Here is a 57,671-nt window from a genome sequence, read left to right as displayed (position 1 = left end):
CGATTGATGCTTTAGTGCGTAGTGGTATTGGTGAAATTTCTATTGTTGACCACGATTGTGTAACATTAAGCAATATCAATCGTCAGTACGTTGCTACAATCAATACAAAAGATTGTCTTAAAGTAGACATCATGAAACAACATTTATTGGCTATCAATCCAGATATAAAAGTACATACTTACCCCTTGTTTTATTTACCTGAAAACGCAGACGAATTTCCTTTACATGATTTTGATTACATCATTGATGCAATTGATACGGTGTCTGCCAAAGTAGAATTGATTTCACGGGCTAAAGAAAATAGCATTCCTATTGTCTCTGCCATGGGCTGTGGTAATCGCTTAGATCCAACAAAAGTTCAAATTGACGATTTATTTCAAGTCACTCACGATTCTTTAGCGAAAGTGATGCGCCATGAATTGCGTAAAAAGGGTATTTTTTCTCTGGATGTTGTTCATAGTATAGAGGCACCCATCAAACCGAATTATTTTGGTGAAACATTGAATTTAAAAAAGAAGCCACCTGGTTCTTCTGCCTTTGTGCCTTCGGTAGCCGGTATTACTTTGGCGTATTTTGTTATCACAAAATTATAAAAGCCCCATTTTGAACTGTCCATTTTCAATGGGGCAGTTCATCTAAAGCTTTATTAATCAGTTTTAGTACATGGAAAGGATCGACACATACCTTGGAATTATGAAAACACATATAAGCCAATGAGTTCTTCTCCCTGTTAGGAAGAATATCGATGATATAACCTTTGTCTAAACTAAGTATCATAAGGGCATATTTCTTCCTAGCTTTCCTAGAGAAATAGAACACATCTAAAGCGATACTAGTAGAAAGAATATTCCTTTCCGGTTGAACGTGTTCATCAAAGATAGACATTACAGTAGTAACCGATACAGGAACTTTTTTATCAGAGAAAGCTTTATACTGTTTTTGGAAGGGATTATCTTCATAAAAGGTGGAATGGCAGCCGGTCCATATAAATCTTCTAGCAGAGTATTTAATAGTACAAGTATCTTGGAGAAAGATAGAGTGTTTGATGGTTCTTTCTCTGTATGCTTTAACTTTTTCGGAGAAGGTGCCACACTTAGGGCATCTACCTCCGTGGTTTACTAAGCGTACATGGAAGGTGTGTACATCTTTATTATTCTTTTTAGATATTACCTCTTTACAGTATTCTACTTCATCATTTTTAAGAGCGATGATAGAACTAATTGAATCGTTAATCATAAATAAAAAAAATCAGTATTTAACTGACTTTTTACCTGCTAGCGGACACTAGCGATATATTATTCAGTGCCCTCGGCCGGACTCGAACCGGCACGGTATCACTACCGGGGGATTTTGAGTCCCCTACGTCTACCAATTTCATCACGAGGGCGCTCAATTATTTTATCTAAAAATTCACTACTTGTCTATCTTTCTTTCTAGTTTTCTTCTGTCTTGGATACAATGACACTGTAGCTATACTCTGAAGCTATAGCTTTTAGGCATGAAGGAACAAGTGTAATCAGTTAATAAGCTGATTACACTTGCTTATCATTTTATTAATTAAATTTATCTCTATATACTCTATCAAATAGCCGTTATAGTAACCATCTCCAATCAATACTACTGTCAATACAATTATTGTCATAATCCCTAGTAAATTTTTCTTCTTCATCTTCTGCCTCCTTTATCTCCATAATCTCTTAAAAAATTAACCGATAGGATTCAGTATTTTATTTTTTGCAAACTGGATAATTGGTTTAACTACGTTTCGATGGATATATTTGGCAACAGGTTTTATCACCTTCTTAACGATCAACACATAATGTTACACTTTGAGAACTACTCTTCTACTATCTGATTTGGACTTTTAAAGTCCCAAACCGTTTTTATGATTTTGTTATATATCGCTTTAGCTGGATTGCTTAAGATGCTTTCTTAACAAATTCCTTTCATCTAAGCCTTTGAGCCAAAAAGCTTCTTTAATGCAATTGGTGTCACAAAGGAACTAACTAAGATTAAGAAAATCACCGGCGTAAAAAATTCAGATGTTAATAAACCAATCGCTAATCCTTTTTGTGCCGTAATCAAAGCCACTTCTCCTCGAGCCATCATACCCGAACCAATTTGTAGGGATTCTTTTTGATTAAAGCCTAACAAACGAGCGGTCCCACCACAACCAATCACTTTTCCAAGCATGGATGCAAGCACAAAAGCAATGGAGAATAAAAATAAAGTTAAATTCATTGAATGAAAGCTTGTCTTTAAACCAATGCTCGCAAAGAAAACTGGCGCAAAAATCATGTAAGAGCTAATTTCAATCCTTCTTTCAATATAAGCGGAATCATCTAAGTTACAAAGCACCACACCTGCCACATAAGCACCGGTAATATCCGCAATACCAAAATACGTTTCCGCCATATACGCCATGATTAAGCAATACACAAGTGAAGCGATGGAAATTCTTCTTTGTTTGGAATAACGAGCTGACAGCCACGCAAATGTTCGGTAGATAATAATACCTAACCCAATTGCTAACGCAAAGAATAAGGTGGCTTTCAAAATAACAATCCCGACATTTGTACTTGTGTCTTTCATGCTCATAACAAGTGTTAAAACCACAATCCCAATCACATCATCAATAATAGCGGCACCCGTAATCGTCGTCCCAACCTTTCCAGTTAAAACTCCCAACTCTTTTAAGACCGCTACCGTAATGGAAACTGAAGTGGCTGCCATAATCGTTCCTACAAACAATCCCTTCAACATAGCTTCTGAACCAAAAGGACCAAAACCATAAAAACACATGAATAAGACGGTTCCCAAAAGTACTGGCACAAAAACACCGGCACAGGCAATCAAAGTGGACTTCAATCCCGTTTCCTTTAATTGTTTTAAATCCGTTTCCAAACCGGCCTCAAACATCAATAAAATGACACCAATTTCCGCTACTTTATCAATGAAATCCGTTTCCTTCACAAGTGAAAAACCGGATGGTCCCAATAATAAACCCGCAAAAATCATGCCCACCACTTCCGGGAGGTTTAATTTCTTAGCACCAACACTCAATAACTTTGCTACGAATAAAATCATCGCTAGATTAAATAAGTATTCCATCCAAATCCTCCTCTTTTCCAAATAAAAAAGACTTCAACGGGCCCTTGCCCTTGAGTCCTCAATTATTATAAGACTCCATTCTTAATTTTTCAAATGAAGACTTGTATACTAATTGTATGCATTATTCTTTCTTCCTTAAATGGATTATGTCTTTCTTATATCTTTGTTTATGGATAGCTCATCCACAAGAAAATTTAAGCGGATTGGTTAATCAATCTCTTTTCTATCAACTTATCGCTTTCGGAATGGCACTGCAGGTTTCCTATACCCTTTATCGCATTCAATATCATAAAATTTCTTTTTGTTTATTGATTTCTTTATTGTTGACTTTGTTTATTACTTATCCAATACATCCACAGCTTCATTTACTTTTCGCAAATATTTCATTGGCTCTTTATACCTATCCTTTTTTAAAGGAATTTTATTGTTACCCATCCACTTGGAAAATATTAAGTTTGTTTTTCTTATTAGCGGCTTTATCCATCATTAGTCAAGGTAAGATTACTGGTTTAAGTGAGTACAGCTATTGGATTGCTATGAATTATTTCTATAGTTATATTTTAAGTACAAAAAAAGGGCTTTAACCCTTTAAACCATTTTGTTGGCGCTCCATATTTTCGACAACCACATCATAGATGTCACCAATGGATTGACCATATGCCAAAATTTCCCAAGGACGATTGGTGTGGAAATGAATCTTAATTAAAGTATCATCACCTACCACTAATAAACTATCTCCTTCAAAATTTTCGGTAATATATTCATCAATTTCATCTTCATCAAGATTTTCGCCATCGATTAATAATTGTGTATCAAATTTAAATTCTAATGGTTCCATAATTATTCTCCCTCTACATATTATATACTACTTAATCATAAAAACGGATACTAGGTATTTCCAAGGAATCTTCTTCCTTTTTTTCATCCAACCGGAAGTCATGAGCTTGTGTCACAATATCCGGTAATTCGTCGTCCACTAAATCAAAGTCAGTTGATACCTGTAAAGAATCGGTTAAAGAAAATGATTCCGTTTCACCTTCATCCAATGTAGACAAGGAAAAAGAATCTTTCAATTCATCAATTAAATCTCTTTCAACCGGTCCATCCGGTAATTCAAAATCAAAATCATTTGCGAAAGATGGAAGTTCTTCTTGTTCTGTTTGGTAATCCTCCACTACCACTTCTTCTTGAATTGGTTCTTCTTCCATTTCATCTTCTACACCATAGGCTTCTTTCAGTAAAGAAATCCCTTTATTTTTTTGTATAAATAGTGCCATGTAAGGTTCTTCCGGCAAAACAACCTCATCTTGTCCATGATAAGAAGCTTCACTAAAAGCCAAGTTCCAAGTATCCATTACTTCTACCTGATAGCTTTCTTCCTTATCGAAATCCAATTTCACTTTAGCTGGTGTATGGTACCCAAAGTAGCGTAAGGACATCGTTGGCTTTAATGTTGTCTCCTCTTCTTTTAGAACTAAGGTATCCTTTAATACTTTTGAAGCAACGACCGGCTTCATTTGTTCAAAGAAAATTGCTAATAGAGGCATGCGCTTCAAAGTTAATCCATCGGCAAAAATAGAAGCTCCTCTTAAAATAATATCCCACATACGGCGACTAACTTCTTGCGCCATAATTGCTTCCATATCACCACCCTCATGACCATAAGAACGAACGATGAGTGGTTTATGGTAAGACTTCATCATTTCTATTTCTTTAGCATAATTATCGCTTGCATCCCATTCGATGTGTGTAAAGGAAGAGTTTTCAACATCCATTATTTCATTTGAAATAACACTGAAAAGACGATGGTCTTGATCCTTTGAAACAATTTCTTTTGCTAGAAGATTGAAATCATTATTTGTCCATACAATCGCTTCATTTGGATTGCCTAAGTTCCACCAAACATTTGTAAACACCGACAAACGATTTAAAGCAATCTTTAACCAATCCAAACGAGAAATGCTTGGGCTATCTTCCGTCAATAAAACAAGCTCAGCTTGAATTTGTTTATCTTCAAGATAAGCTATTACATCTGATAAATAGCTCCAATACGCATCATCCAAGGTTTCTTGTTTGTCAGCTAGGATAGAAAAAGAAACTAAGTTCACAGCATTTTCAACCAATTCATGCACACATGCTCTAAATTCTTCTTCCTCATACTGTAATAAATCCATTACAACACTACCAAAAGGATAGAAATAACTACCATCTTGATAAACAAATTGACCATCTTTCACCATAACTTGACCATGGAAATGTCCTTTTTCCACATCAATTGTGCCATGTTCCTTTAAACCAAAATTGCTTTGGAAAACATAGTTGTAACGACCTTCATATCGAGGCAGAAAACGAGCCACATAGTTTCCGTTTTCATAATAAGTATCTAAAATTTTACTTTCAAATTTATTGGTAACTAATACCTTAGCCCATTGATTTTCCAATTGTTCAGCTTTTACTGACAACTTTACCGGATGATAGAGGACTTGTTTGTTTTCTTCATTCATTTTTTTCTCCTTTATTTAAGCTTCGGTAGCTCCCATTTCCGATACACCGCTACTAAGCGTATAATCGTTATCAATATTGTACCAAATAACATCCAAACACTCATGGAAACTTGCATACGAATTAACAAAGTACACACCAAGGCTCCGACAATCGAAGCACTCGCATAAATGTCTTTCCGAAAGATTTGTGGCAAATCATTCACAATCACATCACGAATCAATCCTCCACCAACACCAGTCAAAACACCGGCTAGTACAAACAAAGAATTGCTTCTTTGGGGGTACAAGCGATAAGCTTGGGCAATCCCAACAACTGTAAAAACACCCAAACCAATGGAATCCATCCACAATAAGACAATCCGCGCATTTTTACGTCCCGATATTTTCTCTTCCATACGAAAGTAAACCACACAAAAAGTAATAATCCCAACTGCAATTGATAACAATATATAACTTGGATTTTGTAAAGAAACCGGTGGAAAAATACCCAGTATGACATCACGAATCAATCCCCCGCAAGTAGCGGTAATCACTGCCAACATCGATACACCGAATAAATCCAATTTTGACCGTATACCGATGATGGAACCGGATATCGCAAACGTAATTGTTCCGAGCATTTCTAAAATCCATTGAAAAGTTGAAAAGGCATCCATGGTTACTATTATGGCATAAAAAATGCGGATGACACCGCACTTTTTCTAACTTTTTGGTTGATAGATATCTTCTGCTACAATTTGCAGATTATAACGTTTCGTTCCATCTTGACCTATGTAGTATTGCTTACGCAGATGACCCTTTACCCCAATTCGTTCACCTTCATGATATGATTCACGAACTAGATTAGCTTGTTCACCCCAAGCAACCACATTTAAAAAGTCTTTAGCTTTGGAAGGCTCTTGTCTTTGCACTTTAATGCAAAAAGTAGACATTCCTTGATTGTTCTTCGTGGTTCGATAAACAGGTTCTTCCGCAATGGTGCCACTGATTTCTACCGCATTGGTATCACACATAGTATTCCTCCTCGGCTTTTCTTGCCTCATCTATTTCTTTCCCGCCAAAATGAAAAATCCCCTTTAAAAAAGGAAATCTTTTCGATTTCCTTTATTGCTGTGCTTCTTTTCTAGTTGCGATAACTTTTTCTGATACGTCACGAGGAGCAGGTTCATAACGGTCAAACTCTAAGACATAGGTACCAACGCCTTGACTCATCGACCTTAACTCTGTCGCGTATGTTAACATTTCTGCCATCGGAACTTCGGCTTGAATAATCTGTTCACCCGTTTCATTAGCACTCACATCGGTAATCACACCACGTCTCTTCGTAACATCACCCATAATCGTACCCGTGTATTCCTCCGGTGCCATAACTGTCACTTTACCGATTGGTTCTAATAAGACCGGCTTTGCTTTTGGTAAACCGGCTTGAACAGCTAAACGTGCCGCCTCTTTGAAGGCATTTTCTTTTGAATCCACCGGGTGGTAAGAACCATCGTATAGGGTAGCTTTAATACCGACCACTTTATAGCCGGCCAAAGGACCCTTCTTCATCGCTTCACGCAAGCCTGTTTCTGTCGGCGCAAAGAATTGTTTTGGAACAGCTCCACCAAAGACCTCTTCTGCAAAGACCATTTCCTCACTATCGCATGGTTCAAAGCGTACCCAAACATCACCAAATTGACCAGCACCACCATTTTGTTTCTTATAACGACCTTGTGCCTGTGCCGTTTGTGTAATGGTTTCACGATATTGAATGATTGGAACTGACGTTGTTACCTGAACTTTATATTTAGATTTTAGCTTACTTAGAATTAAATCAATATGTTGATCTCCCAACCCGTATAACACTTGTTCATGCGTTTCTTCATTATTCATAAAATGAATGGTCTTATCTTCCAACATTAAATTATGAATGCCAACTGACATCTTATCTTCATCGGCTTTGGAAACAGGATGAATCGCATAGCCCAACATTGGTTTTGGATAATCAATTTCCGGATAAACCACTTCTTTAGCACGAGTTCCCAGGGTATCCCCTGTTTCACTTTTTTGTAGCTTAACAACCGCTCCAATATCACCGGTAAATAATTTACCTACACCAATCTGGTATTTGCCATTTAAAACATAAACCTGCGATACCTTTTCAGTTGTATCTTTCTTTGGATTGTAAACTTGCGAATCACTATTTAAGACACCACTCATCACTTTCAAGTAAGAAATCTTACCAACATATGGATCCACGATTGTCTTAAAAATAAAGGCACTAAGAGCTTCTTGTTCATTGGTTTCCAATAAAACCGGATTACCTTTTAAATCTTCTGCTTCTATACTTCCTTTCTCTGCATAGCTTGGGAAGTATTCATGAATTAAATCCAACAAACGCTCAATACCGGTTTGTTGATCAGCACTACCACAATAAACCGGATGAATTTCACCCGAGCGAACACCCAAACGCAAGCCTTTTGCTAATTCATGCTCATCAAAGGCCTCACCCGAGAAGAACTTTTCCATCAATTCATCATCACCCATTGCAATGACTTCACTAATTTCATTGTAATAAGCATCAATTTCTTCTTTTAGATTAGCCGGCACTTCTTCCGGCTTATCAGGATGATCATAATACCAAGCTTTTTTACGAAGAATATTAACCGATCCTAACACCTTACGATTTTCAATAATTGGTCTTTCAAATAAGATGACAGACTTACCAAATTTCTCTCTTAATTCTTCATAGCGTGTTTGAAAATCCGCTTGTTCATCATCTAATTTATTGATGAAGAAAATGGTTGGAAGCTGTTGTCTGAGAACCGCTTCTTTCCAAGCACGAATCGTACCTGATTTCAAAGATTCTTTCGCATCCACAACAATCAAAGCATTATCACCCACTCTTAAACCCGTGACTTCTTCACCTTGATAATCTAAATAACCCGGTGTATCCAATAGATTGATTTTCATATCTTTCCAAAGAATCGGTGCCACATGACAATACACCGATACACCTCTTTTGCCTTCCTCGGCATCGTAATTTAAGGCACTGGTACCGTCTTGGTTTTTACCATATTTCTCAATTCCTTTGGTGTAATACAAAGCCGCTTCCATTAAAGAAGACTTACCAGCTCCAGAATGACCAAGTACGACAACATTACGAACCTCATTTGCTTTATAATCTCTTAATTGCATAGAAACCACCTCACGCCAAAACGCCTTTCAAATCTTCAAAGCATTCTTTACGAACATAATGAATGGCTAATTTACCATGGTGATCCATAACATTACGATCAGCCCCTAAGTGCAATAAAGTTTGTACTAAACTTGGAATGCCTGTATAAGCCGCTCTCATTAAAGCGGTGCAACCTTCAAAGTCAGCTTGATTCACATTCGCTCCATGTTTCACCAAGACTTCTACAACATCCATACTGTAGGAATTGACAGCTTCCATTAAAGCAGTTCTTCCCTTTTCATCTTGTGAATTCACATCAGCTCCCTTTGAAATTAAATATTCTACGGCTTCTAATTCTCCCAATAAAGCAGCTCTTGCCAGTGCACTACGACCTTTATTATCACGCGCATTCACATCTGCTCCGGCATGCTCCAGCATACGAACAATTTCTAAATGTCCCTTCTTAGCCGCTCCCATGATGGCTGTCTTATTATTCTTATCACGCGCATCCACCTTTGCACCATGGTCGATTAAGAAACGAACGATGTCTTCGTAGCCACGTTTTGCACTTCTCATTAAAGCTGTTCTACCTTCGCCATTGACCACATTCACATCAGCCCCTTTAGCAACTGTACTACATACTTTTGCGAAATCACCATTTGCGGCAGCTTCGAAGAATTCCAGGTTTGTCTGATCCATTTTCTTTACCTCCTTGTCTCAAACAAGTATAGAAAAAGTGGACCAATCAAAATCAGTCCACTTTAAAACCTACACCATTATCCACGCCAAAGACCAAGACAACCCTATCGGATGGTTCAATGAAAACGAATTGTATTTGAACGACCCTTTTCATAATGATCACCTCGCTTTGACTTTCTTCTAGTCTCATTGTAACAATCTTTTAGCACAACTCAATAGCTTTTACTTTGTTCTTATGTTAAATTTATTAAAAATTATGAAAGCACTTTCAAAGAATGTCATTTCCTTCGAAATCGTATGGTTCTTCTTTTAATAGTTTGGTGTATTCTTTATAGTCAGGTAACCATTTTAATAACACTTGATAAAAAGAAAGACTATGATTAGGAACTAAAATATGGGCATATTCATGAGCCAAGACAGCTTCTAATGCCCTCTTAGGATAAAAGATGAGTTGTTGATTTAAATGAATACGATTGGTTCTAACTGAGAAAGAGCCCCAGCGCGATTTCATTTTGCTGACATAGATATGTGGAAGTTTATCCATACCAGTCGCTTTAATTTTTTCATCGTATTTATTTCGCATAGCCATTGCTTCATTAAGCATATAAAAACGATAAAATGCTTGTACCACTTTCTCGAATTCTTTTTGTGTAAATTCCGGAAGTGTAATAATATAATCATCCTTAATTGGAACAATATTGTGTCTATCTCCTCTTTTTAAAGTGATGGCTTTCTTTTGACCAAAGACAATTAAGTATCCATCTTGAATGCTCACTCCTTTTATTTTAGAGAGTGGTTTTGAATGTTGACGTATCCACAGTTCCTTTGATTGAATAAAACGAAGTATTTTTTCTTTTTCAACAAAACGATTGCAACTAATCTGAATGACGTGATTGCCAATGACTCTTAAGTACAAATGACGAATGTTTTTAAAACGAACCTTTACAGTATAAAGCTCATTCGCAATGGAATATAAAAATTTTATATCTTGCATATTGAACTCATCCTTTCTATATGCTAGAATGTTCAGGCACATGGCGGTTGTGGTGAAGTTGGTTAACACACTGGATTGTGGCTCCAGCACTCGCGAGTTCGAGTCTCGTCAATCGCCTATATGGTTTAAAAGTCCTTGTTTTAAGGGCTTTTCTTATTTGGTGGTATACAATAGGTATCCATTTCAATCGCCCTTGCTCGCTCTTCTTTTAAAGAGCGTTTTTATTTTACAACGAAAAACGACTGAGAAATATGTTTTCTCAATCGCTTTTCTAGTGCAATAACAACTAATCCAAATCATCACCATTCGAAGCAATTACTTTTTTATACCAATAGAAAGAGTCCTTTGGTGTACGATTAAATGTTCCCTTGCCTTCATCATCTTTATCTACGTAGATAAAACCATAGCGTTTACGCATTTCACCTGTACCCGCTGAAACAATATCAATACAGCCCCAAGTTGTATAAGCAATCAAATCAACCCCATTAGCAATAGCTTCCGCCATAGCTTTGATATGATTACGATGATAATCAATACGATAATCATCATGAATACTACCATCTGCTTCTACCTTATCCAAAGCACCTAAACCATTTTCAACCACCATCAAAGGTACACGATAACGATCGTAAATCTTCTCAAGATAGTAAGTTAAACCCTTTGGATCCTGTGCCCAACCCCAATCAGAATATTCCAAATACTCATTACGAGCACCTGTTGAAAAATTTCCCTTTACCTTATCCTCTTCACTTACCGCATGGGTTGTTACATTGTTGGACATATAGTAAGAGAATGTGTACATATCCACACAACCCTTCTTTAATTCTTGCAAATCTTGCTCAGTTATATCCAACTTCACATCATGTAAATTCCATAGACATTTTGCATAGCTTGGATATTCACCTTTTACTTGAACATCACCACAATAATAAATGCCTTGTTGCCACTTATGTTCATTCGCCAAAATGTCGTTAGGATCACAAGTTGCCGGATAGAAGGTAATTCCGCAAATCATACAACCAATCTTATTTTCGGGATCAATTTCATGACCAACTTGTACAGCACGAGCACTTGCTACGAATTGATAATGCAGTTGTTGATACCCTTGTTGATACATTTCTTTCGTTGCTTTACCACCAAACATATCTAGCATCATTACGGTATTATTGATTTCATTAAAAGTTAGCCAATACTTAACAAGACCTTTGTATTCAGTGAAAATAACTCTTGCAAAGCGTTCATAGAATTCAATTAGCTTACGGTTATTCCAACCACCATAGTTCACTTCTAAGGCAAGCGGTGTATCAAAATGCCAAATAGAAACCAATGGTTCAATGCCATATTTGTGGCATTCTTCAAACACTTGGCGATAGAAGTTTAAGCCTTCTTGGTTTGGTTCTAATTCATCACCATTTGGGAAAATACGGCTCCAAGAAATAGATAGTCTGAAAATAGAATAGCCCATTTCTGCAAATAACTTAATGTCTTCTTTATAACGATAGTAAAAATTAACGCCATCGTGATTTGGATAATAATAGCCGTCTAAAATAGCGTATTTGGCACCTTCCGGAATCATAGCATGATGACCATGACCAGAGGCCTCGCCCGGTTTACCATCTTTATCAATATAAGTCGTAATACGTGGGTGCTCCTTTGATCCACCGGTCGTAACATCTAACTTGATTAAACCTCTACCCCCAACATCATACGCCCCTTCGGCTTGGGTTGCCGCAATGGCACCACCCCATAAAAACCCTTTTGGAAAATTGTTTTTCATGATTTTACCTCCCTTTTTATTTGCTATAAGGAAAGAATTCCTTACTTGATTGTTTTAAATAGGAAATCATTGATTTGAATATTTCCTGCATCTGTTACTTCCACATCACTGAATTCAGCTGAATTTGTGACGATGATTGGTGAAATTACTGGTCGTTTTGCTTCACGAATGATGTCTAAGTTAAACTCAAGAAGCTTATCTCCTGCTTTTACTTTATCACCAACAGACACAAATGGTTTAAAGCCTTTACCTGCCAAAGATACTGTATCCATACCTATATGAATCAAGACTTCAGCACCTCCTTTTGTGCGCATGCCAATCGCATGACCGGTTGGGAATACAACAGTAATTTCTGCATCAATTGGAGCAACGACTGTACCATCACTTGGATTAATCGCAACGCCTTTTCCCATAGAGCCTGACGCAAACACTTCATCCGGAACATCCTTTAAACGAACCATAGTTCCCATCATAGGACTTGTGAATACTTCTCCTTTTACTGTTTCCATATCTTTTTGTTCAGTTTCATTCTTTTCAACATTATTTTGTTTCTTATCTTCTCCATATAAAATAGGAATTGGAATCACCATTTGAACCGCAAAAGAAACAAGTACAGCTACAATCTGCATGGCAATCAAAATAAACATCGGTGTTAAACCTTCGGTTGGACTGATATAACCCGGGATTGCGAAGACACCCAAAGCTCCCATGGCATAGTTTTTTAAATTAAAGATTTGCAACACACCACCTAAGATAGCGGATACAATACATGAGATAATAAATGGTGTTTTCATTGGTAAGGTAATACCATAAATCGATGGTTCTGTGATACCAAACACAGAGGAAATAAGCGCTGGCCAACCAAGTGATTTCACCTTAGATTCTTTTGTCTTCATAAGGATAGCTAAAAGCACGCCTGTTTGTGTAAAGGCAACAATAGCGTTAGGAACTAAAATTGTCGCCCATCCATTTTGCGAGAACTGCAAAATTCCTAAAGGAACAATTGCCCAGTGTAAGCCAAACATAACCAAGATTTGCCACATGCCGGCCATTACGAAGCCATATAAAATTGGACTGAAAGATAAAATACTCGTGAATCCTTGCGAAAGAAGATCGGAAAGGATATTAGCAACCGGTCCAATAATCATAAATGATAGTGGAACTGTTAAAATGATTGTTACGAATGGTGCTAGAAACATCTTGATGAAGTCCGGTGAATGTTTCTTTACAATTCTTTCAATATGTGACGCAAACCAAATAGCTAAGATAATTGGCACAACGGTAGATAAGTAATTACCGGCTGTCGGTAAGCTAAATGGAATACCAAATATCGTTGTTATTCCTACCTTTTTCAAAGCGGCAACACCGGCTGGTAAAGCGGGATATACTAATGCCGCTCCAATAGCTGTAGCGGTAAATTCAGACATTTTGAATTTTCTTGCGGCTGTAATAGCCAAAATAATCGGTAAAAATTGATACAATCCATCCCCGGCGGCGTTTAACAATAAAGCCAAGATTGAATTTTGTGGAGTAATAGCCCACACTGCTTTCAACAGTGCAACAACACCCTTGATAATACCGGCGGCGGCCATAGCCCCTAATACTGGTTGGAAAATACCCGAAATCACATCAATTAATCGGTTGAAAATATTTCCTTTTGTGACAACGAATTCTTCTTCCTCTACTTCTCTACCAACCGTAATGCCTTCTTTTACGACAGCAGCATAAACATCCGGAACATGATTACCAATCACCACTTGGTATTGACCACTCGCTTGTACAACCGTAACAATACCCTCACGTTTTTTAAGATACTCTGTATCTGCTTTCGATTCATCTTTTAGTTTGAAGCGAAGGCGAGTAACACAATGTCTTAAATCAATAACATTCTCTTTTCCACCAACATGCTTAACAATGTCAGCAGCCAATGCAGAATAATCTTTCCCCATAGTATGTTCCTCCTTTATCCCTTAACAATTTTATTCTACCTCATAAATATCCTCATCTAAATTCCAGAAAGAAAGGTATTTCTTATCAAAAAGTAAGATATAATATTTTTATGGATCAAGAAATTAAAAACTTAGAAAAAAAACTATTTACACATACTGAAAATGAATTGTATTACCTTAGTCATGCTGGTAGTTATTCCAAAAAGTATGAACTGGGCTATTCAAAAAGAAAGTTTATTAAAGGAAAAGAAGTGATTGAGGTTACAACAAGGCAATTAGAAAATTCACCTTTATTCATTCGTAAGGATTCTCGTTATAATTTTATGCCTTTTCATATCTTTACCAATTTGAATGTGAATTATATTTATTCAGGTAAATGTGCGTATTTTATTGAAGATAAAGAAATTATTCTTGAAGAAGGAGATATTTGTTTCTTTGATACACAGGTTGTAAGAGCTAAGATGAAACCGAAATTCAAAGATATTATCATCAATATTGTTATGTCCAATGATTATTTCAAATCACTTTTAACGGTCAATACGAACAATACTTTATCTACTTTTATGAACAAGGCTCTTTACTCCAATGAAAGTCATGATAACTACATTATTTTTAAGACTGCTAAAAATCCAAAAATTAGACACTTATTTCAATATTTATTAATTGAATACTATGAAGATAATCCTTATAAGTTGTATTCTATTCAAAACTATTTTTCTATCATCTTACTTGAATTGTTCAATCCTAAAAACGATTATTTGACTTCAACGGTTCATTTTTCCGATCAAAAATCTAATCATGTTTTTAATATCGTTAATTATTTGAACAATAACTACAAAACAGCTACTTTAACACAAGTGGCTAAGCTATTTGGCTATCATGAAAAATATTTGTCTAACTTATTAAAGAAGAACTATGGCAAAACATTTAAAGAAATTCAAATTGATAATAAAATTTTAGAGGTTGAAAAATATCTTCTGAACAGTTCCTTAACGATTGAAAAAATTGCTGAGAATACTGGTTTTTCTAATCTTAATATCCTGTACAAGTATTTTAAAGACAAGAATGGTGTTTCACCGAATCAATTCCGTAGAAATCATGATAAGTGATTTTCAACTGGTTAAACTATAGATTATTTTCAGAGATAAATTGCTTTTTGGGGGTTTTAAAAATCAATCTATCTGTTTTCTTATCTTCGATGCACTGGAATTATTCCTTTTACTTTTTTTATTCAATGAACAAATGCTTTTTTCTTGAATTTTAAGAATACAACTTATCATCCGTTCCATTATAAAAAAGCTAGCCTTATAACACGAGGTAATGGCAACCTTCTTAAAGTGAATTATTTATAAAATCATTGTGTAAACAAATGTTCCAATTACTGCTGTCCCAAAAATAATTTGTACTGGACCAACTTTCTTTTTACGCAACAAGATAAGTGACACCACAAATAAGACTAGTTCTACCCACTGTATATCTGCATTAGTTATCTGCCAAAGTGAATGAATTTTAAAACAGGATAACAATAAAATAGTTATACCCACTCCAGCAATCATTGCAATTACTGCCAATCGTACTTCTTCTAAGATATTCCGAACAATTGATAATCCACGATATTTTTTGTATGCCCATGCCAGCAATAGGACAATAAGCAAAGATGGTGTAATACAACCCAGTGTACAGACAATCGCTCCGGGCATGCCGGCTATCTTCTGCCCAACAAATGTTGCGCTATTAACAGCTATAGGTCCCGGTGTCATTTCTGCGATTGTTACTAAATCCGAATATTCCGAAAAAGTTAACCACTTCTTGCCTTCGACCACAAGAGACTGAATAAGTGGCATTGCAGCATAACCACCACCAAATGAAAACAAGCCAATTTGAAAATAGGTTAGAAACATTTCAATAAATATCATGATATCTCCCCTTTTAAGAAATTCATTGCAATACCCAAAATAATAAATAATAAAATAATTGTAATGGTACCAATACTAAAGAAATAGACTGCTATAAATGCAACCGACATCAAAAAAATATGAATTCTATTCCTTGCATGAATCACTAAACTTCCAAGATCAATAACAACATCTATAATTATTGCTGTTATACCTGCACGCATAACACGTAAAGCTGTTTGTGCTACCGCATTAGTAGAAAATGCCTCATATATCATACAAACAATTGTAATGATAACTATTGGCGGAATAATTATCGCAAGAGTAGATAACAAAACACCCGTAATTCCGGCAACATGATACCCAAAAATAATCGCACTATTAACAGCAAGAGCTCCTGGCGCAGATTGAGCAATTGCGGTCATGTCCAGCACCTCATCTTCCCCAACCCAGTGCAATTCTTCACAAAATTTCTTTTTCATCATGCTGATGATGACAAATCCACCCCCAAAAGTAAATGCACTGATTAGCATCATTTCAAAAAATAACTTCATATAACTGAAATTCTCTTTTTTACTCATCATCGCTCTTATAATAATACACTTATAATTAGATAAATAGTTTCATTTCTCTTAATTCTTTGTTGCACAAAGGATTTTCTATTTCGTTGTGTCCTTTCCTCATTTAGAATATCTTCTAAAAATTTCCAATGGTAGAAATAGGATTAGTTCATATCAATAATCGATATTTCATGCTTTTTCATATGCCCTATTTTTCCCTAATGATAACTTTCTTTTGTTACTTTCATTCTAACTTATCTCTCTCAACACAACTAATTCTGTATAAGAATACTATCATGCAATGGTATTTTCATACAAAACCATTATAATGATGGTATTGGAGAATAGTTTATATGAAAAAAATTATTACAATGCAGGATGTTTCCTGTGTAGGAAAGTGTTCATTAACGGTTGCTTTACCAATTCTTTCGGCAATAGGTATTGAAACAGCTGTTATCCCTACTGCTGTATTATCTACTCATACCATGTTTTCAGAATTCACCTTTCATGATTTAACAAGAGAAGTTGAACCGATTCTTGCCCATTGGCAAAAAGAAGGCTTTTCATTTAATGGAGTATACACTGGATACTTAGGGTCCTTTGATCAGATTGAGTTAGCACAAAATTTATTTAATCAATTCGGCAAAAATGCTTTAAAGGTTGTCGATCCATGCATGGCAGATAATGGTGAATTATACCCCGGATTTGATGTTCCATTTGCTCATAAAATGGGTGAATTATGCGCTGTTGCAGATATAATTGTCCCCAATCTTACGGAAGCATCCTTCTTATTAGACATTCCTTATCAAGAAAAATATGATGAAGCTTATATTCAAGATGTTTTGCGTAAACTAACCGACCTTGGTTGTCCTACTGCTATTCTTACAGGTATTCAATTTGAACATGGCTCTATTGGTGCTTATGCATATGAAAAAGATAGTGATACCTTCACGAGTTACTTCAATCAAGAAGAACCGAGACATTTCCATGGTACTGGTGATATTTGGGCAAGTACTTTCAGTGGTGGACTTATACAAGGTTTATCATTGTTAAAAGCTATGACCCTTGCTTGTGATTATGTGAAAGAGTCTATTCATAAGACATTGGAAGAAGAAAATTATAATACCTATGGGGTTAACTTTGAACAAGCCATGCCATTCTTAATTAAATCACTTGATAATTACAATAAAGGCTAAAAAAGGAACGATTGTTCCTTTTTTAATGATTATTTAGTTCAAATATGATAATGACCAATAATATCATCTCCCTTTTCTGAAATATCTTGTTTATAAAAAAATTGCCATGGACTAGCATGATGAATAACATAGGTGATACCACGTTGATTTATCATATCTATGATCAAACTTTATTCGGTATTATCAAAGTAGACTTTTCAATTTCTTACCAAACGGAAATCTATATTATTATCTGACTTATTGATGGTATAACTCTGTGAGTTTTTTATAATATCCTGTTATCTCAGCTTCATTAAATCATAGCCGGAATCCAATATGCTTGTGGTAGCATCCGCACAAACACCATATTCATCCTCAAAATATCCCGTCGCATTTCAAACCTCTATCTTATTTCTATCATTTAATGTAAGATGCTTACAATGACTCATAGTCCCTCCTTGGGTAATGGGATGTCTTCTCAAACACCACTATACCAAGGCTATGAGTCATTATTTAATTGTTGCATTTAGAGTGTAAATTCATGATTCCACTAACCATATTGAAATATTTTTAATTGGGTATCTTACAATTTCATAAACGAAAAATAACAATCCCATAAATTTTCTGAAACATAAGATTAATGAATACCATAATCTATATTTTAAGTTTTCCATCATGATTTGACACCTTTCTTCGAACTATATTTTTTATTCTTTCTACGCACTGTTCCGTCTTCTAAAACTTCCATATTGTTGCGAGATACCATTTCAAGTCGAACTGCTTCAAATTGCTCTTTTACTCCACCGCTTTTTCCCTTTAGGTATCTTGATTTTCTTTTCTTCAAGCCTATTTATAATCCCACCAATGCTCAGTCCTTCTAAATACCAATCAAAAATATTTCTTGCGACTTTTGCTTCTACTTCATCAATGACAAGCATGCCATTTTTACCTTTTTTATAGCCATAGCAAACTCTACTATATAATCCTGATATTCCATTCTCTGCCCTGTGTTTCAATCCTCAACGCATATTTTCACTTCTCCAATTATTTATAGTTCATCATTTACCGTTTCGGTATCAATTTTATCTTTCACAAAAATAATTCTTTTTCCCACGGTTTGAATTTTCTTATAGCTTCTAATTCATCTTTAGTATCATAATCAAAACAACTTATACCTTTAGTTAATACTATATCTATATTTCCTTTTTGCATTCTCTTATCATTCCGGAAAACTCTTTCCTAGGCAAACCGATTTTTTCTTAGTTTCCACTATTATTAACCTATTTCCCTTCACTTACTTTATCTCGTGAACCTTCACTCGGTTCCCCGGAACAATACCGCTATGAATATATAAATTTCCATTTGCGATATGCATAGACTCTGAAAATTTTCCGCCACTCTTGCTGACCATCACAAGCTTGCGTATCAACGATACAAGAAGGACAGTTCCAACTGTAAATAGCACAATTTTAAAGAGATTATTGTCCCATGTCTGCTTTATTCCTATCAAAAAATATGGATATATCTTCATTAAAATTCCTCCGAATTCGTCTTTCGCTTTAATATGCCAGATTCACCTATCAACCGTACAAATTAACTCGCATCGACATAGATGTGGTATTTACCGCAGTGTAGACAGCGAAATAAGTATCCACACATATCGCCATCTTTGTATAGGTACTCTCTGATATCGGTGTATTCTGACCTCATCTCGTACTCTTCTATAACCTCATCTGCAATACCCATCTCCTCAAGCTCCTTTGTGCCAACTGTTCCTAGATATGCGCAGTAGTCGTTACAGCATGATAGCCAGTGCTCTCCCTGCCAGCTCATATAGCCTGGAGTTCTTTCAAATAACTCCTTCGACTTCTCCTTCCCATTCGGCATCCTGCACGAATTCCGCATCGAATTCTTTAGCTGCCTCACCACTAGCTATACACTCCGGGCATAAGTACTCAATCTCTCCAACACAATAAGGAAACGAACTATAGTATATCCTTCCTATTACCGTTTTGTTCTCGCAAATGCACAATCCCATTAAATATATCACGTTTACATGTGATTTATCGAGTGTCTGAGTCATTTTATCGCTATTTACATGCTATTTTTCGCTCTATATGTAAACTTTTATGGTCTTCATCCGATTTCATTTAATATCTACGCTATCTTCTCGACGCCACACTTATAAGGCGCAACCGCATCAGCAAGTCTACTTAGCACTTCACCTGAAGTAAATGCTTCTGGATATCCAATCTTGAGGCTGATGCTCATGCAACTTCCACCTCTATCTATATCCAAGGTTTCAACGCTAGTTCTCTCGTCCCCGGCGATAAGGTTAATCTCCGAGTTGATTCCGTAAGGCTCTTTGTCGAAGAGCTTTAGGAACATGTCGTCGAACCTATTTGCTGTAACTGTGTATCCCCCTAATCTCTCGGGGAGTACCGGCATATTAACTCTAACTTTCATTTCTCTATTTCCCATTGTGTCCTCCCATTTCCTTCGATTTATTTTGATTTACCATGGTTAAATCCATTAATCTGTGCCCAGTATAATACCCCTTTTCATCTTCCAGATTCAAGGGGTTTAACTAGGTATTGATTTTAATTCGTCGTATTAACAGTAATCGGGGATTTTGTCTCCGCACATTATCTTTACATATGTGTTATATACTTCCGGAATCGGTCTACCGAGGTAAATCTCAAGCTCCGGATTTACATTTTTCCCCAGAAGGCTACACAAGTATAGCCGCTCATTCAAGCCCGGGTACATCTCGACTGACATTGTTTCTATATTTTCCACCATCGGCCAATCTGCTTCTTTTAAATCAGACTTAACCATCGTATGATAGAGTCCGCACGGTGCATTGTTCTTGCTATTATCTATCATATCTCTTTCAACCAATGCTAGTCGTGTACCGAGAATTACCACACTTCGCTTTACTCCATCAACGATAATTTCTCGACTTCTGTGACCGAGCCCTTCTGTATGAATCCATCTGGTTGGAAGCTCGTAGTCAGAAAGCGGCTCTACACCTTTAATGCGCTCGATGGGACTGTGCGCTTTCCACTGACGCGTAACCGCATGACAGAACAGCACCTTATCAGTTGACAAAGTCACACCTCCCCACGAGTTATCCTCGCTAAAAAGGTTAAAGAAAACCATGTATGGCGATTTTACCATCTGCGCCAATATGTATCTCCCATCTCGAAGGTACACCGATATGACTTTCCCTTCTTTCCAAGGAACCGATTTTTTCTTAGTTTCCACTATCATTAACCTATTTTCCTTCACTTACTTTATCTCGTGAACCTTCACTCTGTTCTTCTTCAGCTGCTTCTTAATCTGAGACAGTCTCTCTTCAGTACCCTTATCCTTTCCAATAATGATACCCTTGTTTCTCCCTTTTTTCTCACAAACTCTATAAAATATCTGTGACCATTTAGATGCCTTCTGCGCACAAAGTGTATATCAACCGCTTCAAGCTCCTTCAAAGGAATCACTCGGTTCCCCGGAACAATACCGCTATAAATATATAAATTTCCATTTGCGATATGCATAGGCTCTGAAAATTTTCCGCCACTCTTGCTGACCATCACAAGCTTGCGTATCAACGATACAAGAAGGACAGTTCCAACTGTAAATAGCACAATTTTAAAGAGATTATTGTCCCATGTCTGCTTTATTCCTATCAAAAATATGGATATATCTTCATTAAAATTCCTCCAAATTCGTCTTTCGCTTTAATATGCCAGATTCACCTATCAACCGTACAAATTAACTCGCATCGACATAGATGTGGTATTTACCGCAGTGTAGACAGCGAAATAAGTATCCACACATATCGCCATCTTTGTATAGGTACTCTCTGATATCGGTGTATTCTGACCTCATCTCGTACTCTTCTATAATATAAAGATGGCGTTTTTATGACTTTTTTCTCCAGTAAGTATAACACGATTAGTAATCTTCCAATGCGTCCATTTCCATCTAAAAATGGATGTATAGATTCAAACTGATAATGAATAAGTGCGATTCTGATTAAATCATCTAACTTATCCTCTGCATTCATATATTTTTCTAAATCGGACAAAGACTCTTTCATGGATAAAACATTCGGCGGTATATACCTTGCTGTTTTTATCGTAGAACCTGCCCCACCTATCCGGTTTTGGCTTTGTCGAAACTCTACGGGATTTTTTTCTTTTCCCCTTACTCCGGATAGCAATACTTTATGAGTCTCTAAAAGCAATCAATTACACAAAGGTAATGTTTCCAATCTTTTTATTGCATATTTGCTAGCTTTAATATAGTTAACAACATCATCCACATCTGCATTGATATTTTCATCAATATTAGGATTAAAAATATCTTCTAATGTTGCCTGTGTACCTTCAATTTGCGATGAAAGAAGTGCCTCTTTTTGAACATACATGGAAACAAACAAATCAATATTTGGAATGTTTGTTGCTCTATCATCAAGTATTGCTAACACTTTATGAGCCTTTATTAATTTCTCTGTAATATCACTATCAACTTCTATTGGTGGATTTGGAGGTAATTTTGAAGGATAAAACGAAAAATATGATATGTCACCTGACAGTTGTTTTTTTTAAAGTTCCTGCTCTTTCTTTTTTTCACTTGTCAACTCTCCTTTTTTGAAATACTATCAAGATTAGATCACCCTTATTTCAGAAAACTTGATTTTCTGAAATAAGGGTGATCTTTCCCTATCTATATTTCAAAAACTTATATCTTACATAAACAAAATAGCTCTGCCATCATAAACACTTTCTGTATTTACATTTCCACACCTAATTGCTCTATTTAGCACCATAATTGTTACGATTTCACCATCATGCTAGTTGCATAAGTTCTTTCGTTGGCGGACTCATTGAACAGCAACTGTAAAATTGGTCACTGTTTTTAAGTCTTCACCAACAGCTTTCACTTCATTCCAAGCAGTTCTTTTTAGTTATTTATCTTTTTCTAAAGCTAATGTTCTTGTTGTTAAATCACAAACTTCAGCTGGTCCGTAGTATTGAATAGCACCGGGATATGTATAAGCCGTTTCCACTGCCCAAACATCACGATGTGCTTCAAAGTACTTAAATGGCTTACCATCTAATTCAACCAAGGCTTTCTTAATAACCGGCTTATCTTCCCCATGTCTTCTTTCCATGTTCATCATCTTAGTGATTGGCATACCACCAGCCACCCATTGATCCGCCGGCATCGATAAATTCGATACCTTAGATAAGTAACCATTATAACCATACTGTATCAACATGAACGCGTTGTATCCCAATGAGTAACAATAATCCGCATCAAAATTAGATGGGAAAGCACAACGACCTTCATAACCAAAGAAATGATGTAAAGCATTGAACTTACCATGATAAGTACCAGCTACTTTTCTTTGTTCTAGGACATCTTTCACTAAAGCCGAGAATAACTTTTCCGATTCAATCAAGGACACTTGCACATTACCATGCGGATCTCTTTCTAAGAATAATTGTTGCTGGATAGCTTGCGGTAAGATTGCGAATACTTTGAAAGAATCATCCGATAAACCTTTCTTAATAAAGGCATACTTTTCATCCCAAGAAGCCAACATATTGAATTCACCCGCCTTAGAACCTGCTAACAGTTCATTGATTTCAGCAATTAAAGCCGAGAATTCAGGCACAAATTCAACCACACCTTCAGGAATAATCGCAACCCCGAAGTTCATTCCCTTAGTCGCACGCTTTTCAACTGCGTCCGCAATATAGTTTGCAATTTGCGATAAAGACATTTTCTTTTCCGCAACCTCTTCTGAGATTAAACAAATATTTGGTTGTGTTTCTAAGGCACATTCCAAAGCCACATGCGAAGCAGAACGACCCATAACCTTCACAAAATGCCAGTATTTCTTAGCTGAGTTGGCATCACGTTCAATATTACCAATCACTTCTGAATAAGTCTTAGTGGCTGTATCAAAACCAAATGAAATTTCAATATCTTCGTTCTTTAAGTCACCATCAATCGTCTTTGGACAACCAATCACTTGAACAGCTGTGTTATGAGACGCAAAATATTCTGCTAAAACAGCCGCATTCGTATTGGAATCATCACCACCAATAATAACGATAGCGGTCATACCATGTTTTGCACAAACTTCAGAAACAACTTTGAATTGTTCCTCGGTTTCTAACTTTGTACGACCGGAACCGATAATATCAAATCCACCCGTATTACGATATTGATCAATAAGGGCATCATCGAATTCAACATAATCATCTTCGATTAATCCACTAGGACCATTCTTAAATCCGTACAAAATATTCTCTTTACTCGTTGCCTTTAGAGCATCGTATAATCCACAAACCACATTATGACCACCAGGCGCTTGACCACCTGATAAAATCACACCAACCACTTGTTTCTTAGCAACTGAAGTATTCACACCCTTTTCAAAAGTAATTTCCTTTTTGCCATAAGTATTTGGAAATAAAGCTTTAATCTTTTCTTGATCCGCTACACTTTGTGTTTCTTCACCCTCTTTAACACAAATTTCCCCAATGCCGTTTCTCAACATTTTAGGAAGTTTTGGCTTGTATTCATAGCGAGCTTTTTGAAGCGGTGATAATTCTGTCATTAACTTGTCCTCCTTTATAGAATTCACATACTCAGAATAGCACAAAATAGACCTTTTCTAAACCGACAAAATCCAGTTCTATACCGGACTTAAACTTCACTTTCTGCAAATAATTCTTCCCATTCTTTTTCCAAATAAGCAATTTCATTGTGAATATCATCAATATCCATATCCAATAAATTCATCTTATGATAATCCTGATAATATTCCGGTTCAAATCGAAGCTCACGCATTGCCTCTAACTCTTCTTCCTTTTTCGAGATTTGTTCCTCAAGATGCTTTAATTTTCTCCGTATTCCATTCGGAGATAAACCGGAGGTTTTTTTCACCTCTTTTGACTTTTCAAGTTTAACTTCTTCTTGAATGGATTCTTGTTTATGCAAATGGTATTCCTCATACGTTTGTGGATAGAACACGGCTTCATTATCTCGCAATTCAAGAATACTTGTCGCAATTTGTTGAATGAAGTAACGATCGTGTGACACAAAAATAATCGTGCCATCAAAACAACTTAACGCTTCCTCTAAAGCCTCTTTCCCTGGAATATCCAAATGATTGGTCGGTTCGTCCAACAATAAAGTGTTCGCTTCTTCTAAGAGAAGTTTTACAAATGACAAGCGAACCTTTTCACCACCGGATAAAACTTGAACCTCTTTAAAAACATCATCCGCCGAGAATAAGAATTGCCCTAACGCCGAACGCACTTGAGTTCGATCCAATTCTGGATATTCATCCCAAACTTCTTCAATCACCGTTTTATCACTTGAAAACTGAGCTAACTGCTGATCAAAATATCCCTTTTCAATTTGATGACCAAATAAGAAAGAACCTCCTAAAGCAGGAATTTTTCCCATTAAGGTTTTCATCAAAGTAGATTTCCCGGTTCCATTTGGTCCCATAATCGCAATTCGATCACCTCGTCGGACCTTAAAGGAGAATTCATTTAAGACATGATTATACCCTATCTTTAGATGATCAACTGTTAAGACCTGTTCTCCACCTTTTAAACGGGATTTAAAATGAGCATGAAAATTCCTTTGACCTTTTTTAACAGGATCAATTCTTTCCATTCGCTCCAAATATTTAATTTTACTTTGAGCAAAGGCGGCTTTGTTCTTTTTATAACGGAACTTTTCAATTAAAGTTTGTAGACGCTGAATGTCTTTTTGCTGGCGGTTGTAGGCGGCTTGTTGGCGTTCTAAATCATTTTCTTTTTCTTGAACAAAATGCGAATAATTTCCCGGGTAACGCTTCATTGTCCCAAATTCCATATGGTAAACCACATCAACGGTGTGGTCTAAAAACATACGGTCATGGGAAACAATTAAAACAGCTTTTGGATAGTTTTTGATATAACCTTCCAACCATTCAATGGCTTCTACATCCAAATGGTTGGTTGGCTCATCTAATAAGAGTAAGTCTGGTTTTGATAACAATAATCGAACAAAAGCCAGTCGTGTTTTCTGACCACCCGAAAAAGTACCAATGCTTTTCTTTAAATCTTCCTTTTCAAAACCAAAACGAGTAAAGACTGACAGCAATTCACTTTCCCAAGTATATCCTCCCTTTTGTTCAAATTGTTCTTGAAGTCGTGCGTATTTATTCAATATTTCTTCACTATGATCCTCTGCCATTTTCATAGCTAATTGGTTCATTTCTTTTTCAATTTGAAATAAAGGCAAAAAAATTTGGTAAAGTTCTTCCTTCACCGTCGCTTCATCTCTCGCAAAAACCTTCTGAGAAAGGTAGCCAATGTTTGTGCCATTTTGTTGACTGACGGTTCCTTCATCAAATTGCTCTTCTTTTGTTACACAACGTAGAAAAGTAGTCTTGCCACAACCATTGCGACCGACCAAAGCTATTTTTTCTGTTCCCTTGACCATGAAATTGACGTTTTCAAACACATCATTTCCAGCAAAAGATTTTTTTGCTTTACTAACTTGATATAACATCTCTCACTCCTGAAAAAAGGATGGTTAAGCCATCCTAGAAATCTAAATTCTTTGGTGTGCGGGCAAAAGGAATCACATCACGAATGTTCTTCATTCCCGTCACATACATCACAAATCTCTCAAAGCCTAAACCAAATCCGGCATGTTCACAACCACCATAACGGCGTAAATCTAAATACCATTGGTAGCCATCCAAGTTCATGCCCAATTCTTTCATCTTCTTTTCTAAGATTTCCAAGCGTTCTTCACGTTGCGACCCACCAACCAATTCACCGACGGATGGCACCAATAAATCAGCTGCCGCAACCGTCTTTCCATCTTCGTTTTCACGCATATAGAAAGCCTTAATTTCTTTTGGATAATCCGTTAAAAAGACAGGACCCTTCACTACTTGATCGGTTAAGTACCGTTCATGTTCGGTATTTAAATCCATACCCCACTCAATCTTATTGTTCTCAAATTTTACATCAGCTTTCTTTAAGATTTCAATTGCTTCTGTATATGACATTCTCCTAAAATCAGAATTACGAACATGATTTAGACGTTCTAATAGGCTTGTATCAATGCGTTCATTAAAGAAATTCATTTCTTCCGGGCACATTTCCAGCACATAATCGATACAGAATTTAATCATATCTTCAATAACATCCATATCATATGCCAAATCCGCAAAAGCCATTTCCGGCTCAATCATCCAAAATTCAGCCGCATGAATGGTGGTATTACTTTCTTCTGCTCTAAAGGTTGGTCCAAACGTGTACACATCTCTAAAAGCCAATGCAAAAGCTTCGGCTTGTAGTTGACCAGATACAGTTAAACTAGCATGCTTACCAAAGAAATCTTCTTCGTAATGGTCATCGGTTTGGGTTGTAACTGTAAATGTTTCACCAGCTCCCTCTGCATCAGCGCCGGTAATAATTGGTGTGTTTACATACACAAAGCCCTGTTCTTGAAAAAAGGTATGAATAGCCATCGCTAAAACTGAGCGTACTCTAAAAACAGCTGAAAGAGTGTTCGTTCTTGGTCTTAAATGAGATGTTTCTCTTAAGTATTCTAAGCTATGACGCTTCTTTTGTAGAGGATACGTGTTATCCGCTACACCTTCTAAACTAATTTCTTTTGCTTGTACCTCAAAAGGTTGTTTCGCTTCTGGTGTTAAAACCAGCTTTCCAATCACAGAGATAGCTGTACCTGTTAAATATTTAGAAACCTCTTCATAGTTACTCAAAGTATCCGCATCATACACAATCTGCGCATTATTAAAATAAGTTCCATCATTTAAAGAAATGAACGATACATTCTTTCCTGCACGGTTTGTACGAATCCAACCTTGTAGTTGAACATATTCAACTTGATCTTTTTCCAATTCAACTTCTGATTTTGTTAGGCGATAAATATCGCGAATACTCATTTCACTTGACATTATTTTCTAAACTCCTTTATTTTGTTGCTTTTCATTTGTTTCAAAAACTAATTCTTGAATCTTTGAAACGACATCAATGTGTCGTACAGACACATGACTTGGAACCGAAAAATGATCCATAGCAAAGGACACAAAACCTTCAATCCCTGCTTTTATTAATAAATTCACCGTTGCTTGCACATCTTGCGAAATTGTCAAAATCGCAATTCTTGTTCCTTTTGGCATATAACGGTTTAACTCACTCAATGGATATACGGGAATACCTCCGATTTCATCCGCACTTGGCGCTAAATCAAAAGCACAGACAATGGTTCCGACCACATGATTCCAATGATTGTAGTTCAATAAAGCTCTTCCTAAGTTACCGGCTCCGATTAAAATAATCTTCTCATCAAAATTAACCCCTAACTCTTCTGAGAAAATTTCAATTAAACGTTCAACATCATAACCATATCCTTGTTTTCCAAGGTTACCAATAAAGCTGAAATCACGACGAATTGTTGTTGGCTCAATTGAAACCAATTCCGCTAATTCACGGGACATAATACGTGTGGTTCCATCTTCTTGAAGTTTACGCAAAGCTTTTAGATATAAAGGATAACGTTGTAAAGTTGCGCGTGGAACATTCTTTTCATTCTTATCATTCATAATTATCACCGTCTTTATTCTATTCCAAAATATTTCATTTGTGAAATCCTAAACAGACAATTCCATGCTTGAATCCGCTGAATCTTCCCATGTGCCAAATTCTTGTCGCTGCCAAGCAACCCAAGCCGCTGCGCCAATCATTGCCGCATTGTCCATACATACCGATAACGGTGGTAGTATCAAGTCTGTTTCTGGGAAAGCTTGCATCTTTTCCGCCATCACTTCTCTTAAACGCGAATTAGCGGAAACACCACCTGCCAAAACGAGCATCGCCGGCTTTTTATCTCGTATAGCGGCGACTGTCTTATCCACTAAGGAATGAATCGCTACTTCTTGAAACGCAAACGCAACATCTTCTTTTACCAAAGGATTACCGAGCTTTTCCTCCCTTTGAATCAACTGAAGAACAGAAGACTTCAAACCCGAGAAGCTAAAATCATAAGTGCCATCCGTTTTTGGGGTTTTTAAGAAATAATGTTCCTTACCCTGTTTCGCTAGCTTATCAATAACCGGTCCACCCGGATAACCCGTTCCTAATACACGAGAAACCTTATCATAAGCTTCACCAACTGCATCATCTAAGGTATCACCAATAATTTCAAAGGAATACTCTTCCTTCATCCAAACCAATTGACTATGACCACCTGAAATTACCAAAGCTAATAATGGAAATTTCAGCTCTTTCACAAAGGCATTCGCATAGATGTGTCCTGCCATGTGATTCGTCGGTAACATCGGTTTTTTATACATCAAAGCCAGTGTTTTAGCCGCTTGAACCCCGACATGCAAAGAACCGATTAAACCAGGTCCTTTGGTATAGGCAATCGCATCCACATCTTGAACAGACATACCGGCTTTTTCTAAAGCCTCTTTAATAACAATGGATATTTTTTCAACATGAAGACGGGAAGCGACTTCAGGTACTACCCCACCAAATTGCTTATGAGTATCAATTTGAGTTGAAACCACATTACTCAATACCACATGACCATCTTCAATAATGGCACAAGCTGTTTCATCACAGCTACTTTCAATGGCTAATATTTTTGCCATAAACATCCTCCTAAAGCACTTTGTTCATAACTAAAGCATCTTCTTGATTTTCATAATAATGACTACGAATATTGATTTTTTCAAAACCAAATTTTTCATACAGAGAAATCGCAGCTTGATTGCTGGAGCGAACTTCCAATTGACAATATTCACAATTTTCTTTTTTCATTTGCATTAAAGCAAACTCTAATAATTCCTTAGCAATACCTTTTCTTTGATAATTTGGATCAACCGCAATGCGTGTTATATCCCCTATTTCAAAGCTAATCCAGAAATCAATAAAGCCAAGAATTTCTCCTTTTTTATACACATAAAGATTTGCGTATGGATTATTTTCGAATTCATTTTCATAGTTTTCTTTTGACCAAAATCCATTTTTGAAGGCGCCTTGATCAATCGCGGTAATGCGTGATAAGTCTTTATTAGTAACCGAATGAATCATCATTTAACCAAATAAGCCCCATTCGCCTTTAGATAGTTTGGCTTTACGTAATCTACATCTTCCTGTAACACCCACTTATCTTTCAAATCAAAGAAGTGTTGCACCAAATCCAAGTTAGACCTTTCCTGACCTATGAGCTGTAAATCACCAATGAAGTTTGCCTTTAAATTCAAATCTTCTATAAATTGAATAGTTTCCTCTGTCATAGGATTACCATGGTCATATACAGCTGTATAAACACGCTTCCCTCGCGCATCTAATATCACTTGACCACTTTCCTTTCCTGCTAACAATTGCAAGGAACTGATGGTATAGAAAGGAAGCTTTTTCAAGCTCGCAAACACTTTTGCGATTGTTAAAGCAATACGAACACCCGTGTACGATCCTGGACCATTTGTGACAACAAGAGCCTCAATGTCATCCACATCTAATTGAGCCATTTCCAACAAACGATTAAGCTCAACAAAGATTTCTTCTGATTGTCTTTTGGGAATTTCTTTTTGAATTTTCGCCAGAATTTGTTGATCATTCATTAGACCTAGTACTAGATATTGCATACTTGTATCTAAACATAGTGTAATCATTTTAGCACCTCCAAAAAATCCTCATATGGTTTTCCATTTGCTTCAAAATGATACACACGTGAATCATCCGCTTGAATGGTTATGGTACAATTCAAATATTTCTCGGGTAATAAATAGGACATAAAATGACTCCACTCAATCACCGTAACTGCTTCTTCATTAAAGTATTCGTCAAAACCGAGATCTTGAACAATACCTTCTAAACGATAAGCATCTATGTGATTTAAGGTAATTCTTCCTTTGTAAATTTTTTGGATATTAAAAGTAGGAGAAGTGATTGTTTTCGTTACTTCCAGTCCTTTTCCAATTCCCTTTGTTAGAGAAGTTTTACCAGCACCTAAATCGCCATCTAATAAAAGAAGGAAACCTTCAAAAGCGTGTTTTCCAATCTTTTCTCCTAGAGAAAATGTTTCTTTCATGGAATGGCTTGTATATGTATATGTTTTCATACTATTCACCTTGAAAATTATACCTCATAAAAACAAATTATAAAGTAAAAAAAGGATAAAAAAAATAGACCCGGCAACGAGCTCGATTCACCCAAAGGGCTATTTTTGCCGCTGAAGTGCTTAACTTCTGTGTTCGGGATGGGAACAGGTGTGGCCACTTCGCTATCGTCACCGGATCTTTTCAGAGTCAATTCTCTGAAAACTAAATAACAGCTTAGAAGACATTTTCTGTCTTTTCGTAAAATTGGCGTTCTCTTCGTGAATAAACCTTCGACCTATTAGTATCAGTCAACTCAACATATCACTATGCTTACATCCCTGACCTATCAACCTCATCGTCTTTAAGGGGTCTTATTCATTTGAAATGATGGGAAATCTTATCTTGGAGTCGGTTTCACGCTTAGATGCCTTCAGCGTTTATCCGGTCCATTCTCGGCTATCCAGCTATGCCACTGGCGTGACAACTGGTGCACCGTAGGAATGTCCACCCCGGTCCTCTCGTACTAGGGGCAGCTCTCCTCAAATTTCCAACGCCCACAACAGATAGGGACCGAACTGTCTCACGACGTTCTGAACCCAGCTCGCGTACCGCTTTAATGGGCGGACAGCCCAACCCTTGGAAGCGAATTCACCTCCAGGATGCGATGAGCCGACATCGAGGTGCCAAACCTCGCCGTCGATGTGAACTCTTGGGCGAGATCAGCCTGTTATCCCCAGGGTAGCTTTTATCCGTTAAGCGACGGCCATTCCATTCTGCACCGCCGGATCACTAACACCGACTTTCGTCCCTGCTCGACCTGTTTGTCTCGCAGTCAAGCACTCTTCTGCGTTTGCGCTCGTTGAATGATTTCCAACCATTCTGAGAGTACCTTTGTACGCCTCCGTTACTCTTTGGGAGGCGACCGCCCCAGTCAAACTACCCACCTGCCACGGTCCTCCGCCCGGATCACGGTCCGGAGTTAGAATTTCAATTAAGTAAGAGTGGTATCCCAACGGTGACTCCTCTGACCCCGAAAGGCCGGTCTCTTCGTCTCCCACCTATACTGTGCATACTTAACCGAAACTCAATAGCAGGCTATAGTAAAGCTCCATGGGGTCTTTCCGTCTAGTTGCGGGTAACCTGCATCTTCACAGGTACTAAGATTTCACCGAGTCTGCTGCCGAGACAGTGCCCAAATCATTACACCTTTCGTGCGGGTCAGAACTTACCTGACAAGGAATTTCGCTACCTTAGGACCGTTATAGTTACGGCCGCCGTTCACTGGGGCTTCGGTTCAAAGCTTCGGATTACTCCTAACTAATCCCCTTGACCTTCCAGCACCGGGCAGGTGTCACCCCCTATACTTCGTCTTGCGACTTTGCAGAGAGCTATGTTTTAGTTAAACAGTTGCTAGGGCCTATTTACTGCGGCTCTTTCGAGCACCCCTTATTGCGAACGTACGGGGCCAATTTGCCGAGTTCCTTGGCAACAGTTCTCTCGCTCACCTTAGGCTATTCGCCTTGACCACCTGTGTCGGTTTTGGTACGGGCCACTAATCAATTGACGCTAGAAGCTTTTCTTGAGAACCGGCGGTCTCACCATCTTCGCTACTTGCTCGCGCGTTCACTCCCTGCAAGGCTTCAATTACGCTGACGGATTTGCCTATCAGCCTCTTCTCCTTACAATCCCCAATCCATTAAGGGGTCTGGTTAACCTTTTCTGTCACTCCTTCACTTGATTCGCGGGTGCAGGAATATCAACCTGCTGTCCATCGACTACGCCTTTCGGCCTGGCCTTAGGTCCCGACTTACCCAGGGCGGACGAACCTTCCCCTGGAAACCTTGGTCTATCGGTGTGTAGGATTCTCACCTACATCTCGCTACTCACACCGGCATTCTCACTTCCATACGCTCCAGCACTCCTTACGGTATACCTTCAATGCTGTATGGAACGCTCCCCTACCACTTGAATTAAATTCAAATCCATAGATTCGGTATTACGCTTAGCCCCGGTAAATTTTCGGCGCGGAGATACTCGACTAGTGAGCTGTTACGCACTCTTTCAAGGATGGCTGCTTCTGAGCCAACCTCCTAGCTGTTTGCGCGTCTCCACATCCTTTTCCACTTAGCGTAAATTTTGGGACCTTATCTGATGATCTGGGCTGTTTCCCTTTTGACCATGGACCTTATCACCCACAGTCTGACTGCTGAATATTCTTGCCCGGCATTCGGAGTTTGATATCTATTGGTACGGCTAGGTGCCGCCCGCAAGATTTCAGTGCTCTACCTCCGGGTAGATCCGTTCAACGCTAGCCCTAAAGCTATTTCGGGGAGAACCAGCTATCGCCGTGTTCGATTGGAATTTCTCCGCTAATCACAAGTCATCCGCCAACGTTTCAACGGGGGTCGGTTCGGTCCTCCATCTGGATTCACCCAGACTTCAACCTGCTCATGACTAGATCACTACGGCTTCGGGTCTATCCCTACGTACTCTTCACCCTATTAAGATTCGCTTTCGCTTCGGCTCCGCATTGTCTGCTTAACCTCGCACGTAAGGATAACTCGCCGGTTCATTCTACAAAAGGCACGCCATCACACATGAATGTGCTCTGACTTTTTGTAAGCATACGGTTTCAGAATCTATTTCACTCCGCTCCCGCGGTTCTTTTCATCTTTCCCTCATGGTACTGGTTCACTATCGGTCATATAGGAGTATTTAGCCTTACCGGATGGTCCCGGTCGCTTCCGTCAGGGTTCCACGTGCCCCGACGTACTCAGGATCCCACTAGGCCATTTGAAAATTTCGTCTACAGGGCTTGCACCTTCTGCGGCTGAAGCTTTCAATCTCATTCGACTATCTTCATCTGTACCATCTCGTGGTCCTACTACCCCAGCTCTTAGCTGGTTTGGGCTCTTCCAATTTCGCTCGCCACTACTCTCGGAATCATTGTTATTTTCTTTTCCTCCAGTTACTAAGATGTTTCAATTCACTGGGTTTTCTCCTCATAAGTTATGTATTGGCTTATGGGTGATACATCATTTCCTATGTATCGGGTTCCCCCATTCGGATACCCCCGGATCGTTGCCTGTGTACGACTCCCCGAGGCGTTTCGCCGTTTGCTGCGTCCTTCTTCTGCTCTATATGCCAAGACATCCACCGTACGCTCTTGTTCGTTTAATCACTCTTTTTTGCGTTTGTACGAGAACTGTTAACTTTTTGTCTTTCAACTTTTTCTGTTAATCTTGTTATCACAACTTTACGAAAAAGACCTATCTATTGTCTTCTTCTGTTATTCAGTTTTCAAAGAACTGCTCTTGAGAGTCTTTTTCCGAAATCTCTCAAAACTAAATAGGAATTTATTACTCCAACTTCTTTCTTGTGTACATCTTTCTCCTTAGAAAGGAGGTGATCCATCCCCACGTTCTCGTAGGGATACCTTGTTACGACTTGACCCCAATCATTAGCCCTACCTTCGACGGCTCCTTCCTTGCGGTTAGGCCACCGGCTTCGGGTATTGCCAACTCTCATGGTATGACGGGCGGTGTGTACAAGGCCCGAGAACGTATTCACCGCGACATGCTGATCCGCGATTACTAGCGATTCCAACTTCATGGAGTCGAGTTGCAGACTCCAATCCGAACTGAGACTATCTTTCAGTGATTCGCTCCTGTTCACACAGTCGCTGCACGTTGTAATAGCCATTGTAGTACGTGTGTAGCCCAGGCCATAAGGGGCATGATGATTTGACGTCATCCCCACCTTCCTCCGGTTTATCACCGGCAGTCTCTCCAGAGTCCCCAACTGAATGCTGGTAACTGAAGACAAGGGTTGCGCTCGTTGCGGGACTTAACCCAACATCTCACGACACGAGCTGACGACAACCATGCACCACCTGTCTCCTTGATAACCTCTTCCCTATCTCTAGGGCTTTGCAAGGGATGTCAAGGCCTGGTAAGGTTCTTCGCGTTGCGTCGAATTAAACCACATACTCCACCGCTTGTGCGGGCCCCCGTCAATTCCTTTATGTTTCACACTTGCGTGCATACTCCACAGGCGGAATACTTAATGCGTTAGCTGCAGCACTGAGTCTCCCCAATACTTAGTATTCATCGTTTACAGCGTGGACTACTAGGGTATCTAATCCTATTTGCTCCCCACGCTTTCGTGCCTCAGCGTCAGTCTTTGGCCAGCAAGTCGCCTTCGCCACCGGTGTTCCTCCATATATCTACGCATTTTACCGCTACACATGGAATTCCACTTGCCTCTCCAATACTCTAGTCTGCCAGTATCCATGGCGTGATGGGGTTGAGCCCCACAATTTGACCATGAACTTAACAGACCGCCTACGCACCCTTTACGCCCAATAATTCCGGATAACGCTCGCCACCTACGTATTACCGCGGCTGCTGGCACGTAGTTAGCCGTGGCTTTCTGGTAAGATAATGTCTGACTGAAATTCTCTTCCGGTTTATCTTTTCTTACAACAGAGCTTTACAACCCGAAGGCCGTCTTCACTCACGCGGCGTTGCTCGGTCAGGGTTGCCCCCATTGCCGAAAATTCCCTACTGCTGCCTCCCGTAGGAGTCTGGGCCGTGTCTCAGTCCCAATGTGGCCGTTCACCCTCTCAGGCCGGCTACGCATCATCGTCTTGGTGAGCCTTTACCTCACCAACTAACTAATGCGCCATAAGCTCATCCACTAGTGTTTTTAACCTTTAATAAAGAAAAGATGCCTTCTCCTTACCTATCCGGTATTAGTCCCCGTTTCCAGAGGTTATCCCGGTCTTTGTGGGCAGATTGCTTATGTATTACTCACCCGTTCGCCACTCTTTCCACCTAGCAAGCTAGGTTTCCAGCGTTCGACTTGCATGTATTAGGCACGCCGCCAGCGTTTATCCTGAGCCAGGATCAAACTCTTCATTTGATTGACTCTTTATTCCGTAGCTCTTTGGCTACTTCTTTCTTATTTCGTTGACGTTGTTCTGTAATGTTTTTAATTCCTATTCAGTTTTCAAAGATCTCTCACGCTCTCTTCAAGCGTGCTTGACTATAATACCAATACCTTCTGACTTTGTCAATTACTTTTTTTCGACTTTTCTCGCTTTCTTTTCCCCTTTGTTTTGAGTACTTTATACCTTCTTCCCTCTTCCAAAAAGCTCTGCCATTGTCTTTTGTACTGCTCTCTAGTGCCCAGTTATAATATCATCTCATCCCTCCTATGGCAAGCCTATTATTCATACTTTTTTTGAAAAATTTGGAGTTTGCCATATCTAAATTTAAAAGTCTAACTTTGGGGTCACATCATCATCAGAATTCCTTTTTTAGGTTGTTTGGGATATCCCAAAAATAATATTTGCGGATTGATATTGGTGAAGGCGTCTAGGTCTATTGTTTATAGCTGAAACATACTGGTCTACTTCTTCTTTTGTTAGAGGGTTGAGAGATAGACCCTTTGGAAGAAATTCTCTCAAAAGTCCATTGAAGTTCTCGTTTGTCCCTCGTTTTAAGGCTGATAGCTATGAACAGGAAGCTTTTTTGGTAGAATAAATAGTAGACATGTTCATCTGCCTTTCTATACTGATTTGGAAAATTCTAGTATATCAGACGAACATGTCTTTTCTGTTGAATTTCATTTTACAACTTACAAAAAATTATTTTCTATTTTCCTTATATCTCTCGCCTCCCTTTAAATCTATTTTTCACTCTTATTTCTCGTTAAACTATCGCTAGTCTTTTGACTATTTCTTACCCATACCTCATTTTATAGTTCGTTTCATTTAGATTACATTTCATTTCATGATTCTAATGCAAAAAAGACACCTAATGGGTGTCTTTTCAAGGATGAGTTAATCTTGGAAATAATCCTTCGCCCTAAAATCAAGTCCTGACAAAATATCATCCGGTAAACGTTGCTCGGATTCTTCCGCCAACTTGCGAGCCTTCTCTTCGCGAATGGCTTTCAATTCAGCCGCTCTTTCTTCGATACGACGTGTTGTTTCACGATCAAAGTTTCTACCTGTACCGGCAGGAATTAGCTTACCAATAATCACGTTTTCCTTCAAACCTTGTAATTTATCAACCTTGCCACGAACAGCGGCTTCCGTTAATACTTTCGTTGTTTCTTGGAAAGAAGCGGAGGATAAGAACGAATCTGTTTCAACAGCTGACTTCGAAATACCTAATAAAACAGGACCATACTTTGCCGGTGTCTTACCTTCGTCCAATAATACTTCATTTAGTTCATCCACACGGTGTAGAGATAATGTTTGACCGGCACTTAAGCCAGAATCATTACCTTCAAGGATAATGACCTTCTTAAGCATTTGCTTAATCATAACTTCTAAGTGCTTATCAGAAATATCAATACTTTGTGTCGAATAAACACGCTTCACTTCTTTCAAAATATATTCTTGAACGGCACGCACACCGGCTACTGCTAACAATTCCTTAGGTGCAATTTGTCCTTCGGTTAATTTTTCACCGGCATGTACTTTCGTTCCCGGTTTCATCCATTGGCGAACAACTTGTGTCAAGTCACACTTATGCTCAATCGATTCAGTTTCATTTGTGACGGTAACGATTTGTCCTGTATGCGTATCATTTTCACGGATTTCTGTAATTTCGCCGTCAATCTTCGAAATAACAGCAACACCCTTTGGTGTACGAGCTTCAAACAATTCTTCAACACGAGGAAGACCTTGTGTAATATCGCCGGATTGCGTTGCAACTCCACCAGTATGGAAGTTACGCATGGTCAACTGTGTACCAGGTTCACCAATTGCTTGGGCAGCCATAATACCAACCGCTTCACCTTCTTCAACAAGGCGACCCGTTGCCATATTTTGACCATAACATTTACGACAAATGCCATTGCCCGACTTACAAGTAAACACATTACGAATATAAGCTTCCTTAACACCGGCCGCAAGCACCTTTTGTGCTAATTCTTCTGTGATGAAAGTATCTTCATCCACTAAGACTTCACCTGTCTCAGGGTGAACAATCGTTTGTTGGGTATAGCGACCAACAATACGATCATAGAAATTTTCAATAATTGAATTATTACGCTGATCAATAATATCGGAAACCAAGTAACCACTATCGGTTCCACAATCATCTTCATTGATAATCACTTCTTGCGCCACATCGACTAAACGACGTGTTAAGTAACCGGATTCCGCAGTCTTTAAGGCTGTATCGGTTAGACCTTTACGCACCCCATGGGTGGAAATAAAGAATTCAGATACCGACATCCCTTCGCGGAATGAAGAATAGATTGGAACTTCAATGATGGATGGTTGGTATTCTTTACGTGATTTCGATTGGGTTGGACGTGCCATCAATCCACGCATACCAGCTAACTGGGTAAAGTGGTTCTTATTACCACGAGCACCAGAGACAGCCATCATGTTGATAGGATTCATACGAGGTAAGGAAGCCATCAAGGAATCTCCAACACTTTCCTTCACGTTTGCCCACAATTCAGAGAAAGCACGTTCCCATTCTTGTGCTGTTAATAAGCCACGGTCTCTTAAAGCGTTTAAGACGTCTGCTTTTTCACGACCCTCAGCTACCAATTCATCTTTCCTAGGAGCTACTTTAATGTCACTTAAAGCAACGGTCATGCCGGCTAGAGTGGAGTATAAATAACCCATATCCTTCAAACCATCTAAGATATCAGAAGTACCATTAGTGTTATAACGATCGAATACTGCCGCAATTAAACTTCCTAATTCCTTCTTCTTAAATTCCGGTGTGACTTTACGTTCCGCAATTTCTTTCTTAATATTGGAACCCTTCGCTAAGAAGAATTCATCCGAAGTTGCCTTCAAGTTTTCTCCATTAACAACATTTAAGTACGGGAATTCGGCCGGGAATACTTGGTTGAAGATAATCTTACCAACCGTTGTCATCAAGTAAGAATCCATTTGTTGCGCACTAAAGCAGGTCTTACCAGCTTTAGCGGCGGGAATCGCGATACGACTATGCAAATGAACGACACCGGTTTGATAAGCCATTAAGACTTCATCAACATCTTTGAAAACATGACCTTCGTTATCCCCATATCTTCGCCAACGATCCGCTTCTACTTTTTCACCAATTGCTTCTAAAGCATCTGCCTTCTTGTAGAATTCATCCGCTGTTTCTTCCATATTCAAATAGAAGTTACCCAACACTAAGTCCTGCCCGGGTGTAACGATAGGTTTACCATCCTTTGGACCTAAGATGTTGTTTGAACCAAGCATTAAGACTTCTGTTTCGGCACGAGCCATATCACTTAATGGTAAGTGAACCGCCATCTGGTCACCATCAAAGTCAGCGTTAAATGCAGGACACACCAATGGATGCACACGAATAGCACGACCTTCCACTAAACGAGGGAAGAAAGCTTGTATACCCAAGCGGTGTAAAGTAGGCGCACGGTTTAGGAAAACCGGATGCTGGGTAATCACTTGCTCCACAATATCCCAAACACGATGGTCTTGACGAACAATTAATTTTTCAGCCGTCTTAGGATTGGTCGCGATTTGTTGGTTCACCAATTCATTAATAACAAAAGGCTTATATAAATTGATTGCCATTTCTCTAGGTAGACCACATTGCCACATCTTTAAGTAAGGACCAATCGCAATAACTGAACGACCAGAGAAGTCAACACGTTTTCCTAACAAGTTTTGACGAAAACGTCCTTGTTTACCCTTTAGAGAGTTGGATAATGACTTCAGAGCACGGTTAGAAGCACCATTAACCGGTTTCCCACGGCGCCCATTATCAATCAAGGCATCTACCGCTTCTTGTAACATACGCTTTTCATTTTGAACAATGATAGCCGGTGTGCCTAATTCCAATAGTTTCTTCAAACGATTGTTACGTGTGATAACACGACGGTACAAATCATTTAAATCAGAGGAAGCGAAACGACCACCATCTAATTGAAGCATTGGTCTTAAATCAGGTGGGATGACTGGTAATACAGATAACACCATCCATTCCGGCTTATTATCAGAGTTACGGAAAGCTTCAACCGTTTCCAAACGTTTGATTAATTGCTTACGCTTTTCACCCTTAGCACCTTCTAATTCCGCCTTAATAGCTGTGTAATCCGCTTCCAAGTCCACTTGTTCTAAAAGAGCCTTTACCGCTTCAGCTCCAGTTTGGGCAACGAAACTACCCACACCATGTCGAGCCACTAAAGTACGGTATTCTCTTTCCGAGATAACTTGTTTGTACTTAACACCATTTTGTTTATCACTTAAATCACCCGGATCGGTAACCACCCAAGAAACGAAATAAATGATTTCTTCCAATTGTTTTGGCGGTAAATTTAAGATGAGAGCTAAACGAGACGGAGTTCCTCTTAAGTACCAAATATGTGTTACAGGAGCCGCTAATTCAATATGACCCATGCGTTCACGACGCACTGAACTCTTGGTTACTTCAACTCCACAGCGATCACAAACAACACCTTGGTAACGTACTTTCTTGTACTTACCACAAGCACATTCCCAGTCTTTTGTAGGACCAAAAATTTGTTCCGCAAATAGCCCTTCTTTTTCTGGTTTTTGCGAACGGTAGTTAATGGTTTCAGGCTTTTTAACTTCGCCATAAGACCATTTAAGAATCTTTTCTGGTGAGGCTAGACCGATTTTAATCGCAGAAAAATTGTTAATATTCATCGTTCCCCTCCTATTCTTCGCCTTCGTCGAATCCTACTTCGGCGGCTTCCACTACTTCTTCATCATCCTCAACGGTCATGAAACCTTCTGTTTCATTGGCATCATTAACCATGATGACATCTGAGTTAATTTCTGTTTCTTCACGTAGGTCTTGTTGTTCCATTTCCTTTAAGTCCATCTCATGACCTTCGCCATCCATCATACGAACATCAATAGCTAACGACTGTAATTCATGCACTAAGACACGGAAGGATTCAGGAATACCGGGTGTAGGCATGTCTTTACCTTTAACAATAGCTTCATAAGTCCTTGTACGACCAGTAATATCATCGGATTTAACTGTTAAGATTTCTTGTAAGGTATGGGAAGCACCATAGGCTTCAAGAGCCCAAACTTCCATTTCCCCAAATCTCTGCCCGCCATTTTGTGCTTTACCGCCTAGTGGCTGTTGCGTTACTAAAGAGTATGGACCAGTCGCACGAGCATGTAACTTATCATCGACCATGTGGGCTAACTTAATCATATACATGACACCAACCGAAATACGCTCGTCATAAGCTTCACCCGTCATGCCATCGTATAAGACGTACTTACCATCCGGTGAAGAACCGGCTTCTTTCATAATATTCGCTAAGTCTTCATTAGAGACACCATCAAAGACCGGTGTCGCAAACTTAACGCCTAAACGCTTCGCGGCTAAACCTAAATGAACTTCTAATACCTGTCCAATATTCATACGAGAAGGCACACCGAATGGATTCAACATCACATCAATTGGTGTTCCATCTGCCATGTATGGCATATCTTCCACCGGATTAATACGGGAAATGACACCCTTATTACCATGACGACCTGCCATCTTATCCCCTTCGGAAATCTTTCTCTTTTGAACGATGAACACTTTTACCATGCTCTTAACACCGTTTTTTAATTCAACGCCTTTATCATTGCGGTGGAATACGCGAACATCTAAGACTGTACCGGCACCACCATGTGGAACTTTCAAGGAATTATCACGAACTTCACGCGACTTCTCACCAAAGATAGCTAATAATAGCTTCTCTTCCGGGGAAACATCCGTTTGCCCCTTAGGAGTTACCTTACCAACTAAGATATCGCCTTCCTTAACATCAGCACCAACCATAATAATTCCACGAGGATCTAAGTTTCTCTTCGCCGCTTCGGCAACGTTTGGAATATCATAAGTGATTTCTTCGTCCCCTAATTTTGTCGTGCGACATTCAAGAGAATATTCTTCAATATGAACGGAAGTATAATAGTCTTCCGCCTGCATTTTTTCCGACATAATAATCGCATCTTCATAGTTGTAACCCTTCCAAGTCATAAAAGCAATCGTTACATTCTGACCTAGAGCTAATTCGCCATTTTGCATGGAAGGACCATCGGCTAAAATATCGCCACGTTCAATACGTTCGCCCTTTAGTACAATCGGTTTTTGATTTATACAAGTAGACGCATTGGAACGAGAATACTTCGTTAATTTATATTCCTTCATTTGCCCATCATCTTGAGCCACAACAACACGACTTGCGTCGACATAAGTAACCATACCCGAAGCTGTCGCCACACAAGCTTCTCCCGAATAACGAGCAATCATATGTTCCATACCCGTTCCGACAAATGGACTATGTGGATTTAATAACGGGACTGCCTGACGTTGCATATTAGCACCCATTAAGGCACGTGTGCAGTCATCATTTTCCAAGAAAGGTACACAAGCTGTCGCCACTGATACAATTTGGCGAGGAGATACATCCGCAAAATCAATCGTTTCTGCATCCGCCATCACAGTTTCACCGGCAACACGAGCAACTACTTTATCAGCAATTAATTTCCCATCCTTGATGGCATTCGATTGAGCAATCGCATGTTCGTTTTCTTCCTCAGCATCCATGTAAACAACTTCATCCGTTACAACACCTTTCTTCACTTTGCGATAAGGCGTTTCAATAAAGCCATATTCATTTACCTTCGCATAAGTTGTTAAATAAGAAATCAAACCAATGTTTGGACCTTCCGGTGTTTCAATTGGACAAATACGTCCATAGTGAGAGTTATGAATATCACGCACTTCAAATCCGGCACGTTCACGCGTTAATCCACCAGGACCCAAAGCGGAAATACGCCTCTTGTTTGACAATTCAGCTAACGGATTTTCTTGATCCATAAACTGCGATAATTGAGAAGCAGAGAAGAATTCCTTGACCGGCGTTGTTAATGGACGAATGTTTACCAATGTCTTAGGTGTTAATGAGGAAGTGTCTGAAATCGACATTCTGTCTTTAATTGTTCTTTCAGCACGACTTAAGCCCAAACGATATTGATTTTGAAGCAATTCACCCATTGTACGAATACGACGATTTGACAACATATCAATATCATCTTGACTACCAATGCCGTCCAACATGGTTAATTGATAATTGTATAAAGCATAAATATCCGAGATAGTAATGGTTTCTTTTTGGTTCAATGGATCAATACCAATAATCTTCACCGGATTTCCATCCACGTTGATTTCTACGGTTTGAACAGCCGCACCAACTAACCAAACTATTACTGCTTCACCAGCCATAACCCTCTTCACAATCGCTTCTTGATTGCGAGCTGTCATCGCATTACGACGAACATTTGGTGTATAGCCTCCCACATAAGCTTCACCATTTGAATTGACTACGTCTTTTCCACCAACGGTGATACGACCAATTTGGAATAAACGTTCTCCTAAATTCAAAACCGCATTCACATTATCATTAGTGACTTTTACTGCATTCGCATAAATTCCGGTATAAACAAGAATAGCCTCATATTGTTTTGAAATCGCTTTAACATCTTCCTCTGTTAAAACAGTTCCTTTTTCCAATTCATAATCGCCCGTAATATCTTGAGCTAAAATACGACCGATCAAGGACTTCTTCCAAGCAGTCTTAACTGAAGCCACTTCAGGATGCGAGAAAGCATGTATGAAAGGAACGGCACTCATGGCGATACCCTTGTTGATTTCTTCTCTTAGTTCATTCTTTAAGGAGCGCTCAATTTCAATGCCTTTCTTAATTAGAACTTTACCATCAGCACCAACCAGGTTTTCTGTTAAGCTATGACCAATCATACGATCTAAGATATTTAACTTACGACGCACTTTATAACGACCTGCTTTAGTTAAATCATAAGCTTTATGATCAAAGAAGCGAGAATCCATCAGGTTCATAGCACCATCTACCGTCGCAATTTCATCTTGACGCTGGTTTTGGTAAATCGCATACAAAGCATCGTTAGTTGTTGGTAATTTATCCGCGGCTAATGAATTTCTTAATTCTTCATAATTACCGAAAATGGATGTATATAATAAGGAATACTCATTTAATAATTCGGTTGTTTCTTCAGGAACAACAACATCTTTATGAACTGGTAATTTCAAGGCTTTTAAGAATTTTTGCATATCAGAAACAGAGACCGTTTCACCATTCTTTTCACGATTTAAAGATAAACCAATGGCTTTTAAGAAAATAGTACTTAAAATCTTACGACGACGGTCAACTGAAGTCATAACAACGCGGCCTAAGTTAGCTTTTTTTTCGTCGGTCAAAAATTCCAGCCATGTTCCACGCGCCGGAATTAATTCACTTGTATAGGTATCACGGCCCGTTCTATCTTCGGAAACAATGCCAAAGTAAGCCCCCGGGGAACGAACAATTTGCGAAACGATAACACGTTCTGCACCATTAATAATAAATGTGCCGCCCGGTGTCATTAAAGGTAATTCCCCTAAGTAAACATCTTCTCTCTTGGTTAGAACTTCACCCGTTGCCTGATCCACCATTTCAAGTTCCATGTCACCATACATCTTGGCACAATAATTAATTTGTTTGTGCTTACATTCAGCAACACCTAAAAGAGGTTCATCTAAACGATACCCTAAAAACTTTAAGCGGATGCTTTCGCTATGATTGGTAATTGGGAAAATGCCATCAAATACTTCTTGTACCCCTTCTCTTAAAAACCATTCGAAAGATTCTGTTTGAATCTCTACTAAATCAGGAAGATCTAAACCACTACTAACTTTTGAATAGTCACGACGCAATGCTTTATTCCCATATTTAACAACATGGTATGCCTGAGTTTCTTTCATATAGCCGCCTTTCTTGCCATAAAGTAAGTCAAAAATGGGTATAGTATCCCTTACCCAAATTCGATTCTTTTGCAATTTATTATAATAAACGATTAATTTGGTTTCGTCAACCAAGCTTTATGGGCTAATTGTCCCATCAACCCTTTAGTTTTACAATTCTATTTTCACTAATTTCAAAGATAACATCCGCAAAATCCTCAGACCCTCTTTCGTGGCTAGTATATACCAGCAATGAGTCTTCATGCGTCTGTAAATACTCCTTCAAGATTTGTTTCGTTTTTTCCTTAGAGCTTTGGTCCAACGCATCAAATGGTTCATCTAAAATGAGGTATTTTGGCTGGTCCATTAATGCCTGCATAATACGAAGCTTTTGTTTCATACCAAGGGAATAGCTTTTATATTTTTTATTCATATTCTCTGCCATATCAAAGTCCTCAGCCATAGCTAAAATTCCTTCTCGATCAATCCTGCGACGTATTTTGGCAAGCTCCATCAAATTTTCCAATCCCGTCCAATTATGATTAAATTCAGGGTTGTTAATACTAACACCGGCATTATGAATAATGTCAAACTCCTTCCCCAGTTCTTTTCCATCAATCAAAACCTTGCCCTCTGTCGCTAAGGATAAGCCACAAATAATTTTCAAAAGGACACTTTTACCCACACCATTTATCCCTTGGATGTAATTGATTTTGCCATCCTCGATTTTTAGATTCACATCCTCGAAAACCAAGTGGTTCCGATAAGCTTTTTTCACGCCTACTAATTCAATCATACCAAATCCCTCTTTTCTATAATTCGTTTCATCAACGTACCAACCGCTATCACTGTAAGAAGTAAGTTAATACCAAGCCATTTCAAAATTTCTAAAACAGTTTCTGTTGCAACAATAAATTTCGTATTAAAAGCAATATCTAAAGCACAAAATACGACGCATAAGTAGAAAAAAATATCCTTTGTTTTCTGATGATCTCTGAAAAGTAAATTTAATTCATACACCAAACTCAAGCACGCCATGGTGAAGGTATATTTCCACCATGAAAGCACCGTTGATATTGGGAAAGCCCATTGCAAGCAACACAAACCATTAACAATCCATAATAACAAGGTTGTCATCCCAGCATATATCAGCCACTCTCTTATCTTATTTTTTAATAAATAAGATAGCACACCGCTCCTTCCATTTCTAATCAATAAGAATTGACTATAGCCCTCTCTTTCCGATTGATTTTGTACAAAAGCCATCATTACCAATAAAGATTGCGTTAAAAACACCAACAAAACGCTAAGATTCAAGCGATTGTAATTCAGTTGTTCAAACCATTCAATTCGATACAAAAGATGAGTACTCCAATAAGCTCTATCCCTTAAAATCATGATGGCGGATAACACACTGATGGCTGTGTATAAAATAGAGATGCCAAAAAAATTCCTCTTCACTCTTCAATCCCCCTATACCAATTAGCATATATGCTCAATAAAATGATTATCCCTAGGTAAAATAACAGTCCTTGTAAAGAAGTGAAAATAGAATAAAGATGAATCCATTCCTCTCCTAATTCCAGATTTTTTGAATACAAAAAATCAATCAAGAAAACACCATATACTATTTCTACCCATAGATAACTTCTTGTTTTCTTAAAAACACAAAAGAAGCTCAATGATAGAAAGATACTTAAAATGGTTAAGCGAATATACACTCCCCAAGGAATAAACCATCCTAGGTGATGTTGATAATTATAGTATCCGTTAGCCATCAAAAGGAGTAAAAGAAAAATTCCAAGTTGCCTTAAATATTTCCCAAGCAAAAACCGCCAATAGTGATGATAATCTTGAAAGCGGGTTAACACGAAAACAATCGATACTCGATAATCCGTTAACAACAAGGTTAAAGCAGGTATGGAAAAAGTGATGTAAAAAGCTGTTAACAATTCTTCATAGCCACGCTTAAAAAAAGGCAAAATCCAAATGAGCATCCCGAAAAATAATAAATAAGTTGTATTTCTAAGAAGCATCTTTTTCATTAGTAATCCACCTTTTTATTCCGATACAAAAATGTTATATACATCAAAGTAAGAATAACAATATGTATAATAAATAACCACGTTGTATGAATATTAGGATAATCCCCGCTGACTAAAATACTTTTGGGATTCAAATAAATATAAAAATTGGGTAGTTTTGTTTTTAAAGCCAGCGAAATAAATTCCAAACCGGTAAAAACAATCGGAATTGTTAATAGGCTTTGGTATTTCTGTATGGATATTAGCGATAAGAAACCGGCTATCATTCCCCAAATATAGGGAATAACGAAAAATTTAACTGTTCCCTCCAAGAAAAAATAGAAATAAGGATGATTTAAAATCAAAGATTTACCAAACCAATCCAACAATATTTCTCGTGTTACCTCGTTTGCAACTCTACCTTTGGTTAACCATAACACTAAAAAATAATACAGAATAAAAGCCACATATAAAAACAATGAAAAATAGAAACTCTCTTGAGAAATTTTATGAATCAAATAGCGTTTTTTTGTTTTGAAACGAACCATTTCCATCTTTCCGATTTCACGAAACCATTTATAGAAATGATAAGTTAAAACTCCCAGTGCTAATGGCAAGATGATTTGATACATCATGACACCCATAACAACATTATGATTAAACAACAAAAAACTTCTCTCTGCCTCTAACATTGAAAATAAAGAATTAACATGACAGGGTTGTATATCCGAAAAACGACAATAATTTTCTCGATAAGAAGCACTCGTCAGCCATTCGAAAGTCGATTGAAGAAAACCAGTTTCATGAAGTGTTTCTATCACAAAAATCAGTAAAGAAAGTATTGAAATTAAAACATACAATTGTCTTTTTTTAAAAAACTCTTTCATAATTTCATATCTGAGTAAAAAGAATCTTAACATAAGTTTTCTTCATCTTACTCTCCTTTCTTATAATTCTAAGATTATCTAATTTATATATATCAAACTTTCATTCATTTTGTCAATGTTCTTTCTATTTTTTATAGTGTGACCATACAAGCTATATAAATATCGATTACTTAGCCTTCGTAGATACTCTTCAAAATCCAATACCCTGCCTTTTTTTCTATTATTGAGCAGTTGCCAAATATTTCTTCTAGCTTTTTAACGGAACTAGCTGCACCTTGTTGCTTGCGTATAACAATATACAAACAACCATCACTTTTTAAATGAGCCTTGCTATCGGTGTAAAATTGAAATAGAAAGCCCTTCCCTTGGCGGATTGGTGGATTACTAATAATGAAATCATACTTTTTATTTATGTATTCAAAACCATTAGATAGAAACACATTGGCTTTTAAATTGTTCCTTTCTACATTTGATTGGCACAAACGAATAGCACGATTATTGATGTCCACCATATCCATTTCGACATCATTGTGTCCCACTAACATTGAAAGACCAATTGGACCAATGCCACAGCCCATATCTAATCCTTTTCCAGATAGCTTTTCTTTCAATAAAGTTTGAATAAAAACATGACTGCCAAAATCCAATTCATCTTTAGAAAAAACACCTAAATCGCTTTGAAAAGTTAATGTCTTTCCTTGCACTGTATATTGATATTCTATTGGCTTTGAAGCCATATCATCGTTGTTACTAAAGTAATGTTTATTCTCCATATTCAATTAACTTAATAGTAAAGAATTCCCTTTCTTTTTTCAATAAAGGCAAAATAAAAAGGGCTATTAACCCTTTTTAGTTCATCCAAATTGAATTACTTAATGTCAACAGTAGCGCCAGCTTCCATTAACTTCTTCTTGATTTCTTCCGCCTCATCAGCAGGAATATCCTTCTTCAATTCAGCCGGAGCACTATCAACTAACTTCTTAGCATCAACTAAGCCTAAGCCGGTGATTTCACGTACAACCTTGATAACAGCAACCTTTGTTTCACCAACGCCTGTTAACGTAACAGTTACGCTAGCTGGAGCTGCATCAGCAACAGCTTCACCGGCACCGGCAGCTACAGCAACAGGAGCGGCGGCACTAACGCCATACTTTTCTTCAATTGCCTTTACTAATTCATTTAATTCTAAGATAGTTGCTTCATCTAAATAAGATAAAATTTCTTCTTGTGTTAACTTTGCCATTTTATTTTCCTCCTATTAGGCAGCCGCCTCTACTGCAGCTTCTTCTTTTACTTCTTCAACAACCGGAGCACCAGATGCTTTTGCTTCAGATACCGCATTAACCACACGAGCAAACGCAGATACCGGAGCATTTAATACAGATAACAACATCGATAACATGCCTTCTCTATTTGGTAATAATGATAATTCCTTGATTGTTTCCGGAGTCACAACAGCCCCTTCAACAATACCGGCCTTAAGAACTAAAGCCTTGTGATTTTTCGCAAACTTAGCTAAGACTCTAGCAGCTGATGTTTCATCTTCCGCAAAAGCAATCGCATTAGGACCTGTTAAGTATTCATTCAATTCAGCATATCCGGCCGCTTCAGCAGCACGAGAGGCTAGTGTATTCTTATACACCTTGAATTCAACACCTTCTGCACGTAACTTACGACGTAAATCCGTTACTTCTTCAACAGAAAGTCCGCGGTATTCCGCAATTACAGAGGATGAAGACTTTGTCAACTTTTCTTGAATCTCAGAAACAATATTTTGCTTCGATTCTAATACTGTTTGATTCATTTCTTCCGCCTTCCTATCCAGTTACCAATCCTGCTATAGATATTAAAACCTCGCTTCCAGACAAAGCGAGGCGAAAGAATACATTTACACTTTCATCTACCTCGGTAACCTTTTTAAGCATTTTAGCCGTTACTGTCTATGGCATTGATAACGTAGATATAATAATAAAATCAATTCTTTTTGTCAAATAAGTTAGTTTACTTTACAGCCTATGCCTTGTACCTTAGCTTGCTTAACAAAATCTTCATTTGTTAAATTTCTTAACATCTTAACATTACTGTCATTTAAGTAATTACTTAATTGACCACTTAAGCCGGAACTTAATTTGCCTTTCTTTAATTTTTGAACATCAATCTTAGAATATTGAACAAGGAACTTCATCTTCATCTTAAGATTATTTCCATTCTTCTTTGCACTGAGGTCAACTTCGCTAAAACCGGGAATCTTTCCCAATTCTTTTTTACCTTCAGATAAAGCACTTTGCACACCAATCATTTGTACATCAGTGATATTTTTTCCTGCAGGAAGTGGTGTTTCCATATCCATATCAAATCGTACCTTATCCATCTTATCTTTAGCTTTACCTAAAATATCTATTTTCATTTGCACATTAACACCTCTTTGTGACTGAGACGTTGTGCAAGTTGCGTATACGCTCCCATTCGAACCTCTAAAGAATACAGCCCAAACAATCAAAGCCACAAGAACCACACCCGCTACAACAATCAATGGAACCCATTTCTTATTTGCTTTCACGCCAATGTACTTAGCATCTAAAGGTTGGTTAGGAACGACTTCCGGCTTCACTTCCTTAACCTCTTCCTCTTTCACTTCTTCAACCTTTTCAGCTACTTCTTCTCTCACTTTTTCTGTTGTTTCAACTTTTGTTTCTTCTGTTACTTCCTCATTTTTAGTAACTTCTGTATCTGCTTCAGTTGGAGTTCCGCATTCTGTACAGAACTTAGCATCATCAGCTAATTCAGCTCCACATTTTTTGCAGTTCATATAATTCCCCTCCTACATATACGTCTATGATACATTATTTTTTTTAAAATAAAAAGAAGGCGCTTGCCTCCTTATCTATTTAGTCGATGTTAACCTTGATGCCAGGTCCCATTGTTGTCGACACTGTCACACTCTTCAAGTAAGTACCCTTAACCGTATTAGGACGAGCTTTAACAATCACATCCAATAAAGCCTTATAGTTTTCAGCTAATTGTTCTTCTGTGAAAGAAGTCTTACCAACTAAAACATTGATGTTACCATCACGGTCAACACGGTATTCCACTTTACCCTTCTTGATTTCATCAATGGCCTTCGCAACATCCATAGTGACTGTACCGGTCTTTGGATTCGGCATCAATCCCTTAGGACCCAAAACCTTACCCAACTTACCCAATTGACCCATCATATCGGGAGTGGCTACGATAATATCGAAACCAAACCATCCACGACTAATTTCATCAATCATATCCTTGCCACCAACGAAATCAGCACCAGCCGCCTTCGCTTCTTCTTCCTTAGCACCTTGTGTAATCACAAGAACTTTTTGTGTCTTACCCGTACCATTCGGAAGAACCATAGCCCCACGAATATTTTGCTCAGCTTGACGAGGATCAACGTTTAACACGAAGCTGGCTTCAACCGAAGAATCAAACTTTGTTGTGCTTAAAGATTTCGCTAAAGCCAAAGCTTCTTTGTAGTCATATAACTTGGAGTGATCTACCTTTTCAAAAGAACTCTTATATTTTTTACCAGCCATTAGTAAGATCCTCCTTCAATTTCAATACCCATGTTACGAGCTGTACCTGCAACAATCTTCATTGCGGATTCAACATCGTTTGCGTTTAAGTCAGGTAACTTGTATTCCGCAATTTCACGAAGTTGAGCTTCGGTAATCTTACCCGCTTTAACAGTCTTAGGTGTTCCCGATGCCTTTTGAATGCCGGCGGCTTTCTTTAATAAGTTAGCTGCAGGTGTTGTCTTAATAACAAAACTAAAAGATTTGTCTTCATACGCAGTAATAATAACCGGAACAATGTCACCATGACGATCCTTTGTTGCATCGTTAAATTGCGTACAGAATTGTGGCATGTTAATACCGGCAGATGCCAACGCCGGTCCCGGTTTTGCCCCACCAGCCGGGAATTGTAGCTTAGCTACTTTTGCAATTTTTTTCTTTGCCATGTGGTTTCCTCCTATATCTTTCCACATGCTGTGGTAAACGAAGTATTGCTCTTCTCCCACGCACGTTGCACATAATTGTGCCTACTTACTCTACACGGAAAAAGTCTTTTCGTCAATAAAGAATTATCATAGAACAAGTAGTACCCAAGTAATGGTATGACTCAAAAGCTTGTCATATATATCGAACCGTGATATAGTACAAATATACCGAGCTACGATATATCGAACTTAGATGGAGGATTTATATGGATTTGAAATTAAAAAGAATTTATATTCCAATGTCCGAAACCGCTTTTTACATTTTGTATTGCTTACAAAGCTACCAACATGGGTATGGAATTGGTCAACAAGTCAAAAAAATGACAAATAACGAAGTAAGTATTAGCCCCGGAACTATGTATGGAACATTATCCAAAATGGAAAAGGATGGACTCATTCAATTTATTCGTGAAGAAAACAAGAGAAAATTGTATCTAATTACCGATTTAGGAAAAGAAATACTAAACATTGAACTAAAGCGCATTAAACGACTATATCAAAACAGTCTTGGAGGAGAATATCATGGCTAAACAAAAAACAAAAATGAGATTTTTTACCATTGCGGATTACTTGGAAGAAGAAAAGTGGCTCGAACAAGAACATAAAAATGGATGGAAGTTAGTTAAAATGACCATTCCTTGTTTCTTTGTGTTTGAAGAATGCCCGCCGGAAAACGCCGTTTATAAACTCGAATATAAAGATGAAAATGCCGCTGAGGATTACCTTCAAATGTATCAAGATTATGGTTGGGATTACTTAGGTTCTTGTTGGGGATGGAATTATTTCAGAAAAATAGTTGTGGAAGGAGAAGATGAAAATGATAAAGAAATATTTTCTGATACCGAGTCCAAAATAACTATGATTAACCATATTTTAAAAACCCGAATGTGGATTCTATTAGTGATATTTTGTGTCATTATTATTCTTAATATACGACATTCTATGTTTCGTAAATTTGGTTTTGTTTCTATTGTAGGGCTCATTTATTTAATTCTATTTATTCTTTATCTATACCTTTTAATCCACAGTGGATTAAAACTAAGAAAAATAAAAAAAGACTTACTAAAAAAGGAATGATTTCTCATCCCTTAATTCGCACCTTGATAATCAGCGTCTGATCGACCTAATACAATGTTAACGATAGGAGCCGCAAATATAATACCAATGGCTAGCCCATTTCCTTTATTGAAAGCTTTTGTTTCATGAAAAGAACGAATAGCAGCTAATACCAATGCAACAATGAACGCAAATAAACCAAACCAAGCCATCACTTGAATTTTTGTTGCGCTACCAAGCCACCAAAGAGGTAAGCCAAGAATACAAACTGCCCAAATCAAAGCTACTTTTTTGTTAGCCCAAGTTAATTGGAACATTCTAAATTCTCTGTAAAAAGGAATAAAAGCAGCTACTGTATTTACTTTTGCTTTCTTAAACAATAATAAATGCCCATAACTCTGTAAAATATACCAGATAATACCCCAAATAGCGTAAGTGGTAATGATAGAAGATAATTCTTTTGACATATCTTTTCTCCTATTCTTCTTCTAATTTTTGTAAATCACCATAACTAATCTCATTTGGTGTTTCACGACCAAATAATAAAGTCATCACTGTTGCAATCTGCGTTTGATCATTCATTGCTGAAATATGACCAACCATATTCGCAAATGGGCCGGTCAAAATCTTCACATTGTCCCCAACTTGGAAGTCAACCACAACCTTTTGATCACCATTGCCCATACGACGTAGAATTGATTCCATTTCGTCTTCTGAAACGGGGAAAGGCTTAGCCCCACCACCGGAAGAACCAATAAATCCGGTAACACCGGGTGTATTACGAACCACATACCATGCTTGATCCGTCATTTTCATTTGCACAAAAATATAACCCGGGAACATATTTACCTTTTTCACTTCTGATTTGTTGTTCTTTTTAATGACAATTTCTTCTTCTTCCGCAACGAAAATACGGAATAAAGAATCCTGAATACCCATGGTTTCCAAACGCTTTTCAAGATTATCTTTTACTCGATTCTCATGACCGGCGTATGTGTTTACCACATACCAACGCACTTCATGTTCATCATCGGTAGCTTTCGCCACTTTTTCTATTTCATTCATTTCACTCATTTGCTTAGCCTCCAATTCCAACAGTCTTTAACAAGAAAGCAATTGAGAAATCACACAAAATAAAGAACAACGAGAAGAAAAGCGTAAACACTAATACTTCTGTTGCGTTTTGAAATGTACCGGGTTCACTACTGATTGTTTTCCACTTAGGCCAACGAACACGGCTCGCTTCCTTGCGAATACCACTAAATGTAAACCAATGGTCTTTAGCTGGAACGTTATTCTTTACTTGTCTCTTATCTGTCATTTGTTTTTTATCAGTCATACAGGACCTCCTACTTCGTTTCCTTATGGAGTGTGGTTTTCGCACACTTTGGACAATACTTTTTCAATTCCAGTCGCTTGTTTAAATTCTTAGTACGATTGGTTGTATAGTTCCGAGAATTGCATTCACTGCAAATCAATGTAAGTTTATCCTTTTTTACCACGACGAAAAGTACTCCTAATCCAATTTACTTTAGCATAACCCCGGCATTATCGTCAACGCCACTTATTCATACAAAGCTCTTTTAATTTTCTTCTTCACCCTTTGCAAACGACCATCGTATTGTTTCTTAGATAAGCCCAACTTATCCGAAGCATCTTGATAACTATCACTAGCCAGCCAACAAGATAAAATATTCCTTTCTTCCGCATCCAAAAGACCAATTTCTTCTTGCAAACGATTGGCGGCCGTCTGATATTGCACATAGTATTCCGGTTCTGCTAAACGATTACTCTGCTCCAAAATCTCATAATAATTCGTATCTTGGTCATCTAAAGAAATAGCATCAAAGCCCTTATGCTGATGATCTACTAAAATATCGCGCACCACATTCCAAATTCTTCGTTTCACAACCAAACAAACAAATGTCTTAAAAGTCGTATTCTTACTTTCTTGATATTGGTTAATCGCTTGAAATAAAGATATCCTGGCTTCTTGCAATAAATCATCTCGATAACAACGTACCGAGGGGTAGGCCATCAAGGTTTGATTCACCAACGCATTCAACAAACCCTCATATTGAAGAAAAAGAGCCGTTTGGGCATACTCATCACCCATGCGACTCATATAAATCAGTTCATAAGAATTTTCATAAATAGACATGTTCTCCTCCTAGAATAGAGGGAAACGTTTATTGTGAATTTCATACAATAAAATGCCAGCCGAAACCGAAGCGTTCAACGAAGAAATCTTGCCAACCATAGGTAGATGAATCTGATAATCACAATGCTTCATCACCAAAGGGGAAATCCCTTTGCCTTCGTTGCCAATGACTAAGACCGTTGGAAAATCATACTGAAGCGAACGATAATCTGAACCATTCATCGCTGTACCAACAATCCAATAGCCTTTTTTCTTTAATACTTCAATCGTTTGACTTAAGTTTGTTACCGAAGCACATTTAACCGTTTGAATGGCACCAACACTCACTTTTGCGACCGTTGCGTTTAAGCCGACCGCTCGATCTTTTTTAAAGATGACACCATCAGCACCAACCGCATCACAAGTTCGCAAAATAGCCCCTAAATTATGTGGATCCACAATTCCATCCAACATGACTAATAAACCCTTTCTTTCCTTAGGAATAGAAGCTACTATTTCATCCACGCTATAGCTTGGATAATCTTGAATTTGGGCAATCACCCCTTGATGATGATTATTTTTCACCAAGGAAGCCATGCGATTTCGATCTAAGATTTCAACTGGGATACGCTTTTTTTGAGCAAGATTGAACAGTAAATCGTCCTTTCTTTGTAAGATTAGTTTCAACACCCTTCCCTCTTCTATACTCTGTTTCACAACGTTTTTCCCGTAAATCCATTCTGCCATATTCTATCTCCTAAAAAGTCCTAACTTTGTCCCAAATTTGTCTTATTCGATTCTCATTTCCCAGTAAATAAAGTGCCCCCAAAATTGCTTCAAAGCCGGTAGACATCCGATATGTTTGAACATCCGTATTCTTAGGCACTGAACCGCCATGATTATTACGACCTAAACGATACCAATCTTCCTCTTCTGCACTAAAGAAACCTTCTTCATGAAGTTGTTCATAAAAACGAGCTTGTGCTTTTGCACTCACATACAAAATACTTTTCTTTTGTAAAATCTTTCCTTGTCCCTGACCTGCCCGCAATAAGCTGTTGCGGACTGCCAAACTCCAAACCGCATCGCCTAAAAAGGCTAATGTGCGCCCTGAATATTGTGATAGATTCACTAGATTAACCCCTTTTCTTGTAGGATTGTTCTATATTGATCAGCCTTGTCAAAATCCTTTTCTTCCTTTGCTTTCATCCAAGATTGATACGTCCATTTATCTTCATCACTAACTTCTACCATTTCTAATTCAATACCTAAAACATCCAGCATCTTTTCCACGCTATTCACGAAAGACATAATCTTGTTATAATCCAATTCTCTTTGGCGAATAGACGCGTTTAATTTTTTTACCGTTTCAAAGATAACCGTATAGGCATTCGGTGTGTTTAAATCATCTTCCATTTGTTCGATAAACTCACTAAATGAACCTTCATCTACAGAAGAATTCCACACCACATCCGCAAACTTCACTTTTAAAGTCGCATGACGAAGCGTATTTAAAATCTTATCCAATTCAGTCTTAGCCGCTTGAATGGTATCATCGGAAAAGTTTAATTCCTTACGATAATGTACTGAGCTAATTAACCAACGAGTTAAGTTTGTTCCTAACTCCTTCGTTACATCCATAGCCCATAAAGTATTTCCCAAAGACTTTGACATCTTTTCACCATCAATATTCACCATCGCATTGTGCATCCAATGGTCTGCTAATTCACGTCCAAACATCGCTCTTTGTTGAGCGGCTTCATTTTCATGATGTGGAAACTTCAAATCCAAACCACCACCATGAATATCAATCGTTTGACCTAAATTCTCATTAATCATGACCACACATTCCGTATGCCAACCAGGACGCCCTTTGCCCCATGGGGAATCCCATTGAATTCCTTTTTCGGTCTTTTTCCATAGGACAAAATCCATCGGGTTTTTCTTTTGCTCATTTTCTGCAATACGATTACCGGCATCTAAATCTTCTAAATTTTGATGTGATAAAGCACCATAATCTGCCACTGAATCCACTGAGAAATACACATCCCCATTCACTTCATAGGCATGACCTTGATCTTGTAATCCCTTAATAAATGCAATAATACTATCCATTGTATGCGTCACTCTCGGACAAATATTCGGTTGTTCAATATTCAATTTTTTACGCAAATCCTCATAAGCCTGAATATAGCGGTTCGCAATTTCAGTTTCGCTAACCCCTTCTTCCATTGCCTTATTGATGATTTTATCATCCACATCTGTGTAATTGGACACATACTTTACCTTCAGACCTCTTGCCTCAAACACTCTTTTCAAAACATCAAACACCACCATTGGTCTTGCATTACCAATATGAGCGTAATTATAAACCGTTGGTCCACAAACATAAAGTGTTACTTCTCCCTCTTTCCTTGGTTTAAATTCTTCTAATTTTAATGTTTTTGTATTATACAATTGCATAACATTTCCTCATTTTTCCTGTCTTATTATACCAAAAGCCATTTAAAAAGGCCGGAAATCCAGCCTTATTCTCCAATATATACGGAGTAAATGGAATCTTCTACCTTTAACCAGTTCTCAAAATCTTTCATCCAAATGTAATCATCCACATCCACAATACCTTGATTTAAAAGCTTAATTAATTCCTCATCCGTATAAGGACCGAGCTTTTCTTTCGCTGAGTGATTTAAATAATACCAAATCTTATCCATTATTTAACCTCCACATTTAGTTCACC

At 38.0% G+C, this 57,671-nt stretch carries 57 protein-coding genes, 2 tRNA genes, 3 rRNA genes, 3 pseudogenes and 1 other annotated feature (2 of these 66 cut by a window edge); of the genes and pseudogenes, 7 read left to right on the top strand and 58 right to left on the bottom strand.

Going from position 1 to position 57,671, the window contains the following annotated elements:
* Window positions 1-593, top strand: partial view of a ThiF family adenylyltransferase gene (locus JOS54_RS00580; protein ID WP_203245151.1) — the 3' portion only. The gene continues 112 nt to the left of window position 1, outside the view; 593 of the gene's 705 nt are visible here — the last part of the coding sequence; its start codon lies beyond the left edge, outside the window; the stop codon is at window positions 591-593.
* A 25-nt stretch (window positions 594-618) separates the two neighbouring features.
* On the opposite strand, the gene JOS54_RS00575 is transcribed toward JOS54_RS00580, so the two are convergent.
* The 4 genes from JOS54_RS00575 to JOS54_RS00560 form a co-directional block, all read right to left on the bottom strand.
* Window positions 619-1,236: a transposase family protein gene (locus JOS54_RS00575; protein ID WP_203245150.1), complete on the bottom strand. Its 618-nt coding sequence runs from the start codon at window positions 1,234-1,236 to the stop codon at window positions 619-621.
* A 67-nt stretch (window positions 1,237-1,303) separates the two neighbouring features.
* Window positions 1,304-1,387: transfer RNA gene (locus tag JOS54_RS00570), tRNA-Leu, on the bottom strand.
* Between the two features lie 129 nt (window positions 1,388-1,516).
* Complete coding sequence (locus tag JOS54_RS00565; RefSeq protein WP_203245149.1) at window positions 1,517-1,669, bottom strand: hypothetical protein; 153 nt, start codon at window positions 1,667-1,669, stop codon at window positions 1,517-1,519.
* 281 nt (window positions 1,670-1,950) lie between these two features.
* The gene (locus JOS54_RS00560; RefSeq protein ID WP_203245148.1) at window positions 1,951-3,111 is read right to left on the bottom strand and encodes a cation:proton antiporter; all 1,161 of its coding nucleotides are present in this window, start codon (window positions 3,109-3,111) and stop codon (window positions 1,951-1,953) included.
* Window positions 3,112-3,227: 116 nt separating this feature from the next.
* Here JOS54_RS00560 and JOS54_RS00555 point away from each other — a divergent pair, with 116 nt between their 5' ends.
* Window positions 3,228-3,695 carry a hypothetical protein gene (locus tag JOS54_RS00555; protein ID WP_203245147.1) on the top strand — a complete coding sequence of 156 codons (468 nt, stop codon included), beginning with the start codon at window positions 3,228-3,230 and terminating at the stop codon, window positions 3,693-3,695.
* Here the strand turns inward: JOS54_RS00555 and JOS54_RS00550 are convergent.
* From JOS54_RS00550 to JOS54_RS00520, 7 genes are all read right to left on the bottom strand, one after another.
* On the bottom strand, window positions 3,692-3,949 hold the full coding sequence (locus tag JOS54_RS00550) for a kinase to dihydroxyacetone kinase (RefSeq protein ID WP_203245146.1): 258 nt from the start codon (window positions 3,947-3,949) through the stop codon (window positions 3,692-3,694). The two genes, JOS54_RS00555 and JOS54_RS00550, sit on opposite strands and share 4 nt — an antisense overlap.
* 31 nt (window positions 3,950-3,980) lie before the next feature.
* Window positions 3,981-5,615 (bottom strand): DUF5605 domain-containing protein, encoded by a 1,635-nt coding sequence (locus tag JOS54_RS00545; protein WP_203245145.1) that lies wholly within the window; start codon window positions 5,613-5,615, stop codon window positions 3,981-3,983.
* Window positions 5,616-5,626: 11 nt separating this feature from the next.
* Window positions 5,627-6,271, bottom strand: a complete 645-nt coding sequence (locus JOS54_RS00540) for a trimeric intracellular cation channel family protein (RefSeq protein ID WP_203245144.1) — start codon at window positions 6,269-6,271, stop codon at window positions 5,627-5,629.
* Window positions 6,272-6,316: 45 nt separating this feature from the next.
* Window positions 6,317-6,628 carry a single-stranded DNA-binding protein gene (locus JOS54_RS00535; RefSeq protein ID WP_203245143.1) on the bottom strand — a complete coding sequence of 104 codons (312 nt, stop codon included), beginning with the start codon at window positions 6,626-6,628 and terminating at the stop codon, window positions 6,317-6,319.
* Between the two features lie 91 nt (window positions 6,629-6,719).
* Window positions 6,720-8,795: a translation factor GTPase family protein gene (locus JOS54_RS00530; protein ID WP_203245142.1), complete on the bottom strand. Its 2,076-nt coding sequence runs from the start codon at window positions 8,793-8,795 to the stop codon at window positions 6,720-6,722.
* 10 nt (window positions 8,796-8,805) lie between these two features.
* Entirely contained in the window at window positions 8,806-9,474 is a 669-nt protein-coding gene (locus tag JOS54_RS00525) for an ankyrin repeat domain-containing protein (RefSeq protein WP_203245141.1), read from the bottom strand.
* 268 nt (window positions 9,475-9,742) lie between these two features.
* Window positions 9,743-10,468 (bottom strand): M48 family metallopeptidase, encoded by a 726-nt coding sequence (locus JOS54_RS00520; RefSeq protein WP_203245140.1) that lies wholly within the window; start codon window positions 10,466-10,468, stop codon window positions 9,743-9,745.
* Window positions 10,469-10,511: 43 nt separating this feature from the next.
* On the opposite strand from JOS54_RS00520, the gene JOS54_RS00515 reads away from it, so the two are divergent.
* Window positions 10,512-10,585 (top strand) — tRNA-His (locus JOS54_RS00515).
* 169 nt (window positions 10,586-10,754) lie between these two features.
* Here the strand turns inward: JOS54_RS00515 and JOS54_RS00510 are convergent.
* Together JOS54_RS00510 and JOS54_RS00505 are read right to left on the bottom strand one after the other, a co-directional pair.
* Window positions 10,755-12,245, bottom strand: coding sequence for a family 1 glycosylhydrolase (locus JOS54_RS00510; RefSeq protein WP_203245139.1), 1,491 nt, complete (start codon window positions 12,243-12,245; stop codon window positions 10,755-10,757).
* Window positions 12,246-12,286: 41 nt separating this feature from the next.
* The gene (locus tag JOS54_RS00505) at window positions 12,287-14,194 is read right to left on the bottom strand and encodes a beta-glucoside-specific PTS transporter subunit IIABC (RefSeq protein WP_203245137.1); all 1,908 of its coding nucleotides are present in this window, start codon (window positions 14,192-14,194) and stop codon (window positions 12,287-12,289) included.
* A gap of 110 nt (window positions 14,195-14,304) precedes the next feature.
* On the opposite strand from JOS54_RS00505, the gene JOS54_RS00500 reads away from it, so the two are divergent.
* A complete protein-coding gene (locus JOS54_RS00500; protein ID WP_203245135.1) occupies window positions 14,305-15,303 on the top strand; it encodes an AraC family transcriptional regulator in 999 nt (332 codons plus the stop codon).
* Window positions 15,304-15,540: 237 nt separating this feature from the next.
* Here JOS54_RS00500 and JOS54_RS00495 read toward each other — a convergent pair whose 3' ends face one another.
* Complete coding sequence (locus JOS54_RS00495; RefSeq protein WP_203245133.1) at window positions 15,541-16,110, bottom strand: chromate transporter; 570 nt, start codon at window positions 16,108-16,110, stop codon at window positions 15,541-15,543.
* The gene (locus JOS54_RS00490) at window positions 16,107-16,673 is read right to left on the bottom strand and encodes a chromate transporter (protein ID WP_203245132.1); all 567 of its coding nucleotides are present in this window, start codon (window positions 16,671-16,673) and stop codon (window positions 16,107-16,109) included. The genes JOS54_RS00495 and JOS54_RS00490 overlap by 4 nt, the downstream gene beginning before the upstream one ends.
* Window positions 16,674-17,002: 329 nt before the next feature.
* On the opposite strand from JOS54_RS00490, the gene JOS54_RS00485 reads away from it, so the two are divergent.
* Window positions 17,003-17,845 carry a pyridoxamine kinase gene (locus JOS54_RS00485; protein WP_203245130.1) on the top strand — a complete coding sequence of 281 codons (843 nt, stop codon included), beginning with the start codon at window positions 17,003-17,005 and terminating at the stop codon, window positions 17,843-17,845.
* 761 nt (window positions 17,846-18,606) lie between these two features.
* Here JOS54_RS00485 and JOS54_RS00480 read toward each other — a convergent pair.
* The 33 genes and pseudogenes from JOS54_RS00480 to rplK form a co-directional block, all read right to left on the bottom strand.
* Complete coding sequence (locus tag JOS54_RS00480) at window positions 18,607-18,840, bottom strand: recombinase family protein (protein ID WP_203245128.1); 234 nt, start codon at window positions 18,838-18,840, stop codon at window positions 18,607-18,609.
* 73 nt (window positions 18,841-18,913) lie between these two features.
* A complete protein-coding gene (locus JOS54_RS07920) occupies window positions 18,914-19,036 on the bottom strand; it encodes a hypothetical protein (RefSeq protein WP_255520666.1) in 123 nt (40 codons plus the stop codon).
* Window positions 19,037-19,118: 82 nt separating this feature from the next.
* Complete coding sequence (locus JOS54_RS00475; protein WP_203245126.1) at window positions 19,119-19,355, bottom strand: hypothetical protein; 237 nt, start codon at window positions 19,353-19,355, stop codon at window positions 19,119-19,121.
* Window positions 19,356-19,417: 62 nt separating this feature from the next.
* Window positions 19,418-19,862: pseudogene (locus JOS54_RS00470) on the bottom strand (CbrC family protein).
* Between the two features lie 119 nt (window positions 19,863-19,981).
* Window positions 19,982-20,305: a hypothetical protein gene (locus tag JOS54_RS00460; RefSeq protein ID WP_203245123.1), complete on the bottom strand. Its 324-nt coding sequence runs from the start codon at window positions 20,303-20,305 to the stop codon at window positions 19,982-19,984.
* A gap of 132 nt (window positions 20,306-20,437) precedes the next feature.
* Window positions 20,438-21,097 carry a hypothetical protein gene (locus tag JOS54_RS00455; RefSeq protein WP_203245122.1) on the bottom strand — a complete coding sequence of 220 codons (660 nt, stop codon included), beginning with the start codon at window positions 21,095-21,097 and terminating at the stop codon, window positions 20,438-20,440.
* A 501-nt stretch (window positions 21,098-21,598) separates the two neighbouring features.
* On the bottom strand, window positions 21,599-21,730 hold the full coding sequence (locus JOS54_RS07965) for a CbrC family protein (RefSeq protein ID WP_370541415.1): 132 nt from the start codon (window positions 21,728-21,730) through the stop codon (window positions 21,599-21,601).
* 49 nt (window positions 21,731-21,779) lie between these two features.
* Window positions 21,780-22,073, bottom strand: a pseudogene (locus tag JOS54_RS00450) (Fic family protein); the annotation flags it as partial.
* The gene (locus tag JOS54_RS00445) at window positions 22,074-22,331 is read right to left on the bottom strand and encodes a Fic/DOC family N-terminal domain-containing protein (protein WP_255520674.1); all 258 of its coding nucleotides are present in this window, start codon (window positions 22,329-22,331) and stop codon (window positions 22,074-22,076) included.
* A gap of 465 nt (window positions 22,332-22,796) precedes the next feature.
* A complete protein-coding gene (locus tag JOS54_RS00440) occupies window positions 22,797-24,461 on the bottom strand; it encodes a diphosphate--fructose-6-phosphate 1-phosphotransferase (RefSeq protein ID WP_203245119.1) in 1,665 nt (554 codons plus the stop codon).
* A gap of 89 nt (window positions 24,462-24,550) precedes the next feature.
* On the bottom strand, window positions 24,551-26,413 hold the full coding sequence (locus JOS54_RS00435) for an ABC-F family ATP-binding cassette domain-containing protein (RefSeq protein WP_203245118.1): 1,863 nt from the start codon (window positions 26,411-26,413) through the stop codon (window positions 24,551-24,553).
* A 34-nt stretch (window positions 26,414-26,447) separates the two neighbouring features.
* A complete protein-coding gene (asnS, locus tag JOS54_RS00430; protein ID WP_238928356.1) occupies window positions 26,448-27,836 on the bottom strand; it encodes an asparagine--tRNA ligase in 1,389 nt (462 codons plus the stop codon).
* A gap of 6 nt (window positions 27,837-27,842) precedes the next feature.
* Window positions 27,843-28,484: a redox-sensing transcriptional repressor Rex gene (locus tag JOS54_RS00425; protein WP_203245116.1), complete on the bottom strand. Its 642-nt coding sequence runs from the start codon at window positions 28,482-28,484 to the stop codon at window positions 27,843-27,845.
* Between the two features lie 48 nt (window positions 28,485-28,532).
* Window positions 28,533-29,537 carry a tRNA (adenosine(37)-N6)-threonylcarbamoyltransferase complex transferase subunit TsaD gene (gene tsaD, locus JOS54_RS00420; protein ID WP_203245114.1) on the bottom strand — a complete coding sequence of 335 codons (1,005 nt, stop codon included), beginning with the start codon at window positions 29,535-29,537 and terminating at the stop codon, window positions 28,533-28,535.
* Between the two features lie 10 nt (window positions 29,538-29,547).
* Window positions 29,548-29,982 carry a ribosomal protein S18-alanine N-acetyltransferase gene (gene rimI, locus JOS54_RS00415; RefSeq protein ID WP_203245113.1) on the bottom strand — a complete coding sequence of 145 codons (435 nt, stop codon included), beginning with the start codon at window positions 29,980-29,982 and terminating at the stop codon, window positions 29,548-29,550.
* Window positions 29,979-30,563 (bottom strand): tRNA (adenosine(37)-N6)-threonylcarbamoyltransferase complex dimerization subunit type 1 TsaB, encoded by a 585-nt coding sequence (gene tsaB / locus JOS54_RS00410; RefSeq protein ID WP_203245111.1) that lies wholly within the window; start codon window positions 30,561-30,563, stop codon window positions 29,979-29,981. The genes rimI and tsaB overlap by 4 nt, the downstream gene beginning before the upstream one ends.
* Window positions 30,560-31,012, bottom strand: a complete 453-nt coding sequence (gene tsaE, locus JOS54_RS00405) for a tRNA (adenosine(37)-N6)-threonylcarbamoyltransferase complex ATPase subunit type 1 TsaE (RefSeq protein WP_203245110.1) — start codon at window positions 31,010-31,012, stop codon at window positions 30,560-30,562. Before tsaE ends, tsaB begins: the two co-directional genes overlap by 4 nt.
* Before the next feature lie 68 nt (window positions 31,013-31,080).
* Window positions 31,081-31,188 (bottom strand): 5S ribosomal RNA (gene rrf, locus JOS54_RS00400).
* An 82-nt stretch (window positions 31,189-31,270) separates the two neighbouring features.
* A 23S ribosomal RNA gene (locus tag JOS54_RS00395) occupies window positions 31,271-34,172 on the bottom strand.
* Between the two features lie 218 nt (window positions 34,173-34,390).
* A 16S ribosomal RNA gene (locus tag JOS54_RS00390) occupies window positions 34,391-35,915 on the bottom strand.
* The 16S, 23S and 5S rRNA genes sit together here, the layout of an rRNA operon.
* 397 nt (window positions 35,916-36,312) lie before the next feature.
* Window positions 36,313-36,495: pseudogene (locus JOS54_RS00385) on the bottom strand (IS30 family transposase); the annotation flags it as partial.
* A 342-nt stretch (window positions 36,496-36,837) separates the two neighbouring features.
* Complete coding sequence (gene rpoC / locus JOS54_RS00380) at window positions 36,838-40,668, bottom strand: DNA-directed RNA polymerase subunit beta' (RefSeq protein WP_203245108.1); 3,831 nt, start codon at window positions 40,666-40,668, stop codon at window positions 36,838-36,840.
* 10 nt (window positions 40,669-40,678) lie between these two features.
* Window positions 40,679-44,815, bottom strand: coding sequence for a DNA-directed RNA polymerase subunit beta (locus tag JOS54_RS00375; protein ID WP_203245106.1), 4,137 nt, complete (start codon window positions 44,813-44,815; stop codon window positions 40,679-40,681).
* Window positions 44,816-44,951: 136 nt separating this feature from the next.
* A complete protein-coding gene (locus tag JOS54_RS00370) occupies window positions 44,952-45,590 on the bottom strand; it encodes an ATP-binding cassette domain-containing protein (RefSeq protein ID WP_203245105.1) in 639 nt (212 codons plus the stop codon).
* Window positions 45,587-46,255 (bottom strand): hypothetical protein, encoded by a 669-nt coding sequence (locus JOS54_RS00365; RefSeq protein WP_203245104.1) that lies wholly within the window; start codon window positions 46,253-46,255, stop codon window positions 45,587-45,589. Before JOS54_RS00365 ends, JOS54_RS00370 begins: the two co-directional genes overlap by 4 nt.
* Window positions 46,252-46,839, bottom strand: a complete 588-nt coding sequence (locus tag JOS54_RS00360) for a hypothetical protein (protein WP_203245102.1) — start codon at window positions 46,837-46,839, stop codon at window positions 46,252-46,254. The genes JOS54_RS00365 and JOS54_RS00360 overlap by 4 nt, the downstream gene beginning before the upstream one ends.
* Window positions 46,839-47,705: a hypothetical protein gene (locus JOS54_RS00355; RefSeq protein WP_203245101.1), complete on the bottom strand. Its 867-nt coding sequence runs from the start codon at window positions 47,703-47,705 to the stop codon at window positions 46,839-46,841. The genes JOS54_RS00360 and JOS54_RS00355 overlap by 1 nt, the downstream gene beginning before the upstream one ends.
* A gap of 170 nt (window positions 47,706-47,875) precedes the next feature.
* Window positions 47,876-48,478 (bottom strand): class I SAM-dependent methyltransferase, encoded by a 603-nt coding sequence (locus JOS54_RS00350; RefSeq protein WP_203245100.1) that lies wholly within the window; start codon window positions 48,476-48,478, stop codon window positions 47,876-47,878.
* Window positions 48,479-48,573: 95 nt separating this feature from the next.
* A complete protein-coding gene (rplL, locus tag JOS54_RS00345) occupies window positions 48,574-48,948 on the bottom strand; it encodes a 50S ribosomal protein L7/L12 (RefSeq protein ID WP_203245098.1) in 375 nt (124 codons plus the stop codon).
* 15 nt (window positions 48,949-48,963) lie between these two features.
* Window positions 48,964-49,509: a 50S ribosomal protein L10 gene (gene rplJ / locus JOS54_RS00340; protein WP_203245097.1), complete on the bottom strand. Its 546-nt coding sequence runs from the start codon at window positions 49,507-49,509 to the stop codon at window positions 48,964-48,966.
* Between the two features lie 32 nt (window positions 49,510-49,541).
* Window positions 49,542-49,669: a sequence feature (ribosomal protein L10 leader region), on the bottom strand.
* A gap of 32 nt (window positions 49,670-49,701) precedes the next feature.
* Window positions 49,702-50,514: a zinc ribbon domain-containing protein gene (locus JOS54_RS00335; protein ID WP_203245096.1), complete on the bottom strand. Its 813-nt coding sequence runs from the start codon at window positions 50,512-50,514 to the stop codon at window positions 49,702-49,704.
* A 79-nt stretch (window positions 50,515-50,593) separates the two neighbouring features.
* Window positions 50,594-51,271 carry a 50S ribosomal protein L1 gene (gene rplA / locus JOS54_RS00330; protein ID WP_203245095.1) on the bottom strand — a complete coding sequence of 226 codons (678 nt, stop codon included), beginning with the start codon at window positions 51,269-51,271 and terminating at the stop codon, window positions 50,594-50,596.
* Window positions 51,271-51,696 (bottom strand): 50S ribosomal protein L11, encoded by a 426-nt coding sequence (gene rplK / locus JOS54_RS00325; RefSeq protein WP_203245094.1) that lies wholly within the window; start codon window positions 51,694-51,696, stop codon window positions 51,271-51,273. Before rplK ends, rplA begins: the two co-directional genes overlap by 1 nt.
* Window positions 51,697-51,941: 245 nt before the next feature.
* Here rplK and JOS54_RS00320 point away from each other — a divergent pair, with 245 nt between their 5' ends.
* Both JOS54_RS00320 and JOS54_RS00315 read left to right on the top strand, forming a co-directional pair.
* A complete protein-coding gene (locus JOS54_RS00320) occupies window positions 51,942-52,265 on the top strand; it encodes a PadR family transcriptional regulator (protein ID WP_203245092.1) in 324 nt (107 codons plus the stop codon).
* Window positions 52,258-52,812, top strand: coding sequence for a DUF2812 domain-containing protein (locus JOS54_RS00315; RefSeq protein WP_203245090.1), 555 nt, complete (start codon window positions 52,258-52,260; stop codon window positions 52,810-52,812). Before JOS54_RS00320 ends, JOS54_RS00315 begins: the two co-directional genes overlap by 8 nt.
* Before the next feature lie 11 nt (window positions 52,813-52,823).
* On the opposite strand, the gene JOS54_RS00310 is transcribed toward JOS54_RS00315, so the two are convergent.
* The 10 genes from JOS54_RS00310 to JOS54_RS00265 all read right to left on the bottom strand — a co-directional run.
* Complete coding sequence (locus JOS54_RS00310; protein WP_203245089.1) at window positions 52,824-53,258, bottom strand: DUF5684 domain-containing protein; 435 nt, start codon at window positions 53,256-53,258, stop codon at window positions 52,824-52,826.
* Between the two features lie 10 nt (window positions 53,259-53,268).
* Window positions 53,269-53,865 (bottom strand): transcription termination/antitermination protein NusG, encoded by a 597-nt coding sequence (gene nusG, locus JOS54_RS00305; RefSeq protein ID WP_203245088.1) that lies wholly within the window; start codon window positions 53,863-53,865, stop codon window positions 53,269-53,271.
* 4 nt (window positions 53,866-53,869) lie between these two features.
* Window positions 53,870-54,130, bottom strand: a complete 261-nt coding sequence (locus JOS54_RS00300) for a preprotein translocase subunit SecE (RefSeq protein ID WP_220282067.1) — start codon at window positions 54,128-54,130, stop codon at window positions 53,870-53,872.
* Between the two features lie 10 nt (window positions 54,131-54,140).
* Window positions 54,141-54,293, bottom strand: coding sequence for a 50S ribosomal protein L33 (rpmG, locus tag JOS54_RS00295; protein WP_203245087.1), 153 nt, complete (start codon window positions 54,291-54,293; stop codon window positions 54,141-54,143).
* Between the two features lie 62 nt (window positions 54,294-54,355).
* Entirely contained in the window at window positions 54,356-54,952 is a 597-nt protein-coding gene (locus JOS54_RS00290; protein ID WP_203245086.1) for a sigma-70 family RNA polymerase sigma factor, read from the bottom strand.
* Window positions 54,953-54,961: 9 nt separating this feature from the next.
* The gene (gene rlmB, locus JOS54_RS00285; protein WP_203245085.1) at window positions 54,962-55,678 is read right to left on the bottom strand and encodes a 23S rRNA (guanosine(2251)-2'-O)-methyltransferase RlmB; all 717 of its coding nucleotides are present in this window, start codon (window positions 55,676-55,678) and stop codon (window positions 54,962-54,964) included.
* A gap of 10 nt (window positions 55,679-55,688) precedes the next feature.
* Entirely contained in the window at window positions 55,689-56,063 is a 375-nt protein-coding gene (locus JOS54_RS00280; RefSeq protein ID WP_203245084.1) for a Mini-ribonuclease 3, read from the bottom strand.
* Window positions 56,063-57,394 carry a cysteine--tRNA ligase gene (cysS, locus tag JOS54_RS00275; RefSeq protein WP_203245083.1) on the bottom strand — a complete coding sequence of 444 codons (1,332 nt, stop codon included), beginning with the start codon at window positions 57,392-57,394 and terminating at the stop codon, window positions 56,063-56,065. Before cysS ends, JOS54_RS00280 begins: the two co-directional genes overlap by 1 nt.
* Before the next feature lie 65 nt (window positions 57,395-57,459).
* Window positions 57,460-57,645 (bottom strand): DUF4339 domain-containing protein, encoded by a 186-nt coding sequence (locus JOS54_RS00270; protein WP_203245082.1) that lies wholly within the window; start codon window positions 57,643-57,645, stop codon window positions 57,460-57,462.
* On the bottom strand, window positions 57,645-57,671 hold the 3' portion of the coding sequence (locus JOS54_RS00265; RefSeq protein WP_203245081.1) for a helix-turn-helix domain-containing protein. Its footprint extends 2,022 nt past the window's final position; 27 of the gene's 2,049 nt are visible here — the last part of the coding sequence; its start codon lies off the right edge, out of view; it ends in the stop codon at window positions 57,645-57,647. Before JOS54_RS00265 ends, JOS54_RS00270 begins: the two co-directional genes overlap by 1 nt.

Origin of the sequence: Bulleidia sp. zg-1006, from assembly GCF_016812035.1 — a bacterium.
GTDB lineage: Bacteria > Bacillota_I > Bacilli_A > Erysipelotrichales > Erysipelotrichaceae > Bulleidia.
Note: the sequence above shows the minus strand (reverse complement) of the source record. Positions and strands in the feature narration are given on the sequence as shown.

What these genes read in the sequence shown, in the direction of transcription:
- rplJ (WP_203245097.1), bottom strand. Translation starts at nt 49,509, where the DNA reads ATGAATCAAACAGTATTAGAATCGAAGCAAAATATTGTTTCTGAGATT.
- JOS54_RS00455 (WP_203245122.1), bottom strand. Translation starts at nt 21,097, where the DNA reads ATGATAGTGGAAACTAAGAAAAAATCGGTTCCTTGGAAAGAAGGGAAA.
- JOS54_RS00550 (WP_203245146.1), bottom strand. Translation starts at nt 3,949, where the DNA reads ATGGAACCATTAGAATTTAAATTTGATACACAATTATTAATCGATGGC.
- JOS54_RS00555 (WP_203245147.1), top strand. Translation starts at nt 3,228, where the DNA reads ATGCATTATTCTTTCTTCCTTAAATGGATTATGTCTTTCTTATATCTT.
- tsaB (WP_203245111.1), bottom strand. Translation starts at nt 30,563, where the DNA reads ATGATTACACTATGTTTAGATACAAGTATGCAATATCTAGTACTAGGT.
- JOS54_RS00535 (WP_203245143.1), bottom strand. Translation starts at nt 6,628, where the DNA reads ATGTGTGATACCAATGCGGTAGAAATCAGTGGCACCATTGCGGAAGAA.
- JOS54_RS00355 (WP_203245101.1), bottom strand. Translation starts at nt 47,705, where the DNA reads ATGAAAGAGTTTTTTAAAAAAAGACAATTGTATGTTTTAATTTCAATA.
- JOS54_RS00320 (WP_203245092.1), top strand. Translation starts at nt 51,942, where the DNA reads ATGGATTTGAAATTAAAAAGAATTTATATTCCAATGTCCGAAACCGCT.
- tsaE (WP_203245110.1), bottom strand. Translation starts at nt 31,012, where the DNA reads ATGAAAACATATACATATACAAGCCATTCCATGAAAGAAACATTTTCT.
- JOS54_RS00505 (WP_203245137.1), bottom strand. Translation starts at nt 14,194, where the DNA reads ATGGGGAAAGATTATTCTGCATTGGCTGCTGACATTGTTAAGCATGTT.
- JOS54_RS00460 (WP_203245123.1), bottom strand. Translation starts at nt 20,305, where the DNA reads ATGGGAAATAGAGAAATGAAAGTTAGAGTTAATATGCCGGTACTCCCC.
- JOS54_RS00435 (WP_203245118.1), bottom strand. Translation starts at nt 26,413, where the DNA reads ATGTTATATCAAGTTAGTAAAGCAAAAAAATCTTTTGCTGGAAATGAT.
- JOS54_RS00475 (WP_203245126.1), bottom strand. Translation starts at nt 19,355, where the DNA reads ATGAAGATATATCCATATTTTTTGATAGGAATAAAGCAGACATGGGAC.
- rimI (WP_203245113.1), bottom strand. Translation starts at nt 29,982, where the DNA reads ATGATGATTCATTCGGTTACTAATAAAGACTTATCACGCATTACCGCG.
- JOS54_RS00520 (WP_203245140.1), bottom strand. Translation starts at nt 10,468, where the DNA reads ATGCAAGATATAAAATTTTTATATTCCATTGCGAATGAGCTTTATACT.
- JOS54_RS00310 (WP_203245089.1), bottom strand. Translation starts at nt 53,258, where the DNA reads ATGTCAAAAGAATTATCTTCTATCATTACCACTTACGCTATTTGGGGT.
- JOS54_RS00360 (WP_203245102.1), bottom strand. Translation starts at nt 46,839, where the DNA reads ATGAAAAAGATGCTTCTTAGAAATACAACTTATTTATTATTTTTCGGG.
- JOS54_RS00530 (WP_203245142.1), bottom strand. Translation starts at nt 8,795, where the DNA reads ATGCAATTAAGAGATTATAAAGCAAATGAGGTTCGTAATGTTGTCGTA.
- JOS54_RS00510 (WP_203245139.1), bottom strand. Translation starts at nt 12,245, where the DNA reads ATGAAAAACAATTTTCCAAAAGGGTTTTTATGGGGTGGTGCCATTGCG.
- JOS54_RS00525 (WP_203245141.1), bottom strand. Translation starts at nt 9,474, where the DNA reads ATGGATCAGACAAACCTGGAATTCTTCGAAGCTGCCGCAAATGGTGAT.
- JOS54_RS00335 (WP_203245096.1), bottom strand. Translation starts at nt 50,514, where the DNA reads ATGAACTGCAAAAAATGTGGAGCTGAATTAGCTGATGATGCTAAGTTC.
- rplL (WP_203245098.1), bottom strand. Translation starts at nt 48,948, where the DNA reads ATGGCAAAGTTAACACAAGAAGAAATTTTATCTTATTTAGATGAAGCA.
- JOS54_RS00370 (WP_203245105.1), bottom strand. Translation starts at nt 45,590, where the DNA reads ATGATTGAATTAGTAGGCGTGAAAAAAGCTTATCGGAACCACTTGGTT.
- JOS54_RS00495 (WP_203245133.1), bottom strand. Translation starts at nt 16,110, where the DNA reads ATGATATTTATTGAAATGTTTCTAACCTATTTTCAAATTGGCTTGTTT.
- rlmB (WP_203245085.1), bottom strand. Translation starts at nt 55,678, where the DNA reads ATGGCAGAATGGATTTACGGGAAAAACGTTGTGAAACAGAGTATAGAA.
- rplK (WP_203245094.1), bottom strand. Translation starts at nt 51,696, where the DNA reads ATGGCAAAGAAAAAAATTGCAAAAGTAGCTAAGCTACAATTCCCGGCT.
- JOS54_RS00375 (WP_203245106.1), bottom strand. Translation starts at nt 44,815, where the DNA reads ATGAAAGAAACTCAGGCATACCATGTTGTTAAATATGGGAATAAAGCA.
- JOS54_RS00440 (WP_203245119.1), bottom strand. Translation starts at nt 24,461, where the DNA reads ATGACAGAATTATCACCGCTTCAAAAAGCTCGCTATGAATACAAGCCA.
- JOS54_RS00575 (WP_203245150.1), bottom strand. Translation starts at nt 1,236, where the DNA reads ATGATTAACGATTCAATTAGTTCTATCATCGCTCTTAAAAATGATGAA.
- JOS54_RS00545 (WP_203245145.1), bottom strand. Translation starts at nt 5,615, where the DNA reads ATGAATGAAGAAAACAAACAAGTCCTCTATCATCCGGTAAAGTTGTCA.
- JOS54_RS00490 (WP_203245132.1), bottom strand. Translation starts at nt 16,673, where the DNA reads ATGATGAGTAAAAAAGAGAATTTCAGTTATATGAAGTTATTTTTTGAA.
- JOS54_RS00565 (WP_203245149.1), bottom strand. Translation starts at nt 1,669, where the DNA reads ATGAAGAAGAAAAATTTACTAGGGATTATGACAATAATTGTATTGACA.
- JOS54_RS00500 (WP_203245135.1), top strand. Translation starts at nt 14,305, where the DNA reads ATGGATCAAGAAATTAAAAACTTAGAAAAAAAACTATTTACACATACT.
- JOS54_RS00270 (WP_203245082.1), bottom strand. Translation starts at nt 57,645, where the DNA reads ATGGATAAGATTTGGTATTATTTAAATCACTCAGCGAAAGAAAAGCTC.
- JOS54_RS00485 (WP_203245130.1), top strand. Translation starts at nt 17,003, where the DNA reads ATGAAAAAAATTATTACAATGCAGGATGTTTCCTGTGTAGGAAAGTGT.
- rpoC (WP_203245108.1), bottom strand. Translation starts at nt 40,668, where the DNA reads ATGAATATTAACAATTTTTCTGCGATTAAAATCGGTCTAGCCTCACCA.
- JOS54_RS00425 (WP_203245116.1), bottom strand. Translation starts at nt 28,484, where the DNA reads ATGAATGATAAGAATGAAAAGAATGTTCCACGCGCAACTTTACAACGT.
- rplA (WP_203245095.1), bottom strand. Translation starts at nt 51,271, where the DNA reads ATGGCTGGTAAAAAATATAAGAGTTCTTTTGAAAAGGTAGATCACTCC.
- JOS54_RS07920 (WP_255520666.1), bottom strand. Translation starts at nt 19,036, where the DNA reads ATGCAAAAAGGAAATATAGATATAGTATTAACTAAAGGTATAAGTTGT.
- asnS (WP_238928356.1), bottom strand. Translation starts at nt 27,836, where the DNA reads ATGTCAAGTGAAATGAGTATTCGCGATATTTATCGCCTAACAAAATCA.
- JOS54_RS00560 (WP_203245148.1), bottom strand. Translation starts at nt 3,111, where the DNA reads ATGGAATACTTATTTAATCTAGCGATGATTTTATTCGTAGCAAAGTTA.
- JOS54_RS00315 (WP_203245090.1), top strand. Translation starts at nt 52,258, where the DNA reads ATGGCTAAACAAAAAACAAAAATGAGATTTTTTACCATTGCGGATTAC.
- tsaD (WP_203245114.1), bottom strand. Translation starts at nt 29,537, where the DNA reads ATGGCAAAAATATTAGCCATTGAAAGTAGCTGTGATGAAACAGCTTGT.
- JOS54_RS00300 (WP_220282067.1), bottom strand. Translation starts at nt 54,130, where the DNA reads ATGACTGATAAAAAACAAATGACAGATAAGAGACAAGTAAAGAATAAC.
- JOS54_RS00290 (WP_203245086.1), bottom strand. Translation starts at nt 54,952, where the DNA reads ATGTCTATTTATGAAAATTCTTATGAACTGATTTATATGAGTCGCATG.
- JOS54_RS00540 (WP_203245144.1), bottom strand. Translation starts at nt 6,271, where the DNA reads ATGGATGCCTTTTCAACTTTTCAATGGATTTTAGAAATGCTCGGAACA.
- nusG (WP_203245088.1), bottom strand. Translation starts at nt 53,865, where the DNA reads ATGAGTGAAATGAATGAAATAGAAAAAGTGGCGAAAGCTACCGATGAT.
- JOS54_RS00350 (WP_203245100.1), bottom strand. Translation starts at nt 48,478, where the DNA reads ATGGAGAATAAACATTACTTTAGTAACAACGATGATATGGCTTCAAAG.
- cysS (WP_203245083.1), bottom strand. Translation starts at nt 57,394, where the DNA reads ATGCAATTGTATAATACAAAAACATTAAAATTAGAAGAATTTAAACCA.